The sequence below is a fragment of the Enterococcus raffinosus genome (assembly GCF_001886185.1).
Taxonomy (GTDB): Bacteria; Bacillota; Bacilli; order Lactobacillales; family Enterococcaceae; genus Enterococcus_A; species Enterococcus_A raffinosus.
The window spans coordinates 1-57,671 of record NZ_JXLA01000005.1 but is presented as its reverse complement, the minus strand read 5'-3'; the positions used below and the strand labels follow the sequence as shown (position 1 = coordinate 57,671).

The 57,671-nt window shown below is 38.4% G+C and carries 59 protein-coding genes, 6 tRNA genes and 1 other annotated feature (1 of these 66 running past the window's edge); of the genes, 6 read left to right on the top strand and 59 right to left on the bottom strand.

Features of this window, described 5'->3' with window-relative positions:
• The 13 genes from RV13_RS03705 to RV13_RS03650 all read right to left on the bottom strand — a co-directional run.
• Window positions 1-97 carry the 5' end (the start) of a phosphate ABC transporter substrate-binding protein PstS gene (locus RV13_RS03705; protein ID WP_010746718.1) on the bottom strand. The gene continues 752 nt to the left of window position 1, outside the view, so 97 of the gene's 849 nt are visible here — the first part of the coding sequence; the start codon lies at window positions 95-97; its stop codon lies beyond the left edge, outside the window.
• A gap of 143 nt (window positions 98-240) precedes the next feature.
• Window positions 241-1,689 (bottom strand): cardiolipin synthase, encoded by a 1,449-nt coding sequence (gene cls, locus RV13_RS03700; protein ID WP_010746719.1) that lies wholly within the window; start codon window positions 1,687-1,689, stop codon window positions 241-243.
• Between the two features lie 60 nt (window positions 1,690-1,749).
• Window positions 1,750-2,187 carry a GNAT family N-acetyltransferase gene (locus RV13_RS03695; protein ID WP_028020173.1) on the bottom strand — a complete coding sequence of 146 codons (438 nt, stop codon included), beginning with the start codon at window positions 2,185-2,187 and terminating at the stop codon, window positions 1,750-1,752.
• A gap of 42 nt (window positions 2,188-2,229) precedes the next feature.
• Window positions 2,230-2,550: a DMT family transporter gene (locus RV13_RS03690; RefSeq protein WP_010746721.1), complete on the bottom strand. Its 321-nt coding sequence runs from the start codon at window positions 2,548-2,550 to the stop codon at window positions 2,230-2,232.
• Between the two features lie 285 nt (window positions 2,551-2,835).
• Window positions 2,836-3,720, bottom strand: coding sequence for a permease-like cell division protein FtsX (ftsX, locus tag RV13_RS03685; protein ID WP_010746722.1), 885 nt, complete (start codon window positions 3,718-3,720; stop codon window positions 2,836-2,838).
• A complete protein-coding gene (gene ftsE, locus RV13_RS03680; protein ID WP_010746723.1) occupies window positions 3,713-4,402 on the bottom strand; it encodes a cell division ATP-binding protein FtsE in 690 nt (229 codons plus the stop codon). The genes ftsX and ftsE overlap by 8 nt, the downstream gene beginning before the upstream one ends.
• Before the next feature lie 97 nt (window positions 4,403-4,499).
• Window positions 4,500-5,610 (bottom strand): peptide chain release factor 2 gene (gene prfB / locus RV13_RS03675; protein ID WP_141741168.1). Its coding sequence is split into 2 segments (ribosomal slippage): window positions 4,500-5,537 and window positions 5,539-5,610, totalling 1,110 coding nucleotides; the frame shifts between segments, so codons are not numbered across the junction.
• Between the two features lie 207 nt (window positions 5,611-5,817).
• Window positions 5,818-8,349 (bottom strand): preprotein translocase subunit SecA, encoded by a 2,532-nt coding sequence (gene secA, locus RV13_RS03670; protein WP_010746725.1) that lies wholly within the window; start codon window positions 8,347-8,349, stop codon window positions 5,818-5,820.
• Between the two features lie 268 nt (window positions 8,350-8,617).
• Window positions 8,618-9,166, bottom strand: a complete 549-nt coding sequence (hpf, locus tag RV13_RS03665) for a ribosome hibernation-promoting factor, HPF/YfiA family (RefSeq protein ID WP_010746726.1) — start codon at window positions 9,164-9,166, stop codon at window positions 8,618-8,620.
• Window positions 9,167-9,306: 140 nt separating this feature from the next.
• On the bottom strand, window positions 9,307-9,972 hold the full coding sequence (locus RV13_RS03660; protein ID WP_010746727.1) for a ComF family protein: 666 nt from the start codon (window positions 9,970-9,972) through the stop codon (window positions 9,307-9,309).
• Entirely contained in the window at window positions 9,962-10,597 is a 636-nt protein-coding gene (locus RV13_RS21275) for a helicase-related protein (protein ID WP_249024458.1), read from the bottom strand. Before RV13_RS21275 ends, RV13_RS03660 begins: the two co-directional genes overlap by 11 nt.
• Window positions 10,545-11,267 carry a DEAD/DEAH box helicase family protein gene (locus RV13_RS21270; protein WP_249024457.1) on the bottom strand — a complete coding sequence of 241 codons (723 nt, stop codon included), beginning with the start codon at window positions 11,265-11,267 and terminating at the stop codon, window positions 10,545-10,547. Before RV13_RS21270 ends, RV13_RS21275 begins: the two co-directional genes overlap by 53 nt.
• A gap of 122 nt (window positions 11,268-11,389) precedes the next feature.
• A complete protein-coding gene (locus RV13_RS03650; protein WP_010746729.1) occupies window positions 11,390-11,677 on the bottom strand; it encodes a DUF7662 domain-containing protein in 288 nt (95 codons plus the stop codon).
• 110 nt (window positions 11,678-11,787) lie between these two features.
• Here RV13_RS03650 and RV13_RS03645 point away from each other — a divergent pair, with 110 nt between their 5' ends.
• Window positions 11,788-12,429 (top strand): YigZ family protein, encoded by a 642-nt coding sequence (locus tag RV13_RS03645; RefSeq protein WP_010746730.1) that lies wholly within the window; start codon window positions 11,788-11,790, stop codon window positions 12,427-12,429.
• Window positions 12,430-12,438: 9 nt separating this feature from the next.
• Here RV13_RS03645 and RV13_RS03640 read toward each other — a convergent pair whose 3' ends face one another.
• Together RV13_RS03640 and RV13_RS03635 are read right to left on the bottom strand one after the other, a co-directional pair.
• Window positions 12,439-13,143, bottom strand: coding sequence for a GntR family transcriptional regulator (locus tag RV13_RS03640; protein WP_028020170.1), 705 nt, complete (start codon window positions 13,141-13,143; stop codon window positions 12,439-12,441).
• 146 nt (window positions 13,144-13,289) lie between these two features.
• Window positions 13,290-17,531 carry a 2-hydroxyacyl-CoA dehydratase gene (locus tag RV13_RS03635; RefSeq protein ID WP_010746732.1) on the bottom strand — a complete coding sequence of 1,414 codons (4,242 nt, stop codon included), beginning with the start codon at window positions 17,529-17,531 and terminating at the stop codon, window positions 13,290-13,292.
• 175 nt (window positions 17,532-17,706) lie between these two features.
• Here RV13_RS03635 and RV13_RS03630 point away from each other — a divergent pair, with 175 nt between their 5' ends.
• On the top strand, window positions 17,707-18,315 hold the full coding sequence (locus RV13_RS03630) for a TetR/AcrR family transcriptional regulator (protein WP_010746733.1): 609 nt from the start codon (window positions 17,707-17,709) through the stop codon (window positions 18,313-18,315).
• Between the two features lie 39 nt (window positions 18,316-18,354).
• Here RV13_RS03630 and RV13_RS20975 read toward each other — a convergent pair whose 3' ends face one another.
• Window positions 18,355-18,525 carry a hypothetical protein gene (locus RV13_RS20975; protein ID WP_010746734.1) on the bottom strand — a complete coding sequence of 57 codons (171 nt, stop codon included), beginning with the start codon at window positions 18,523-18,525 and terminating at the stop codon, window positions 18,355-18,357.
• Between the two features lie 286 nt (window positions 18,526-18,811).
• On the opposite strand from RV13_RS20975, the gene RV13_RS03625 reads away from it, so the two are divergent.
• Window positions 18,812-19,687 (top strand): helix-turn-helix domain-containing protein, encoded by an 876-nt coding sequence (locus tag RV13_RS03625; RefSeq protein WP_010746735.1) that lies wholly within the window; start codon window positions 18,812-18,814, stop codon window positions 19,685-19,687.
• 90 nt (window positions 19,688-19,777) lie between these two features.
• On the opposite strand, the gene RV13_RS03620 is transcribed toward RV13_RS03625, so the two are convergent.
• The 35 genes from RV13_RS03620 to RV13_RS03450 all read right to left on the bottom strand — a co-directional run bounded on the left by RV13_RS03620 (window position 19,778) and on the right by RV13_RS03450 (window position 44,937).
• Window positions 19,778-19,849, bottom strand: a tRNA-Gln gene (locus RV13_RS03620).
• Between the two features lie 10 nt (window positions 19,850-19,859).
• Window positions 19,860-19,932: transfer RNA gene (locus RV13_RS03615), tRNA-His, on the bottom strand.
• Between the two features lie 11 nt (window positions 19,933-19,943).
• Window positions 19,944-20,014 (bottom strand) — tRNA-Trp (locus tag RV13_RS03610).
• 8 nt (window positions 20,015-20,022) lie between these two features.
• Window positions 20,023-20,103, bottom strand: a tRNA-Tyr gene (locus RV13_RS03605).
• 1 nt (window position 20,104) lies between these two features.
• A tRNA-Phe gene (locus tag RV13_RS03600) sits at window positions 20,105-20,180 on the bottom strand.
• 33 nt (window positions 20,181-20,213) lie between these two features.
• Window positions 20,214-20,289 (bottom strand) — tRNA-Asp (locus RV13_RS03595).
• A gap of 129 nt (window positions 20,290-20,418) precedes the next feature.
• A complete protein-coding gene (locus tag RV13_RS03590) occupies window positions 20,419-20,649 on the bottom strand; it encodes a DUF2969 domain-containing protein (protein WP_010746736.1) in 231 nt (76 codons plus the stop codon).
• Between the two features lie 75 nt (window positions 20,650-20,724).
• Window positions 20,725-21,369 (bottom strand): CBS and ACT domain-containing protein, encoded by a 645-nt coding sequence (locus tag RV13_RS03585; protein ID WP_010746737.1) that lies wholly within the window; start codon window positions 21,367-21,369, stop codon window positions 20,725-20,727.
• 3 nt (window positions 21,370-21,372) lie between these two features.
• A complete protein-coding gene (locus RV13_RS03580) occupies window positions 21,373-22,074 on the bottom strand; it encodes an ABC transporter ATP-binding protein (RefSeq protein WP_010746738.1) in 702 nt (233 codons plus the stop codon).
• Complete coding sequence (locus tag RV13_RS03575) at window positions 22,074-22,850, bottom strand: ABC transporter ATP-binding protein (RefSeq protein ID WP_010746739.1); 777 nt, start codon at window positions 22,848-22,850, stop codon at window positions 22,074-22,076. The genes RV13_RS03580 and RV13_RS03575 overlap by 1 nt, the downstream gene beginning before the upstream one ends.
• Window positions 22,831-23,805 carry a branched-chain amino acid ABC transporter permease gene (locus RV13_RS03570; protein ID WP_010746740.1) on the bottom strand — a complete coding sequence of 325 codons (975 nt, stop codon included), beginning with the start codon at window positions 23,803-23,805 and terminating at the stop codon, window positions 22,831-22,833. Before RV13_RS03570 ends, RV13_RS03575 begins: the two co-directional genes overlap by 20 nt.
• A gap of 9 nt (window positions 23,806-23,814) precedes the next feature.
• Window positions 23,815-24,693 (bottom strand): branched-chain amino acid ABC transporter permease, encoded by an 879-nt coding sequence (locus RV13_RS03565; RefSeq protein WP_010746741.1) that lies wholly within the window; start codon window positions 24,691-24,693, stop codon window positions 23,815-23,817.
• A gap of 117 nt (window positions 24,694-24,810) precedes the next feature.
• Entirely contained in the window at window positions 24,811-25,974 is a 1,164-nt protein-coding gene (locus tag RV13_RS03560) for an ABC transporter substrate-binding protein (protein ID WP_060789264.1), read from the bottom strand.
• A gap of 460 nt (window positions 25,975-26,434) precedes the next feature.
• Window positions 26,435-26,722, bottom strand: a complete 288-nt coding sequence (gene yidD, locus RV13_RS03555) for a membrane protein insertion efficiency factor YidD (RefSeq protein ID WP_010746743.1) — start codon at window positions 26,720-26,722, stop codon at window positions 26,435-26,437.
• Between the two features lie 173 nt (window positions 26,723-26,895).
• The gene (locus tag RV13_RS03550) at window positions 26,896-27,072 is read right to left on the bottom strand and encodes a DNA-directed RNA polymerase subunit beta (RefSeq protein WP_010746744.1); all 177 of its coding nucleotides are present in this window, start codon (window positions 27,070-27,072) and stop codon (window positions 26,896-26,898) included.
• 11 nt (window positions 27,073-27,083) lie between these two features.
• Window positions 27,084-28,385, bottom strand: a complete 1,302-nt coding sequence (gene murA, locus RV13_RS03545) for a UDP-N-acetylglucosamine 1-carboxyvinyltransferase (protein WP_010746745.1) — start codon at window positions 28,383-28,385, stop codon at window positions 27,084-27,086.
• 45 nt (window positions 28,386-28,430) lie between these two features.
• Window positions 28,431-28,664, bottom strand: coding sequence for a DUF1146 family protein (locus tag RV13_RS03540; protein ID WP_010746746.1), 234 nt, complete (start codon window positions 28,662-28,664; stop codon window positions 28,431-28,433).
• Window positions 28,665-28,975: 311 nt separating this feature from the next.
• The gene (locus RV13_RS03535; protein ID WP_010746747.1) at window positions 28,976-29,410 is read right to left on the bottom strand and encodes a F0F1 ATP synthase subunit epsilon; all 435 of its coding nucleotides are present in this window, start codon (window positions 29,408-29,410) and stop codon (window positions 28,976-28,978) included.
• 13 nt (window positions 29,411-29,423) lie between these two features.
• A complete protein-coding gene (atpD, locus tag RV13_RS03530) occupies window positions 29,424-30,824 on the bottom strand; it encodes a F0F1 ATP synthase subunit beta (RefSeq protein ID WP_010746748.1) in 1,401 nt (466 codons plus the stop codon).
• Between the two features lie 22 nt (window positions 30,825-30,846).
• Entirely contained in the window at window positions 30,847-31,749 is a 903-nt protein-coding gene (locus RV13_RS03525) for a F0F1 ATP synthase subunit gamma (protein ID WP_010746749.1), read from the bottom strand.
• An 18-nt stretch (window positions 31,750-31,767) separates the two neighbouring features.
• Window positions 31,768-33,294, bottom strand: coding sequence for a F0F1 ATP synthase subunit alpha (gene atpA / locus RV13_RS03520; protein ID WP_010746750.1), 1,527 nt, complete (start codon window positions 33,292-33,294; stop codon window positions 31,768-31,770).
• A 19-nt stretch (window positions 33,295-33,313) separates the two neighbouring features.
• Window positions 33,314-33,859: an ATP synthase F1 subunit delta gene (gene atpH, locus RV13_RS03515; protein WP_010746751.1), complete on the bottom strand. Its 546-nt coding sequence runs from the start codon at window positions 33,857-33,859 to the stop codon at window positions 33,314-33,316.
• Complete coding sequence (gene atpF / locus RV13_RS03510; RefSeq protein ID WP_010746752.1) at window positions 33,849-34,370, bottom strand: F0F1 ATP synthase subunit B; 522 nt, start codon at window positions 34,368-34,370, stop codon at window positions 33,849-33,851. The genes atpH and atpF overlap by 11 nt, the downstream gene beginning before the upstream one ends.
• Window positions 34,371-34,465: 95 nt before the next feature.
• Complete coding sequence (atpE, locus tag RV13_RS03505; protein ID WP_010746753.1) at window positions 34,466-34,681, bottom strand: ATP synthase F0 subunit C; 216 nt, start codon at window positions 34,679-34,681, stop codon at window positions 34,466-34,468.
• 35 nt (window positions 34,682-34,716) lie between these two features.
• Window positions 34,717-35,430: a F0F1 ATP synthase subunit A gene (gene atpB / locus RV13_RS03500; protein WP_010746754.1), complete on the bottom strand. Its 714-nt coding sequence runs from the start codon at window positions 35,428-35,430 to the stop codon at window positions 34,717-34,719.
• 288 nt (window positions 35,431-35,718) lie between these two features.
• Window positions 35,719-36,183 carry an SsrA-binding protein SmpB gene (gene smpB / locus RV13_RS03495; RefSeq protein ID WP_010746755.1) on the bottom strand — a complete coding sequence of 155 codons (465 nt, stop codon included), beginning with the start codon at window positions 36,181-36,183 and terminating at the stop codon, window positions 35,719-35,721.
• Between the two features lies 1 nt (window position 36,184).
• Window positions 36,185-38,557 (bottom strand): ribonuclease R, encoded by a 2,373-nt coding sequence (gene rnr, locus RV13_RS03490; RefSeq protein WP_010746756.1) that lies wholly within the window; start codon window positions 38,555-38,557, stop codon window positions 36,185-36,187.
• Window positions 38,538-39,302, bottom strand: coding sequence for an alpha/beta hydrolase (locus RV13_RS03485; protein WP_010746757.1), 765 nt, complete (start codon window positions 39,300-39,302; stop codon window positions 38,538-38,540). Before RV13_RS03485 ends, rnr begins: the two co-directional genes overlap by 20 nt.
• Before the next feature lie 203 nt (window positions 39,303-39,505).
• On the bottom strand, window positions 39,506-39,742 hold the full coding sequence (gene secG / locus RV13_RS03480) for a preprotein translocase subunit SecG (RefSeq protein WP_010746758.1): 237 nt from the start codon (window positions 39,740-39,742) through the stop codon (window positions 39,506-39,508).
• Between the two features lie 79 nt (window positions 39,743-39,821).
• Window positions 39,822-40,097: a GNAT family N-acetyltransferase gene (locus RV13_RS03475; protein WP_010746759.1), complete on the bottom strand. Its 276-nt coding sequence runs from the start codon at window positions 40,095-40,097 to the stop codon at window positions 39,822-39,824.
• 24 nt (window positions 40,098-40,121) lie between these two features.
• Window positions 40,122-40,388, bottom strand: a complete 267-nt coding sequence (locus tag RV13_RS03470; protein ID WP_010746760.1) for a (4Fe-4S)-binding protein — start codon at window positions 40,386-40,388, stop codon at window positions 40,122-40,124.
• A 62-nt stretch (window positions 40,389-40,450) separates the two neighbouring features.
• Window positions 40,451-40,789, bottom strand: a complete 339-nt coding sequence (locus RV13_RS03465) for a hypothetical protein (protein WP_010746761.1) — start codon at window positions 40,787-40,789, stop codon at window positions 40,451-40,453.
• Window positions 40,776-41,288 carry a gamma carbonic anhydrase family protein gene (locus RV13_RS03460; RefSeq protein ID WP_010746762.1) on the bottom strand — a complete coding sequence of 171 codons (513 nt, stop codon included), beginning with the start codon at window positions 41,286-41,288 and terminating at the stop codon, window positions 40,776-40,778. Before RV13_RS03460 ends, RV13_RS03465 begins: the two co-directional genes overlap by 14 nt.
• A 161-nt stretch (window positions 41,289-41,449) precedes the next feature.
• Window positions 41,450-43,210 carry an ABC transporter ATP-binding protein gene (locus RV13_RS03455; RefSeq protein ID WP_010746763.1) on the bottom strand — a complete coding sequence of 587 codons (1,761 nt, stop codon included), beginning with the start codon at window positions 43,208-43,210 and terminating at the stop codon, window positions 41,450-41,452.
• The gene (locus tag RV13_RS03450) at window positions 43,207-44,937 is read right to left on the bottom strand and encodes an ABC transporter ATP-binding protein (protein WP_010746764.1); all 1,731 of its coding nucleotides are present in this window, start codon (window positions 44,935-44,937) and stop codon (window positions 43,207-43,209) included. Before RV13_RS03450 ends, RV13_RS03455 begins: the two co-directional genes overlap by 4 nt.
• Window positions 44,938-45,285: 348 nt before the next feature.
• On the opposite strand from RV13_RS03450, the gene RV13_RS03445 reads away from it, so the two are divergent.
• From RV13_RS03445 to RV13_RS03435, 3 genes are all read left to right on the top strand, one after another.
• Entirely contained in the window at window positions 45,286-45,498 is a 213-nt protein-coding gene (locus RV13_RS03445) for a DNA-directed RNA polymerase subunit epsilon (RefSeq protein ID WP_010746765.1), read from the top strand.
• Between the two features lies 1 nt (window position 45,499).
• A complete protein-coding gene (gene rnjA, locus RV13_RS03440; RefSeq protein WP_010746766.1) occupies window positions 45,500-47,176 on the top strand; it encodes a ribonuclease J1 in 1,677 nt (558 codons plus the stop codon).
• Window positions 47,177-47,420: 244 nt separating this feature from the next.
• On the top strand, window positions 47,421-47,930 hold the full coding sequence (locus tag RV13_RS03435; RefSeq protein ID WP_010746767.1) for a TetR/AcrR family transcriptional regulator: 510 nt from the start codon (window positions 47,421-47,423) through the stop codon (window positions 47,928-47,930).
• 91 nt (window positions 47,931-48,021) lie between these two features.
• Here the strand turns inward: RV13_RS03435 and RV13_RS03430 are convergent, their stop codons facing one another.
• The 8 genes from RV13_RS03430 to RV13_RS03395 form a co-directional block, all read right to left on the bottom strand.
• On the bottom strand, window positions 48,022-48,222 hold the full coding sequence (locus RV13_RS03430) for a cold-shock protein (protein ID WP_010746768.1): 201 nt from the start codon (window positions 48,220-48,222) through the stop codon (window positions 48,022-48,024).
• A 151-nt stretch (window positions 48,223-48,373) separates the two neighbouring features.
• Window positions 48,374-49,063: a RadC family protein gene (gene radC / locus RV13_RS03425; RefSeq protein WP_010746769.1), complete on the bottom strand. Its 690-nt coding sequence runs from the start codon at window positions 49,061-49,063 to the stop codon at window positions 48,374-48,376.
• Between the two features lie 49 nt (window positions 49,064-49,112).
• Window positions 49,113-49,772: an HAD family hydrolase gene (locus RV13_RS03420; RefSeq protein ID WP_010746770.1), complete on the bottom strand. Its 660-nt coding sequence runs from the start codon at window positions 49,770-49,772 to the stop codon at window positions 49,113-49,115.
• Window positions 49,759-51,087 (bottom strand): bifunctional folylpolyglutamate synthase/dihydrofolate synthase, encoded by a 1,329-nt coding sequence (locus tag RV13_RS03415; RefSeq protein WP_035015681.1) that lies wholly within the window; start codon window positions 51,085-51,087, stop codon window positions 49,759-49,761. Before RV13_RS03415 ends, RV13_RS03420 begins: the two co-directional genes overlap by 14 nt.
• A gap of 167 nt (window positions 51,088-51,254) precedes the next feature.
• Window positions 51,255-53,894, bottom strand: coding sequence for a valine--tRNA ligase (locus RV13_RS03410; RefSeq protein WP_010746772.1), 2,640 nt, complete (start codon window positions 53,892-53,894; stop codon window positions 51,255-51,257).
• A 116-nt stretch (window positions 53,895-54,010) separates the two neighbouring features.
• Window positions 54,011-54,222, bottom strand: a binding site (T-box leader).
• 33 nt (window positions 54,223-54,255) lie between these two features.
• Entirely contained in the window at window positions 54,256-54,891 is a 636-nt protein-coding gene (locus RV13_RS03405) for a redox-sensing transcriptional repressor Rex (RefSeq protein WP_010746773.1), read from the bottom strand.
• Window positions 54,892-55,084: 193 nt separating this feature from the next.
• Entirely contained in the window at window positions 55,085-56,293 is a 1,209-nt protein-coding gene (gene thiI / locus RV13_RS03400) for a tRNA uracil 4-sulfurtransferase ThiI (protein WP_010746774.1), read from the bottom strand.
• Window positions 56,294-56,333: 40 nt separating this feature from the next.
• Window positions 56,334-57,476, bottom strand: a complete 1,143-nt coding sequence (locus tag RV13_RS03395; RefSeq protein WP_060789263.1) for a cysteine desulfurase family protein — start codon at window positions 57,474-57,476, stop codon at window positions 56,334-56,336.
• Between the last annotated feature and the right edge of the window lie 195 nt (window positions 57,477-57,671).

Genomic DNA, 57,671 nt, shown 5'->3' with positions numbered 1-57,671 from the left:
AGCCGACAGCAGTGATTGATTCACCACGATCAATCCATTTTGAACAACCAGACAAGAGCAAAAGTGTACCTAATAGGGGAATTAACCATTTCTTCATGAAAAATCTCCTCATTCATTTTTAAGTATTCATTTTTCAAAAGCGAAAAGATGAACTAGCATCCTTAGTCATTCGTCATTATTTGACTCACTAAACAAGCTAGTTCATTTTATACTATCAAACCATGTATGCGCAAATGATTTTTACAAGAGTGGAGAAATCAAACGAGCAATGCCTTCTTTAAACTTGATCAATGTCCCGCGTTGGTCATACTTTTCTTGCGTCAATAGCTCCGATTTCATTGAATCCTTATGAATTTCTTCTCGCAGCTCCTCTGCAAATGCAGCATCATAAACGATGGTATTTACTTCAAAATCCAATTTGAAAGAACGAACATCGATATTTGCCGAACCTACCGAAGCAATTCCACCATCAATGACCATTGTTTTTGCATGAATAAAACCATTTTCGTATGTTTCAATAATTGCACCATACTCCAGTAACTCAGCTGCAAAAGAGTATGTTGCCCAATAAACGAGGATATGATCTGGCTTATTCGGTATTTGCATCCGTACCTTTACGCCAGAAAGAAGTGCCAGTTTCAAGGCCTCGTGAATTGGTGCATCAGGAATATAATACGGTGTCTGAATCAAGATTTCTTTTTTTGCTAGGTTAATCATTTTTAAATAGGTCAGTTTGATTTGTTCGTGCTCGCTGTCAGGTCCGCTGCTGACAATTTGCAACGCTAGTTTTCCTTCAGATTCAATCTCAGGAAAATAGTCCGGCTGATAGACAAGATCATGTTTTTGCTGAGAATTCCAGTCCATCAAAAATCGATTCTGCAAAGTATACACGGCTTGTCCATGAATCCGAAGATGGTTGTCTCGCCAATAACCAAATTTTTCCACCAAGCCAAGGTACTCATCACCGACATTGAATCCTCCGGTATATCCAATTTCACCATCTATCACAACAATTTTTCGATGATTGCGATAATTCATTCGCGGATTTAAATAAGGCAGAAATAGTGGAAAGAAAAACTCTACTTCGCCTCCCAATTCGATTAAAGGGTTAAGAAAACGGCGATTGACTTGCGTAGAACCCCAGGCATCTAAAAGTAATCGTACTTTTACGCCTCGAGATGCTGCTGCTACTAATGCTTCTCGAACCTCTAGTCCAAGATCATCTGCTCGATAAATATAGTATTCCATATGGATGTGATATTTCGCTCGCTTGATGTCTTCAAGCAAAGCATCAAACTTTTTACGACCATCTGTATAAAGTTTAACCTCATTATTCGTCGTATACAAAGAACTTTCGAACATCGTCAGCATATAAATCAATTGTCGCGGGTCTACTTGATTGGTCGTTGGTTTCGGAAAAAGCCCGCGATCTAAGGCCCGCTGCTGTTGCTGTAGTTCAACATTCATACCAATTTTGGTCTGCATCTTCAAATCGAAAATGCGCTCTTTAGAAATTCCCTTACCAAAGAAAATATATAACACAAAGCCTAGTACAGGAATAAAGGTTAAAACTAATAACCATGCCCAAGTGTTGACTGTATCCTTTCGTTCACGAAAAACAATAATGAAAGATAAAATGGTGTTGATAATCAAAAATAATAGCCCTAAGTGTCCTGTCACAAATGACATGCCTCCACACTCCTTCTTCTAAAGGATAGCCGAGAAAAAGTTAATTGTAAACAATGTGCCTTAACCATTTTCTTTATTTTGTAAAAGCATCTCAATATGAGGGATTTCGTCTTCCAAGTAAACCTCAGAAGTTTGTTCAAAACCGAAAGATTGATAAAATGCCACTAAATAGGCTTGTGCCGAAATGACCACAGGTTGATTGGGATAACGCTTCTCAATTTCCCGTAAAGTCTTCGCAACGATTTTCCTTCCTAGTTGCTGATGACGATATTTTTTTACTACTAAGACACGACCAAAATGAATGATTTTCTCTTCCTCTATAATTCGCGCGTAAGCCTGCAACTCCCCATTTTCTTCTATACAGATATGTACAGCTTTACGATCCGCTTCATCAACTTCTTGATAGGGACACTTTTGCTCAACAACAAATACGGCCGTACGGGCCTGTAAAATTGTTAACAGCTCCTGTGTTGTTAATTCATCAGTTGTTTTAATCATGAGAGCCTCCTGCTTTTTTTAACAGTTTAACGTACTTTTTACTTAATGTCCGCTAGTAACCTTAATTCCTATGATTCCAACTACTAAGAGAATCACAAAAAAGCTAGTCAAAATCGTTAAATGATCCTTAAAGAAGAATACACCAATCAAAATCGATCCTACTGCTCCAATACCTGTCCATATTGGATAAGCCAAACTCATAGGTAATGAATGAAGTGACTTTGATAAAAAATAAAAACTTGCAATCATACCGACTATTGTTAATAGAGAATAGTTTAATTTACTAAATCCTTCACTCATTTTCATCATTGTGGCCCAAAACATCTCGAATACTCCTGCTACTATTAATGATACCCATGCCATAATAATTCTCCTCCAAAAAAAGATTTTTCTACTATCACGCAGACCGAACACTTTAATTACTTTAACGATTTCGCTAAATCCTCCATTTCCCAAAAAAATCGTTAATAAATGACAACAAAAAAAGGGCGTCCAATTTCTTCTATGACCTAACGAAATTGGCTCCCTTGCTCGGTAGCGTTCTACTAATTTGACTTCTATGCTAGTACCTTTTATTGAAAAAGGCAAGAAACAAGTATTATTTTGAAACGAAAAAACTTCCCCGAAAAAAACGGAGAAGTTTACGCTTTAAATTTTTAGGAAACGACGCATTGAAATAACTGATCCTAAAGAACCAATCAAATAGCCACCGACTGCCATTGTGATATCTAAAATCCATACAATTTGACTTGGACGTAGCAGAGCAAGATTAGACTGTAATAAATATGGCGCTGCTAAACCATAAACCTGAGAATACCCATAAGTTAATACTAAAATTGGTACGATTGACCCAATCAAACCGATCCAGCCACCTTCAAGAAAGAACGGCCAGCGGATATATCCATTCTTAGCGCCTACTAAACGCATAATTTGTATTTCTGTTTTTCGTGAAATAATCGTGATTCGAATCGTATTAGAAATAAGGAAGATTGCTACAAAAATTAATAACGCAGCTGCTGCTAACCCCCACGTGCGAACAACTTTAGACATTTGAATAATTCTGTCTGCTGAATTTCCACCATAATTTGCACGGAACACATTCGGCAGCTGACTCGCTTCACGTGTCACAGGACGGATATATTGTGCATCTGTCGCACTAACTACATACACGTCATAAAGCGGATTGCTGTCTCCTTCGAACAAATCCCAAGCATCGCCCATCTGTGCTTGTAATTTTTTCAATTGATCTTGCTTGCTGGAGAAAGAAACTTTGTCCACATGTTTGATATCTTGTAGTTCAGACTTCAATTCTTTTAGTTCTTTATCTTTAGTACCGATATCGACAAAAACAGTCACTTCAACATTTCCCTCAACATCTTGTGCTAATTTCGTCGCATTCATTATAACAGCTAGGAAGATTCCCGCCATTGTCAGTGTAATCGTCACGGCGCTGACAGAGGCTAATGTCATCCAGCCATTCCGCTTAACGCTCTTGATACTTTCCAACAAATGTCGGAAGAAATTTCTAATCATCAAACTCGTATTCTCCTTCCGCTTCGTCTCGAACGATCAAGCCATTTTCAATTGCGATTAAGCGATGGCGCATTGTATCCACAATCGTTTTATTATGTGTCGCCATCACTATAGTTGTTCCTTGGTTATTGATTCGTTCTAACAGATGCATGATTTCCCAAGAAGTATCTGGATCCAAATTACCCGTTGGCTCATCAGCGATCAAAACTTTGGGGGTATTTACAATTGCACGTGCAATTGAAACACGCTGCTGTTCACCACCAGATAATTCACTAGGAAAGACGCGGACTTTGTGTTTTAAACCGACAAGGTCCAACACTTCCATAACACGTTTTTTGATGTCTCGCGGTTTACGCCCAATTACTTGCATTGCATACGCAACATTTTCATAAACCGTCTTACGGGGCAACAATTTAAAATCTTGGAAAACAACGCCTACATCGCGACGCAGATATGGAACATCTTTATTCTTGATTTTTAATAAATCATGACGGGCAACATCTAAAATTTTTCCGGAAGTTGCCTTTTCTTCACGGTACATCAACTTGATGAAGGTAGATTTTCCACTACCAGAGGGACCAACGACATAGACAAACTCACCCTGTTCGATACGGACCGAAATCCCACGGACAGCAGTTGTCTTATTAGGATATTTTTTTGTTACATCCTGCATTTCAATCATGCTTTATCTCTCCAAATCCTCTTAAATTCTTTGTTATTATAGCATGCCAACATTGCAACTGGCTTTCATTACTTTACAATTTGATTTCATTTTATTCTTAAGCCTCTTGTGCCAAGCGCCATTTTAGATAAGCATCAATAAAAGGATCCAATTCTCCATCCATTACTGCTTGAACATTCCCAGTTTCGTAGTCCGTACGATGGTCCTTCACCATCGAGTAAGGATGGAAAACATAAGACCGGATTTGAGAGCCCCATCCGATTTCTTTTTGTTCACCGCGCAAAGCAGCAGCTTCTTGCTCTTTTTTTTCAATTTCTAATTGATAGAGCTTCGCCTTCAACATTTGCATTGCGGTCTCACGGTTATGAAATTGCGAACGCTGTGCCTGACTCGCAACCACGGTCCCAGTTGGTAAATGAGTAATCCGCACTGCTGAAGAGGTTTTGTTAATATGCTGTCCGCCAGCACCACTTGCACGATAAACATCGACCTTCAAATCATCTGGATTAATCTCAACTTCAATATTTTCATCCAACTCGGGCATTACTTCGACAGAGCAAAAAGAAGTATGACGTCGGCTAGCAGAATCAAATGGAGAAATACGCACCAAACGATGCACTCCTTTTTCAGATTTCAAGTACCCATAAGCATTTGTTCCCTTGATCATCAATGTAACACTCTTAATTCCAGCTTCGTCACCTGACTGATAATCAATCGTTTCAACTGAAAAGCCATGTTGTTCAGCCCAACGAGTATACATTCGCAAAAGCATCGAACCCCAGTCCTGAGACTCTGTTCCACCCGCTCCAGGGTGAAGCTCTAAAATCGCATTATTCTTATCATAGGGCTCATCTAACAAAAGAGACAATTCAAAGCCGGCAATTTTTTCTTGTAGTTTAACTAATCGTCCTTCTAACTCCGTTTGCAATTCAGCATCAAAATCTTCCTGCTGCATTTCCCACATAACATTTAATTCTTCGTACTCATCTGCTATAGCTTGAAACTGATCATAGGTTTCTTTGGCAGTATTGTTACGATTAATCAAAGCCTGAGCCTTTTCTGAATCATCCCAAAAGTCTGGAGCAGTCATTTGATTTTCTGCTTCTGCAATATCTTCTTCTAGCTGCTCTAGGTCAAAGAGACCCCCTGAAGCTTGTGACTTGCTCTTGCATAGAGTCTAACAAATTTCGTATTTCTGCATTTTCCAAATCTATTCCTTCTTTCTCACGAGTTAACTTCACCCGCAAAACCAATAATTTCAAACGAATTAATCTATAGTATACGATTTTTTCCGTTAATTCTCAAAAAACACTCGATATCTGTTTGTTCATTATTGCTTCACTGCATATCGGAACTGTCAAAAGACGAGACATAGTAGCTATGTCCCGTCCTAAAGGTTCTTTTTATCGTGAAAATTATTGTCCTTTGCCGTGGCAGTTTTTATATTTTTTACCACTGCCGCATGGACATGGATCATTACGTCCCACTTTTTCTACATGAACCGGTTTTTGTTTCGTATGTGTTAAATTCTTCGGATCTCCATCTGCTTCTACAGGATGTTCTTGTTGGTTCTGTGCCACTTGCTCCCGCTGAACATTTTGACGAATTTCAGCTTTCATAAAGAGACGCGTAACTTCAAACTCGATTGCTCCAACCATATCTTCAAACATCTTATATCCTTCGGTTTGATATTCAACCAATGGATTATTTTGACCATAAGCCCGTAATCCTACAGATTGACGCAACTGATCCATCGCATCAATGTGGTCAGTCCATTTTGTATCCACAACACGCAAGATAACCACTTTTTCAAATTCCAATAATTGTTCAGGACTTTGTAATTGAGAAACTTTTGTATCAAAGACTGCTTTTGCACGATCGTACAAATAATCTTTCATTTCCTCAGGTGTCTTTCCTTCAAAATCTGCCTTTGAAATAGAGTCTTCATGGACTAAAGTCGCCCCAGCGAAATCTGCTAAAGCTTCAAGATTCCAATTTTCTTTATCTAATTGTGTGTGGCTGTCCACAACACGTGAAATTGTACGGCGAACCATATTCAATAAGTTTGGTGTTAAGTCTTTTTCACCCATAATCACATCTTGACGTTGTTTATAGATGACTTCACGTTGTTCACGCATGACATCATCATATTGCAAGACATTCTTACGTGTGTCGTAGTTATTCCCTTCAACACGTTTTTGAGCCGATTCCACCTGGCGTGTCAACATTTTGCTTTGAATGACAGCATCTTCATCTTCAACTTTCATTCGATCCAAGAAAGCCTTGATTCGTTCAGAACCGAAACGTTTCATTAAATCATCTTCTAATGAAAGATAGAACTGTGAAACACCTGGATCTCCTTGACGACCAGAACGTCCACGTAACTGGTTATCAATACGGCGTGATTCATGACGTTCGGTACCAATTACAGCTAGACCCCCTAATTCAACAACACCCAGACCTAATTTAATATCTGTACCACGTCCGGCCATATTGGTAGCAATCGTAACAGAACCTTTTTGACCAGCGTTCATAATAATTTCCGCTTCTTTAAAGTGGTTCTTCGCATTCAAAACTTCATGCGGCACTTTTTCACGATCCAACAAATTAGAGAGTAATTCTGACGTTTCAACAGCAACCGTACCAACTAGGATTGGCTGACCTTTACGATGACGCTCTTTAATATCACGGACCACCGCATGAAATTTGCTTTCTAATGTTGGGTACAACAAGTCTGCATGATCTTCACGGATAACAGGGCGGTTAGTAGGAATTTGAATAACTTCAATATTATAGATTTCACGGAATTCTTCCTCTTCCGTTTTAGCCGTACCCGTCATCCCTGCTAATTTTTTATACATACGGAAATAGTTCTGGAAGGTAATTGTCGCCATTGTTTTCGTTTCATCTTCGATCTCAACGGATTCTTTTGCTTCGATTGCTTGGTGCAACCCATCGGAGTAACGACGTCCATCCATAATACGACCAGTAAACTGGTCAACGATTAAAACTTTTCCTTCTTGTACCACATAATCAATATCACGAATCATGATAAAATTCGCTCGCAAAGCTTGATCTAAATGGTGTGTCAACGCTGTATTTTCTAAATCATACAAGTTTTCTAAGCCGAAGTTTTCTTCTGCTTTTTCAATTCCTTGCTCAGTTAACCCGATTGTCTTTGATTGGATATCAATTTTGAAATCTTCATCTTCTTTCAATCGTTTCACGAAATTGTCTGTTCGTGTGTAAAGAGCCGTAGACTTTTCAGCAGCCCCAGAAATAATCAAAGGTGTGCGTGCTTCGTCAATCAGGATCGAGTCTACTTCATCGACAATGGCATAGTTCAATGGACGTTGAACCATCTGACTTTGATAAACAACCATATTGTCACGTAGATAATCAAAGCCAAGCTCATTATTCGTACTGTAGGTGATATCACAATTGTATGCTTCACGTTTTTCATCAGCGGTTTTTGAATTGATATTCAAACCAACACTCAAACCTAAGAAATTGTATAATTCGCCCATTTCAGTAGAGTCACGTGTTGCTAAATATTCATTTACTGTAACTACGTGGACACCTTCTCCTGTCAAGGCATTCAAATAAACCGGCATCGTCGCTGTTAATGTTTTTCCTTCACCAGTTTTCATTTCAGGGATATTTCCGTCATGTAAGACGATCCCCCCCATTAATTGCACGTGATATGGATATAGACCGAGAACACGCTTTGCTGCTTCACGGACTACCGCAAAAGCTTCTGGAAGTAAATCATCCAATGTTTCTCCAGCTTGGTAACGCCCTCTAAATTCTTCGGTCTTGCCACGTAATTGCCCATCCGACAATTTTTCCATGTCGCCAGAAAATTCTTCGACCTTGTCAGCAATCCCACTTAATCGTTTTAATTCTTTTTTATCGTTTTCAATCATTCGTTTCAGAAAGTTTGCCATTCGTTTATCTTACTCCTTTATTTCTTTTCATTTTCTATTTTTTGATAGAAACCCGCTAGTATATTTTATCATTAGTCCTTGAGAAAAGAAACTTCTCATAGCGAATAAAGGGCGACTTATACAATGATTAATCTTTTTCAGAGACTTTCCTTCACAACAAGGCATATAGGGATTCTTTTCATTAGAAAATTCTGACTTATTCTAAAACTTAATTTTCAATGAAAATAAAAAAACCTTCCAGCATCAGCTGGAAGGCAATAAATTTCTGTTAATCAGTTTCAATCAAACCATATTTACCATCTTTACGACGGTATACAATACTTGTACCATTTGTTTCAGCATCTTCAAAGATAAAGAAATTATGTCCAAGCATGTTCATTTGTAGGACTGCTTCTTCGCTGCCCATTGGTTTTAGTGATAGACGTTTTGTACGAACAATTTCTAATTCAGATTCCTCTGATGAATCTTCTACATTCACTAATACTTCTACTTCGCGTTCAGGGACACCCTTTTCACGAGCTTTGCGGTTAATTTTTGTTTTAAATTTGCGGATCTGACGTTCTAATTTATCCACAACCAAATCAATACTTGCATATAAATCTGGTGAAGTTTCTTCCGCCCGAAGAACCAAGTAAGGTAATGGAATCGTTACTTCAACTTTTGCTGTTTTTTCTGTGTATACTTTCAAATTGACATAAGCAGTTGCGTCCGGAACATCAGTGAAGTAGCGTTCTAACTTTCCTACTTTCTTTTCAACGTAATTGCGGATAGCTTCTGTAACTTCGATGTTTTCCCCACGAACATTATATTTGAACATACGTATTGCCCCTTTCGTCTTGCCAACTGAAGATAGGAGGAAGGACCACTCTTACCTCTTCTTCTTAACTCTATTATATCGAAATCTAATCCTTTTGCAAAGTAAATCGCTATCAATTTCAAAAGCAAAATGGATGCATTTTAGCGAGCAAAAGTCAAGCTTTTCACCGTTTCTGCACCATTTTTATAAAGTAATTCTGCCGCATGGAACAGTGTACGTCCAGTGGTATAAACATCATCTACTAATAAAACTCTTTGATTTCTAATTTTTTCTTTTGATACTTTCAATTCAAAAGGTTGGGTCATTTGCAAGCGCTCTTCACGTGATTTTTCTGATTGAGGTGTCAACTCAGCTCGCTTCAGCAAAGCTTCATAAGAACATCTTGTCAAATCCAAGCAGCCACAAACTTGATTGAAGCCTCTTTGCTCGAAACGTTCTTTTGAAAGAGGAAGCGGACAGATTAAATATCCACGAAAAAGTTGGAGTGTTTGTGTCAATTCTACTAAAAAGGCGCCTCTCAACCGGTAATCTCCTATAAATTTATAGCGCTCGATCCATTGTCGAAAGCCCTCATCGTAATGGAATAAGCTTATATTATTCATAACAAAGCCAAGTTTTTGCTTCCACAAATAGCAATCTTGGCACAACTCTAGTGAGTTAGAACGACCGCAACCTGAACATGCCGTTTCTTGATCAATTTTAGAAAACAATTTTTCACAATAATAGCAGCGTCGATTACTTGAAAAAAACAGTTCCCGTAACGTTAAATTGTTAACCAATTCTTCTTGACAACAACTACAACGCATCAATTAGTCCCTCCTTGAACGCCTGACGATTATTTTCTTCGATTTCGACGATTGCCTTTCTAATCGATATAGTTACTTCACTGCTGATAAAAAGGACTTCAGCTTTCGTATATTGCCCCTTACGGTCCGCCCTTCCAGCAATTTGAACCAATGCCGATTTATTAAAGACACGATGTGATGCCTGTAAAACGATAACTGAAACTTTTTCAAAAGTTACACCTCGTTCTAAAATCGTCGTTGTCAGCAACAATTGATACTTTCCGTCTCTCATATTTTCAACTTTAATCAATCGTTCCTTATCTTGTGAGTAAACCGTCGTTAGTTTTATATTCGAAAATGTATTTTGAATAAAATTCGCCATTTTCGCTAATAACGGGATGTTCGGGCAGAAAAGCAATACATTATTTTTCTCAAGTAGTTCAGCTATTTTGACCATAATATTTTTAGGTAACTTTCCCTTGCTTAAATATTTTTCTAAGCGCCAAGAAAAAAATAATTTTGGAACCGGCAACTTACGACGATGATAACGTGCTGGCAAATAATAGAAATGATCGACCTCTTTCTTTAATTGTTCATCTGGCGTTGCACTTAAATAAATGCGGTTGCCCTCTTTTTTTTTGTGCATTATTTACCGCTCGTTTTAGTAATGAGTCTGATGAATAAGGAAATGCATCTACTTCATCTACAATGACTAAATCAAAATAATCATGATAACGTAAAAGTTGATGAACTGTGCATACAACAAAAGCATCCCCATTATCTTTGCGTTCTTCTCCATGAAAAAGACTGATCTTTTCTTTTGGAAATGCGTGGCAGAAACGTATGTAAAGCTCGTTACAAACATCAATTCTTGGTGATGCCACAGCAACTCTTTTTCCTTGTTCAAGTGAGACTTTTAATAGAAGAAATAAAATTTCAGTTTTTCCTGCACCTGTCACCGCCCAAAGTAGAAAAGTATTTGCTGAAGCCTGGTCTTCTAGAAGCTTCTCCGCAATTTTTCTTTGTGCAGAAGAAAGCTCCCCTGTCCAAACAAGCATTATTTTCCTTGCAGGCAGCTTTTTAACTGGAAAATAATAAAGAAAACTTCTACTATCAACACGACCTAAAACTAAGCAATGAGGGCAATAAAAGAAATTAGCAGGTATTTTTTCCTGCGACACTTCTCCACAACGTTGACACATCCAACCTTCTTCACTCTCTTTCATTGCCGGTCTTTTTTCGGCAGCTTTCAAATTTATATTAGGATAAAAAGCTTCCCATTCTCTACGCAGCAAATGTTGACCAGTAATCACCATATACACTCCCCTTTTTCAAAAGTACGCAATCAACACTTCCAAGCTTTAGGTTTAGCTTCTTTCTATAGTACAAAAAAAGAAGGCGAAGCAATTGAATGCTGCACCTCCTTTTTATGTATTTTTCAGTTTTGCATGAGCCAACTTGATTTTACTAGTTTATTGAAAACCACATATTCTTTGTCTAGATTTACTTGTACTACTTCATAGTTTGCATTTAGCCAGCCATAAGCGCCCTTTTCTGGGTGCCGATAATCATTTGCCCACCAATCAACATCTTGTCGAGCGGTCTGCGGCAGCCCGCTGCGAGGGAACAACAGCTCATCAAACTGTGTAAAGGTTAGCGTCACCTGTGAGCCATTATTACTTTTTAAATAATGCGTAATGCCATCGTATTTTTTTGCTCGTGTCATTCTCATCCCTCATCTTTAAACAAAAAATAGTTTGTCAAATAACCAATAGTTGAAACCCACACCATATATCTCCTATACTATAATAGAGAAAATTAAAGTGAGGCAAAATTATGTTGCAAAATTATCGAACCATCAAAGAAGACAATCAACATGAAATCGAAATAAAAAAATCTCGCTTCATTTGCTTTTTAAAGCGTATCGAATCAGAAGACGAAGCGAAAAACTTTATTCAACAGATTAAAAAGGAACATTGGAAAGCCAATCATAATTGTAGTGCGTTTGTTTTGGGAGAACACAACGAAATTCAACGCTCATCAGACGATGGTGAGCCTAGTGGAACTGCCGGTGTTCCAATGTTAGAAGTGCTGAAAAAAAATAATCTAATAAATGTTTGCGCCGTGGTTACCCGTTACTTCGGCGGAACTAAACTCGGTGCTGGTGGTCTAATTCGTGCATATTCAGGTGCCGTCGCTCAAGCAATAGCCTCTACCGGTATTGTAGAAGGACGTCTACAGCAAGAGGTTTTTGTCCAGCTGGACTATCCCAATTGGGGAAGAATGGAAAACTTTATCGCCAACGAACAAGTAGCAGTAAAAGATACCCAGTTCACCGACCAAGTTATTGTTACTTGTATGGTCGATGAAAATCAAATAGAGTCGTTCGAGTCTAAAGTCATCGATTTATTAAATGGGCAGGTTCACTTCAAAACCGGAGATACTACTTATTTCGAGCAAATGATCCAGGAGGCATAAGCTCTTGGATTATTTTTCTAAATAAAATTCAAAGCGACTGCCAACATATTGCGTTCTCACATATTCAAATGGTCGTTCATCCGCTAAATATGACACCTGACGTAAACGTAAAATCGCATCTCCGCGCTTTACGTCTAAGTAATCAGCAATTTGCTCTGAAGCCAGAATAGCTGACACAGTTTGATTTGCTCGCCCTATTTCGAATCCTTTTTCTTGTAAACTATGATAAAAGGAGTCTGTGATTTCTTCTTTGCTGAAGCCTTCTATTAATTTTGCCGGAATACTGGCCACCTCGAAACAAATGGGCACATCATCTGCATATCGAATTCGTTCCATCCGCAATACCTGCTCACCCTTTTCCAAGCCAAGCTTCTCTGCTTCACTAGAGCTTGCTCGTGAGTGGAAGAAAGAAATTGTTTTACTTGAAGGCACTTTGCCTAACGATTCCATAATATCGGTAAAGCTTGTGGTTCCACTCATTTTTTCTTGGACTTTCTTACTTGCAACGTAAGTACCTGATCCAATTTTTCGTTCTAAAATCCCCTCATCCGACAATGTTTGAATCGCCTGACGGAGAGTCATCCGACTTACTCCAAATCTTAACGATAATTCTCGTTCAGAAGGCAAGCGAGCCCCAATCTTCCATACACCCTTTTCAATTTCATGCTTCAATTGATCATGTATTTGAATATAAACTGGCACCTGATTCGCCACGTTCCGTCACCCCGTTCAATTTTTTCTACTTTCATTATAACTGGTATATACCTAATTAACAACAAAAATCCTTTGCTCTTTCTTCCCCTTCATCTTTTCTCTAAAAACAAAAGAGTAGACCCATTTTAATTGGTCTACTCTCGGCATTAATTTTTAACTTCTTCTTTTAATTGTTTATTGGCTGTAGCCATCATCAAACGAATACGATTTAGCTGATTTACGATTGAAACACCTGGGTCATAATCAATAGCCGCAATATTTGATTTTGGATATTGATGACGCAGTTCTTTGATAACACCTTTACCAACGACATGGTTTGGCAAACACCCAAATGGCTGCATACATACAATGTTATTTACCCCTGTTTTCAATAAATCAATCATTTCGCCAGTCAAGAACCATCCTTCACCTGTGTGATTCCCGATAGAAAGAATTTTACTAGCATCTTCAGCTAGTTGATAAATAGAATGGATGCCTGTAAATCGTTTAGAGGCACGCAATGCTTTATCCATTGGCTTTTCCACTACCTCAATCAATTTAATGGCCATTTCAGCAATCGTTTTGTTTTTCTTCGGCATTCCCATGTTGTCGTATTTCCAAATTTGATTATACAAAGAGTAGTTCATAAACCCGATTAAATCTGGAACAACTGCCTCCGCACCTTCTGCTTCCAATAAACGAACGATGTCATTATTGGCTGTTGGGGAATATTTTACTAAAATTTCTCCAACAACGCCGACTTTCGGCTTCACTTCATTTGAGATTGGTACTGTATCAAAATCTTTGATGATTTTTTTCATATTACGATTAAAAATTGTCAGAGAACCATTGCGAACATTGCTCTCCACTTTCTTCAACCATTCTTCATGTAGCGCATCAATTTGCCCTTTTTCCAATTCGTAAGGACGTGTCCTATACACTACTCGCTCAAATAGATCTCCATAAAGAATTGCAACGACAATCCGTTTCAACATAGGTAACGTATATTTGAAGCCAGGATTGCTTTCTACCCCTTTATTTCCAAGGGACACGGAAACAACTGGGACTTGCGGGAACCCAGCATCGTTCAATGCTTTGCGTAATAATGGAATATAGTTCGTCGCACGACAGCCTCCACCAGTTTGACTCATCATCACACTTGTATTGTCTAAATCATACTCACCGCTTTGCAAAGCCTCAACTAGTTGACCAATAGAAATAATCGCCGGGTAACAAGAATCATTATTGACAAATTTTAACCCCACATTGATCGCTTCTCGATCCATCGCCGGTAAACAAACCACATTATAGCCTGAAGCCTCCAATGCAATATCAAACAAGCCTGATTGATGAATTGGACTAAGCATTGGCAATAACAAGGTATGCTTTTTGCGCATTTCTTTCGTAAAGACGATCTTTTCAGGCTCTTCAAAACGTCTTACTGGTTCGAAATTAGATTTATCACGTTCGTTAACCGCCGCCTTCAATGAACGCAAACGAATTCTGATAGCACCAAGATTTGACCCTTCATCAATTTTTAAAACGGTATAGATTTTACCATACTGCTCCATGATTTCTTCAACTTGATCCGTCGTTACAGCATCCAAGCCGCATCCAAAGGAGTTTAGTTGAACAAGTTCTAGATTTTTAGATTTTGCTACTACTCGAGCTGCCGCATACAGACGAGAATGATATACCCATTGATTCACTACGCGAAGATTTCCCACGTCGCTTAAATGAGAGACACTGTCTTCTGTTAATACATGAAATCCTTCTTGAGTAATCACTTCAGCAATACCGTGATTGATTTCTGGGTCCAAATGATACGGGCGACCAGAAAGAACGACACCGCGTTCCCCTTTTTGATTAAGCATTAATAAGGTTTCTTCCCCTTTTTGGCGAATATCTTCTTTAAATGCTTCTAATTCTTCATAAGCATGATGCAATGCTTGATTGATTTCTTCTTGTGTAATCCCTATATCTTGGAAGCATCTTCCTAAAACAGCAGCAACAGATGCTTCATTTGCTAGATTTAGATACGGATTACGATAGTCAACTTTTCCTTCACGAATATCATCAACATTGTTCCGTATAACATCAGGATAACTTTGAACAATTGGACAGTTAAAATGATTATCTGCTTCCTTTGACTCTTCCCGTTCAAAAACAACTCCAGGGTAGAAAATCATTGGTATACCATCATCAATCAAGGCTTGGATGTGCCCGTGAGCAATTTTCGCTGGGTAACAAGCAGTATCACTAGGAATTGTTTCCATCCCTTGTTCATACAATTCTTTGTTTGAACGAGGTGATAATTTTACTCGGAAGCCTAAGTCGCTAAAAAATGTATGCCATAATGGATAATTTTCATACATGTTCAGCACACGTGGAATACCAATTTCACCACGAACAGCCTCTTTCTTTCTTAACGGACGGTATTTGAATAGACGACGATATTTGTAATCTACCAAGTTGACTTTTTTATCTTCTCGCTTCACTTTAATCCGAGCACCACGTTCACACCGATTTCCAGTAATGAACTGACGACCATCAGAAAACAGTGTGACAGTCAACATGCAATTATTTTCACATAATCCGCAATGTGTAAATTCTTTCTCAGCAGTGAAACTATCAATTTCAGCTAAAGATAGCGTTTCGGTTTTTTCACCGACCTCATAATTTTCTAGCGCAATCAATGCCGCTCCAAACGCACCCATTAACCCAGCAATTGATGGTCGGACAACTTCTCGTCCTGTCACCATTTCAAAAGCTCGCAAAACAGCTTCGTTATAGAATGTCCCACCTTGACAGACAATTTTCTCACCAAGTTCCTCTGGTCGACGTACTTTGATTACTTTGTAAATCGCATTCTTGATCACCGAATAAGACAAGCCAGCAGAAATATCGCCAACAGAAGCGCCTTCTTTTTGCACCTGTTTGACTTTAGAGTTCATAAAAACGGTACAACGAGAACCTAAATCAACAGGTGCTTTTGATTTCAATGCGGCTTTTGCAAAATCTTCTACATTATAATTCAATGATTTGGCAAAGGTTTCAATAAACGAACCACAGCCAGACGAACAGGCTTCATTTAATTGAATGGAGGACAACGCACCGTCTTTGATGGTCATCGCCTTCATATCCTGACCGCCGATATCCAAAATGAAATCAACACCTGGTTGGAAATGATTGGCAGCCTTATAATGGGCCATCGTCTCCACTTCACCGATATCAACTTTTAAAGCATTCTTTATTAGCTGCTCTCCATATCCAGTCACTGCTGCTTTTCCGATAAATACATTCTCAGGTAATTTTGAATAGAGATCTTTCAATACGGTCATAGTCGTTTCCAATGGTTGGCCTTGGTTATTGCCATAAAATGAATACATTAAGTTTCCGCTATCGTCAATCAATGCTACTTTGGTTGTTGTTGAACCGGCATCTATTCCTAAGAATGCCACCCCTTCATGGTCGGTTAAGCTTTTCTCTTGTGCTTGTGCTTGCCCGTGTCGCATTCGAAAATCAGCCAAATCAGCTTCATCAGCAAATAATGGTTCTAACGTGTCTGATGGAGACAAGTGCCCTTCTTCTGCCGTTGTCAAACGGTGCAACAGCTCCTTAAGAGAAGTTGTCTCTGCCTCCTCTGAATAAAAGGCAGCACCCATAGCGACAAAAAGCTGTGGATTTTCTGGAAAAATGACATTCTCTGGCGCGATATTCAAGGTCTCAATAAATCGTTGGCGCAGTTCAGACATAAAGAATAAGGGACCACCAAGAAACGCAATGTTTCCTTTAATTTTACGACCAGCTGCTAAACCAGCTATTGTTTGATTAACCACTGCTTGGAAAATACTCGCAGCAATATCTTCTTTGGCCGCTCCTTCATTAATCAACGGCTGTACATCAGTTTTAGCGAATACGCCACAACGAGAAGCAATTGGATAAATCGTTTTATAATTTTTAGCTAACTCATTTACCCCATTGGCATCTGTTTTTAATAGAACAGCCATTTGATCGATAAAAGCGCCTGTACCTCCTGCACAGCTACCATTCATACGTTGCTCGAGAGCACCTTCAAAAAAGGTAATCTTTGCGTCTTCTCCGCCAAGCTCGATTGCTACATCCGTTTCAGGAATAACCTCCTCAACTGTGCGTGTGCACGCGATTACCTCTTGCACAAAAGGAATCTCCAAAACATCTGCTAAACCCATCCCACCGGATCCAGTGATGCTCATAGTCATCCCTTGACTACCAATTACTTCTTCAGCTTCTCGCAACACACGTTCTGTGGCAGCTTTCACATCTGAAAAGTGACGTTCATACTTCGCAAATAAACTATCGTTTTGTTCATTCAAAATGACCAACTTGACGGTTGTAGAGCCAACATCAATCCCCGCTCGTAATGTCATAATTATTCCTACCTTCCATTTTTAACAACACATGTTGATTAACTTACAAAGTGTTTGTTATACTACTCACGTATATTCTAAAAACATTTCGAACGTTATGCAATACTCAAAACCATTTCATTCGTGTGATAAGCAACATTCTGAAGCGATCTGTTGTAAAATGAGAGGAATTATTATGGCAAAAAAAATTGACCTGCGTGTAAAACGAACCAACAAAATGATTATGGAGGCTTTTATCCATCTAGTGGAACAAAAAGGGTATGATAACATCACCGTGCAAGAAATTGCCGATGAAGCAATGATTAATCGAGCGACTTTTTATGCGCATTTTAAAGACAAGCAAGATCTCTATGACCATATTTTTAAACAAGCTATTGATGCTTTTGCCGCAGTGCTTGATCCTGATCAAATTGTTCAAGGCAATCGATTAAAAGTTCGTAAAATTGAAATGGTTCTGAAAAACATTTACGAACAAATTCAAGCAAATCGAAAATTCTTTTTGACTATTATGGATGCTTCTGGAAATGAAATCCTGCGGAAAAAAGTTGCGGAAATTTTAAATGAAAAATATGCCCACGTATTCAAGCGACTGAGGATTACTGAAAATGATATCGAAGTTCCGTTAGATTTTATTATTGAATACATGACATCCATTTTTGTAGGTACCTTGCATTGGTGGATCACTAGCGAGACGACAATGGATGCTGACAGCCTTTCTAAATTAGTCATTAAATTAGTTGGCAACGGCCATTTGACTGTTCTAGGCATTGAGATTGACCATTAAAAAAGAAGCGCCCAGAAATTCTGAGCGCTTCTTTTTTAATCAATGATTTTTTGCCTTCCATTTAATAGTATGGCGAGTTGGACGAACAGAACGTACACGAGGCACCTGTCCTTTTTCTTTTGTTACTTCTAATGAACTGTCTTTAATCGTACTATAAATTTTTGCCACAGTATCTGTTAACATTTCTTTGACTTCTTCTACTTTATTCATTCATTTCTTCTCCCTTCTCATTTAAAAATTCACAGACTTCTAAAGGTAGTTTTTAACATCGCTTACCACTTACAATTCTGTTTGATTCTCTCGTTGTCTCTTCCTTTTAAATGTAGCGTATATTCTAAAAGGCTTCAAGTGAGAAACCTTTTACTTTACTATTTTTTTGTAAAAGCTTGATTTGACAGGACTCTACGCAAAGTAGAATGGCTATTTCATCAAATTCCCTATTCATTTCCTTAACAATTCGCTATGCTTAATTTATCAATAAGAAAGAGGAAATAAAATGGGAAATTTTTTAGGGACACAATTAAAAAGTTATCGCCAACGAAACGAACTTACACAAAAACAACTCGCTAACATTCTATATGTATCCGATCGAACGGTTTCTAAATGGGAGCGCGGGGCTGGGTACCCTGATATCGATACATTAAAACGGATTGCACAATTACTGGATATTTCGTTAGACAATTTGCTAAATGAACGAGAACCGGAGTTGTACTTTGAATATCGTTCAGAAATTATATTGTTTCATCTGCCCTTGTTGCATATAATTATTCCAAATCTTTCGGAGCTGTTGTGGCATAATCGTAGATTCGCACTCAGTACAATGAGGCATAAGAAACAATTAATTCCCGTTGCTCAAGGGATTTTTAGTGTGGGTTTCTTCTCATCAGGAGTTTTTTCATTAGGGTTTTTCACGAAAGGGATCTTCTCGCTCGGGCTGCTTTCTCTGGGGATATTTTCAGCAGGAATTTTGACATTGGGCTTTTTCAGTGCTGGAAACCTTGCATTAGGAGCTATTGCTTTTGGAAATCTTGGTATTGGCTTATTGGCTTTAGGCAACTTGGCCCTTGGCGGTGTAAGTATAGGTAATTTTACGTTAGGTTACCTAGCTATCGGCAACAAAGCGTTCGGAAGTTATACCAGTATTTTACCAGAGCATAGTAATCTACCAGAAATATCACAAGCTTTTAGTCTTTTACGCCATGAAGTCCCACAAGTCATAGACAAGTGGATCATTGGTCCCTTTCTAACAGTGACCAATACTTCAGTATTTCTCTATGCCGCAATATCTTTATTGCTTTTTATAGTTTTCTTGCTTTGTGTTGTATGCCTGTGGGGACTTATGAAGCTAAGACGACTTACGATCAACCATTAGTTACTAATGAGCCGCTGAGAAGATCAGCGGCTCTAAATAATTGTTATATAAAAACAAAAAAATGAGCTGCTTTTGCAACTCACTTAACAACTGGGGTAGCTGGATTCGAACCAACGCATGAGGGAGTCAAAGTCCCTTGCCTTACCGCTTGGCTATACCCCAATAATACAAGGGCGAACGATGGGAATCGAACCCACGAGTGCCGGAGCCACAATCCGGTGCGTTAACCACTTCGCCACGATCGCCATAAAAAGAACAGGGGCAGCAGGAATTGAACCCACACTAACGGTTTTGGAGACCGCTGTTCTACCTTTAAACTATGCCCCTGAAACAAATGGAGGAGAGTGGATTCGAACCACTGAACCCTAAGGAACGGATTTACAGTCCGTCGCGTTTAGCCACTTCGCTACTCCTCCATGGTGGCGCGGGACAGAATCGAACTGCCGACACACGGAGCTTCAATCCGTTGCTCTACCAACTGAGCTACCGCGCCATATATAATAGTTTAAAGTATTTAATTAAATAATGGCGGTCCCGACGGGATTTGAACCCGCGATCTCCTGCGTGACAGGCAGGCATGTTAACCCCTACACCACGGAACCGAATGGAGGTTAACGGGANGTCGCGTTTAGCCACTTCGCTACTCCTCCAAATAGTTTTTTTATTATTTAAAAACCCGACTCAGTTATAATACCTAATCTTCAAAAAAAATGCAAGTACTTTTTCAAAAATTATTCATGTAAGTTCCAGTTACGAATTAAGGCTTCAATCCCATCATCCAATGACTTGTAATTCCCTAAAAGATGTCCATCATTATAGGCTTGAAAATTTTTGTTTTCTGGAATAATTTCACCAATAACTTTTTTACCAATCATTAATTGAGTAATTGCTTGTTTCTTTCCATCAATAACACGTTCTTCTTCAGTAACCTGAACTTGGATATCTTTGTTCTTTTTAGACATATATTCACCTCCGTCCAAAACATTTTATCACACAATAAAAGAAAAGGACAACTGATCACTCAGTCGTCCTTTCATTTAAGGTTGTGTGATTATGGCTTTCAACACTTCATAACCATTATCCGTCAATAGCTGCTTAATTTCTTCAGTTTCTTTGCTAGCTAGCTGAATTTCTAAAATTGTCGCATTGACTTGATGATCTACGATAACAGTCAGGATACTGAAATCATGATCAGCCAAAATCTTTGCTACTCTTGCTAGTACACCTTTTTTGTCTTCTAAGATTTTTAGTTGAATCCGAGTCCCACCTTCATAATACCCTGTGAGTTTTAAGAACGCATCAAATATATCATTATTAGTAATAATCCCAACTAATTTCGTCCCATCAAGGACAGGCAATACATTGATTTTGTTTTGACGCATCAGATAAATGCCATCTTCTAATTCCGCATCTGGGGAAATTGTTTTAACATCCTTGATCATCACATCTGAGACAACTGTTTTATTTAATAAGTAATTGACTTCATGAACACTTAAGCTGGTAGCTTTTGAAGGAAGTGCTTCTTGAATTGTCCCTTCAGTAATCAAACCTACCAATTGTTCCTCCTCCATAACCGGTAAACGATGAATATCATATTTCTTCATTAAATCGACCGCATCAAATATTTTTGTCTTTGGTGTGACCGTCACCAAATCTTCTGTCATAAAATCCTTTACACTCATGTTTTATCCTCCTAGATAAGCTTTCTTCACTTCTTCACTCTCTAGCAATTCTTGACCAGTCCCTGACAAGACTACTTTACCTGTTTCCAACACATAGCCACGGTCAGCAATTGACAACGCCATCTTAGCATTTTGTTCAATTAATAAAACGGTCGTTCCTTGTTTTTGAATCTCTTGTATGATGTTAAAAATTTCTTGAATAAAAATTGGTGCCAATCCCATTGAAGGCTCATCGAGCAATAATAAACGCGGTTTAGACATCAAAGCCCGTCCCATTGCTAACATTTGCTGTTCACCGCCAGATAAGGTGGATGCATCCTGATTCAATCGCTCTTTCAAGATAGGAAACTTTTCATAGACATGTTCATAATCTTGTTGAATATCTCCATCTTTGCGTAAATACGCCCCCATCTCTAAATTTTCCAAAACAGTTAATCCAGGAAAGACATGTCTTCCTTCTGGAACCTGTGAAATCCCTTGAGCAACAATACGCCTTGGCGCTTTCTTTTGGATAGGAGAACCTTCAAAAGTAATAGTCCCTTTAGAGGGGTGATTTAAACCGGAGATCGTTCGTAAAATGGTCGTTTTCCCTGCACCATTTGCTCCGATCAGAGAAACGATTTCTCCCTGATTTACTTCAAAGCTAACATCCCGTACAGCCTGGATCATGCCGTAATGAACCGAAAGATTTTCAATTTTCAGCATTATAGCTCACCTCCAAGATAGGCTTTGATAACCTCAGGATTATTTTTTATTTCTTCTGGAATACCTTCTGCTAAAATACGACCATATTCTAAAACATAAATTCTTTCGCAGACGTCCATAACCAAACTCATGTCGTGCTCAATCAGCAAAATCGTAATTTGAAATTCCTTTTGGATCTTTCGGATCAGCAATGTTAATGCCGCTGTTTCTTGTGGATTCATTCCTGCTGCGGGCTCATCCAAGAAGAGAATTTTTGGTTTTGTAGCTAATGCACGAACAATTTCCAAGCGTCGTTGTTCCCCATAAGGCAAATTACGAGCCAAATTCTCTGCTTTATCTTGTAAATCAAAAATCGTCAATAATTTCAATGCTTCTTCTTTTAACTTATCCTCTTTGTTATAAAACGCTGGTAAACGCAAAACACTAGAGAAAAAGCCTTCTTTATTTTTACTGTTCATAGCGATTAAAACATTGTCTAAAACCGTCAAATCCTTAAACAAACGAATATTCTGAAAAGTTCGACTTAAACCAAGATCAGCAATAGCGTAAGGCTTTTGACCATTCAATCGATGAGTTTTTCCATCCGCCTCTAGTAAAACGTCTCCTTCACTTGGTTCGTAAACACCTGTAATCAAATTAAACAAAGTTGTTTTCCCTGCACCATTCGGCCCAATCAATCCCACTAATTGATTTTCTTCTAACGCGATATTGACATTGGAGACCGCCGCCAAACCGCCAAAGTTTTTAGTTAAATCTTTAATTTCCAACAGAGGCATTCTGGTCATCTCCCTTTTTAAACTTATCTAAAATCTTCTTCACAGACAATTCTTTTGTACCTAATAATCCGCCAGGTTTGAAAATCATCAAGATAATTAATGCTAATGCGTAAATAATCATCCGTAATGTCCCAAAATCCTGAAGATACATATTAATTATCCCTAAAAGAATTGCTGCGATAAATGTTCCTGTCACACTACCAATTCCACCTAATACGACTAAAATTAAAATATCAACGGACTTTGTAAAGGCAAAATCCTTTGGTGCAATTGATTGTAAATATCCAGCGTACAAAGAACCAGCAATACTTGCCGTCATCGCGCCAAAAGCAAAAGCCATTACCTTGTATTTCGTAGTATTGACTCCCATCGCTTCCGCTGCAATCTCATCTTCACGAATTGCCATCGTCGCACGACCAGCACCTGAACGTATATAGTTAACAATAAATAATGTAGTGATCGCCATGAAGCCATAAACCATTTGCCAATCAACAAAAGGTTCGATACCAAATAAACCAGAAGGACCATTCGTAATCTCTTTAAAGTTAATTAATAAAATACGAATAATCTCCGCTACACCTAGTGTGGCAATCGCTAGATAATCACCGCTTAAACGTAACGTTGGAATTCCAACAGCTACAGCAACGATACCGGCTAAAATAACTCCAACAGCCATCCCTAAGAAAAATCCGCCGTAAGTTGGTGTATTCATTGAGATCAATGCAGCCGCATAAGCGCCAATCGCCATGAAGCCTGCATGACCTAAAGAAAACTGTCCTGAAAATCCGATGATAAGATTCAAACCAACTGCTAAAATGATATTAATCCCGATTTGAACTAAAATATTATCTAAAAACAAGTTGACCATTCCAGCAGAATAAGCTACGTATAAAACTACATATCCAATTACGATCAAAGCTAGCCAAATCAAATTGTATTTCAAATTCTTTTTCATTTGATCCACCTACACTTTCTCTTTCACATGTTTGCCTAAAATACCGGCTGGACGAATTAACAAAATTAAAATCAATACTGCATATACGACTGCGTCTTTAAAATCTGAAAATCCCAATGCTGTTGTCAATGTTTCTATTAAACCGATGACAAATCCACCAATTGCAGCACCTGGAATAATACCAATTCCACCTAAAACTGCGGCAATAAATGACTTTAAGCCTGGAATATACCCCATCATCGGGTCAATCGAATTATAATATAATCCGATCATCATTCCACCAGCAGCTGCTAGTGCTGAACCTAAAGCAAAAGTAAAGGAGATCGTACGGTTTACGTCAATTCCCATCAACTGTGCGGCATCTGTATCAACACTCACTGCACGCATCGCCTTCCCCATCTTGGTTTTCTGAACAATCAGGTTTAAGGCAATCATTAAAAATAATGACAAGCCTAAAATCAACAATTGAATATTTGAAATACTCAAAAATCCAAGTTTGTAAACCTGCAGTTTAATCGCCTGTGGAAATGGACGAGTTGTTGAACTGAAAAAATAAATCATCGTATTTTGCAATAGGTAGGAAACACCGATTGCAGTAATCAAAGCAGCAATTCGAGTAGAATTTCTTAATGGACGATAAGCCAAAAATTCAATAACGACTCCTAAAATTGCACTTCCTGCCATTGATAATACCAAGGCGGGAAAGAAGCCCATATTAAACTGATTGATTAAAAAGTAGCCAATAAACGACCCAATCATATATATTTCGCCATGGGCAAAGTTGATTAATTTAATAATCCCATAGACCATAGTATAGCCAAGCGCCATCAATGCGTAGACACTACCTAGGAATAGCCCATTGACGATTTGCTGAATAAATACTTCCATCTTTATCACTTCACTTTTCAAAAAAATAGAGTAGCCGATCCGATTACGACCTTAATTTTTAAAAGGGAGTGTGCCAACAACCATCGGCACACTCCCTTGTCTGCATTCACCGAGTAATTATGGATTAACGGTTTCGGCAGAAGTTTCTTTCCCATCTGTCAGACCAAGAACTACTGCTGATTTTATAGGATTATGTTCCTTGTCCATTGAAATCTTACCAGTAACACCTTCAAAATCTTTCAAATTCGCAAGTCCTTTGTCGATTGCTTCTGGTGTTGCTTTTCCTTCATCCTCAATTGCTTGTTTGATCATGTAAACAGAATCGTAAGCTAAAGCATTGAATGAAGATGGCTGTTTGTTATACTTTTTCTCGAAAGCTTCTACAAATGGTTCCACTTTATCAGTTGCTGGTGCTTTTGTTGAGAAGTGCCCTGTATAATAGACATTTTTGACATTGCTTGCGCCAGCTGTTTCAACTAATTTTTCATCACCAAAGCCGTCAGCCCCGATGATAGGTTGTTCAATTCCCATTTCACGAGCTTGTTTGATGATTAGACCCGCTTCTGTGTAATAGCCTGGGATATAGATAACATTGAAGTCTTTATCTTTGATTTTTGTCAGCATTGCTTGGAAATCTTTATCTCCTGCAGTAAAGTTCTCCTCAGCTACGATTTTACCTTTGTAAGTATCCTTAAAGGCCTTCTTCAAGCCATTTGCATAATCACTTGAGTTATCACCTAAGATTACTGCTTTGTCAGCTTTCAAGTTATCATCCGCATATTTCGCTAAGACAATTCCTTGGAAGCTATCTTGGAAACAAGAACGATAAATATAATCTTGGACCTTACCTTTTTGTACAGTAATTGCATCATCTGTTCCTGATGGTGTAACAGCAGGAACTTTAGCTTTTGATAAGTTTGGTAACGTTGCTTTTGTCGCACCTGAAGTTGCTGGACCAATAATTGCTACTACTTCATCTTTTGTTGTTAAGTTTGCTGCAACAGATGCTGCTTCATTATTATCAGACTTATTATCTTTTGAGATATACTCAATTTTCTTTCCATCAATTCCGCCATCTTTATTAATTTCTTCAACGGCTAATTTAGCTCCTTCATTTTCCGCTTCACCATAAGCTGCTACAGCTCCTGATAATTCGAAGTTCCCGCCGATTTTGATTGTCTTGGCATCTTCTCCACCACTGCTATCGTTAGCTTTAGGCGAACCACACGCGCCAAATAGAAACAACCCTGCTGCTAGAGCAGCTACTGTTCTTTTCTTCATCCTGTTTCCCCCTAATAAAATAATGATAAATCGTTAAGATAATAAAGAATATATAGGAAAAAACTCTCACTGTCAATTAAATTTTCTGAATATTTTAATAATTCAGCAATAATCAAACAATTTATAGCGCTTACACTATTTCCTACAGCTCATAAAATAACGAAAAAAGACCTGATTAACTTACGAAAAGTTAATCAGGTCTACATAAAATAACTTATTCAATTTAAAAGCAAACGATTTTTACGATTAATTGTGAAACTTACATTCACCATAGTAAAAGATGCTTTTACTTATTTTAGAGCTATTTGGCTATTTAACTTATCTAAATACTTAAAGATACTATCTAGTCTTACAATAACCTCAATCACGTACCTTTTAATCGTATTCTTTATTGTTTAACTCACTATTTTACCTAAAAAAATAAATGGACTTCCCAAATTGCTTCAGAATTTTAACTTTTCTACTTTTTCTTCAGCTCTTGGTAACTTGGTTCTTCTCTATCTTTTAAATTTTTCCGTAATGAAAATTTCACCGGTACATAATCCAATCCTGGCTTAGCAAAGGGATGACACCTCAGTATTCTTGATATTCCCATTAAGCTTCCTTTAAAAGCCCCATGAACTTGAATCGCTTTAATCATGTAGCTAGAACAAGATGGATAATATCGACAAGAGGGTTGTGTTAACGGAGAGATAAAGCGCTGATAGCCTCGTACTAAGAAAACCAGACCTCTACCTATAATATTCATTCTCTCACTCCAAACTATCCTAAATCAACATTGATCTATTTAAACATTTCTATTTTTATAGCTGCAAATTATTTGCTTGTCTCTCACCTATAATAAGACGAATAAAAAAGAGATCGCACCATAAATTGGAACAACCTCTTCTTCAATAATTAACAAAAATTTTGCTACAGACATTAATGAACAAAATCTAAAATATGGCGCCAAACATCTGGCAATAGTACTTTAAATGGATTCCCTCCACCCATTGCACCATAACCAATCATACTGCCGATAATAAATAGCAAGACACCCGCAAGTAATATCGCTACAATCCGAATCAAGCTTCGTAAGATATGTTCGCCTGAACTCATATACTCACTCCTTATGCTAAAACAGTTGTTGCATCAATTGCTTTTTTGCTTTCATTATCTACGCGTTCTACATCAGCACCCAATTGTTGTAATTTTTTATGAAATTGATAATAACCGCGATCCAAATATTTCAAGTTACGCACACGAGTAATACCGTTTGCCCGTAGTCCAGCTAAGACCAACGCTGCTGCTGCACGTAAATCCGTGGCATAAACTTCCGCACCTTGTAATTCTGTCGCGCCCTTTATTAAGGCAACATTATTATCAATTTTGACTTGTGCATTCATTCTGCGCATTTCTTCTAAATGTTGGAAACGATTTTCAAAAACAGTTTCTGTCGTCGTACTGATTCCGTTAGCAACTAATTGGATAGCAGTCATCTGAGCTTGCATATCTGTTGGGAAGCCAGGATGAGGCATTGTCTTAATATCCGTTGCTTTCAAAGTCTTAGGACCAATCACACGTAAGCCGTCGTTTTCTTCCGTTACCTTAACACCCATCTCAATCAACTTAGAAATCAACGGACGATTATGTTCTGGAATTGCACCATCAATCAGAACATTTCCTTCAGTCATCGCAGCGGCAACCATAAATGTACCAGCTTCAATCCGGTCTTGGACAATTGGATGAGAAACGGCATGAAGATGATCTACCCCTTCAATACGCATCGTTTCTGTCCCAGCACCATGAATACTAGCACCCATTTTATTCAAGAAATTAGCCAAATCAACAATTTCAGGCTCGCGAGCAACGTTTTCGATCACTGTTGTACCTTTAGCCTTTACAGCAGCCATCATAATGTTTTGAGTTGCACCAACACTTGGGAAATCCAAATAAATGGTATCACCAATCAATTCATCTGCAATTGCTTCAATGTAGCCATTTTTTTGGATAATTTTCGCTCCTAAAGCTTGGAAACCTTTCAAATGCAAGTCAATTGGACGTTTACCAATAGCACATCCGCCAGGCATTGCAACCTTAGCATGACCATTTCTAGCTAATAAGGGGCCCATTACAACGATTGATGCGCGCATCTTGCTTACATATTCATAAGGAGCTTCTACATTTAATTGACGTGTAGCATCCACTGTAACTTCTTTCGTTTCTTCATTGAACTCAACATCTGTATTCAAATAACGAATCACTTGATTCATGGTAAAAACATCAGATAAAATCGGAACATTGCTTAACGTTGATGTTCCTTCTTCTGCCAATAAAGTCGCAGCTAAAATCGGCAATACGGCATTTTTTGCCCCTTCAATATGTACTGTTCCTTTTAATTGTTTACCACCACGAACGATGATCTCTTCCATCTGTATTCCCTCCAAAAAGCTAATCGATTGCTTCGTATATGTACCTTAGTTAAATGTCAAAAATATATTTTTACATAAAAGAATGATTTCTAAGAAGAATGTACTGCAAGCAAACCCTAAAGCAATTGCTAACATCAAGATCACAAGACGTACCTGCGTTTCCTTAAATGCTTTAAAAAGATTTTCTATGCGCAATGACCTCAAAGCCCAAAAAGCTAAATAGATGAAGGAAAAATGCGAGACAATTCTAACGATTGCATCAATTCCATATACTTGCATAATTCTTATCCTTTCAAAAAAATCAACAGTAGGATTATATCACAGTTTCAGATAAAGAAGAATACTTTGCTCACCCAAAGTACTGTAGAGAAACTTTTAAAAAACTTAACATTTGTTTTCTTTCTCAAAAAGTTCTTTAAAAATTTTTATCTTTCTCTTTTCGTCAAAATACTCAAAATTCTTCTTATTATTTTGGTAGTAATAACTTTTAAGAAGAGGGAGTGTTCATCTTTTATTTCCAAATTTTAAAATTGATTTAAAAAAAAGATTGCACCAAGATAATTTGGCACAATCCTTTCAATCTAGTAAACTTAACGGTGTTTTGAAACTTTAATACGATTCATAGCACGATGCAAGGCAACTTCAGCACGACTCAATTGGTCAGTGTCTTGTTTTTCACGCGCTTCTTGAATTCGCGCTTCCGCACGTTGTTTTGCTCTTTCCGCACGAGAAACGTCGATATCGCGTTCACGTTCTGCCGTATCAGCGATGATCGTCAACACATTGTCTCGAACCTCCATGATTCCACCATTAACCGCAATCCAGTCAACATGGGTATCCGAATCTGTTCGGCGAACACGGACCTCATCAATTGCAAGAGGGGCTATGATTGGTGCGTGATTGGGCAAAATACCTATTTCACCAGCCACGGTCTTCGCGACTACAATCGTTGCATTGTGATCATAGACATTACCATCTGGAGTAACAACGTTCACTTGCAGAACTTTGTTTTTTTCTTGTTCCATCGGGCACCTCTTTCTAGTAGCCTAAAGTTTTCGCTTTTTCTACTACGTCTTCGATCGGACCTACACTGCGGAATGCTTCTTCAGGAAGATCATCATATTTCCCTTCAAGGATTTCTTTAAACCCTTCAACAGTTTTCTCAACAGGTACATAAGAACCTGGTAAACCAGTAAATTGTTCTGCCACATTAAAGTTTTGTGACAAGAAAAATTGAATTCTACGAGCACGAGATACAATTACTTTTTCTTGATCAGATAATTCATCCATCCCTAAAATTGCAATGATATCTTGTAATTCCCGATAACGTTGTAAAACACGTTGAACTTCTGTAGCAACACGGTAATGTTCTTCACCTACAATTTCAGGCGCTAAAGCACTAGAAGAGGACGCTAATGGATCAACTGCGGGATAGATCCCTTGTTCGGTTAATTTCCGTTCCAAGTTGGTCGTTGCATCTAAATGGGCAAAGGCTGTTGCTGGCGCAGGGTCAGTATAGTCATCCGCAGGTACGTAGATGGCTTGAATCGAGGTAATTGAACCTTTTTTCGTCGACGTAATACGTTCTTGTAATTGACCCATTTCAGTTGCTAAAGTCGGTTGGTAACCAACTGCTGACGGCATACGGCCAAGTAAGGCAGAAACTTCTGATCCGGCTTGAGTGAAACGGAAAATGTTGTCAATAAATAGCAACACATCTTGTCCTTCTTCATCACGGAAGTATTCGGCTAAGGTTAAACCAGTTAAGGCAACACGCATACGTGCACCTGGCGGCTCGTTCATTTGACCGAACACCATAGCAGTTTTCTCAATAACACCAGAATCTTTCATTTCATAATAAAGGTCGTTCCCTTCACGAGTACGTTCACCAACACCAGTAAACACAGAAATACCACCATGTTCTTGAGCGATATTATGAATTAGCTCTTGAATCAAGACTGTTTTACCAACACCGGCACCACCAAATAATCCAACTTTACCACCTTTTAAGTAAGGAGCTAACAAGTCAATAACTTTGATTCCTGTTTCTAAGATCTCATTACTTGTGCTAAGTTCTTCGAAAGTTGGTGCTTTCTTGTGAATACCACTTTTTTCTGCATCTTCTGGAAAAGGCGCTTCCTTGTCGATTGTTTCACCTAATACATTAAATACACGACCTAGAGTTTCTTTTCCTACTGGAACAGAAATAGGCTTGCCAGTATCGACAACTTCCATTCCACGTTGTAATCCATCCGTTGATTCCATGGCGATTGTGCGAATAACACCATCACCAAGTTCCAAAGCAGCTTCAAGAACAACTTTTGTTTTATCTTTTTTATAAACAATCAACGCATTGTTGATGTCTGGTAAGGATTGATCTAAAGAAAATTCCACGTCGACAACGGGACCAATAACTTGAACAATCTTGCCTGAACTCATGTTTTTTCCTCCAATCTCGAAATTATTCTAATGCGGAAGCCCCGCCGACAATTTCAGTAATCTCTTGAGTAATCGCCGCTTGACGAGCTCGGTTGTATGAAATCGTTAAATCGCCAATGATCGCGCTGGCGTTATCAGTCGCTGTCTTCATTGCTGTCATTCCGGCCGCATGCTCTGCCGTTTTGGCATCAACGATTGCACCGTAGATCAGACTTTCAGCATATTGTGGAAGTAATTGATCAAGAATGGCTTCTTTTGAAGGTTCGAATAGATACTCTTCCCGATATGTTTGTGCTTCGCTTGGATCTAAGTCAGAAATCGGCAGCATTTTTTCCACTCGGAACTGACTAGACAACGAATTGACATGATGGTTATAGCATACATATAATTCGTCGAAGACTTGATTTTCATACATACTAGTCGTCATCGAAACGATTTTTCGTACTTCATCAAAGCTCGGTTGATCCGATAAATTGCGTAATTCGTAGGCTAATTTTACACCGCGAGCTTTGAAAAAGTCCGCACCGGTTCCACCAATGGCTAACAAAACATATTCATCAGCAGAATCATGATCATCTTCAAGCATTGTCATGGTTTGCTTTAAAATTGAGCTGTTATAACCTCCGACTAAACCGCCATCAGAAGTAATCACGATATAACCAGTTTTCTTGACCGGACGGTTCAACAACATACTGTGATAATTGATGCCGCCTAATTCACGACCAGAATTAGCTAACTCCGTTAATTCACTTGCTGTTAAGTGAGTTAACACTTCACGTACTTTTGACGCGTAAAGCTGGAATTTTGCTGAATAAGCCTCTGATTTCGTTAATTTAGATGCTGATACCATTTGCATAGCGTTGGTGATTTGACTCGTTTTCTTCGTCGATGCAATCCGTGTTTTGATTTCATTTAAGGATGCCATGTTTTATTCTCACCTCGATTATGCTTTTTCTTGGTTCGCTGCGGAAGCATCAAAAATATCTTTGAATTCCTGGATCGCTCCATCTAGCTTATTTGCATCTGGCAAATCTTTCGTATCACGAATTGTCGCAAATAAATCTGAATGATTTGTTTCAAGATATTCAAATAATTGTGCTTCAAAATCTAAAATACTATTGACTGGAATACTATCAAGTACGCCATGAGTCAAGGCATAAAGGATCACTACTTGTTTTTCAACAGGAAGTGGATCATGTAATTTTTGTTTTAATACTTCAACTGTTCGGCGTCCACGATTTAATTTCGCTTGAGTAGCAGCATCTAAATCTGAACCGAATTGAGTGAAGGCTTCTAATTCACGATAGCTGGCTAAATCCAAACGAAGAGTCCCAGCAACTTTCTTCATTGCTTTGATTTGAGCAGAACCACCGACCCGTGATACAGATAATCCAGCATCCACGGCTGGTCGAATACCTGCATAGAATAAATCATTTTCTAAGAAGATTTGTCCATCAGTAATTGAAATCACGTTTGTTGGAATATAAGCAGAAATATCTCCAGCCTGTGTTTCAACAAATGGTAAGGCAGTAAGTGATCCTCCGCCTAATTCATCTGAAAGTTTTGCAGCACGTTCTAGCAAACGTGAGTGTAGGTAAAAAACATCCCCTGGATAAGCTTCACGACCTGGCGGACGACGTAATAACAATGAAAGTTCACGATAAGCAACTGCCTGTTTTGATAAATCATCAAATACAACAAGTACATGCTTGCCGTTATACATGAACTCTTCACCCATCGCTGTTCCAGCATAAGGCGCAATAAATAATAGCGGTGCAGGTTGTGACGCACCAGCCGTTACGACAATAGTGTAATCCATAGCACCGAACTTACGAAGTGTCTCCACTTGTGAGCGTACCGTAGATTCTTTTTGACCAATAGCGACGTAGATACAAATCATATCTTGACCTTTTTGGTTAATAATCGTATCAATGGCGATTGAAGTTTTCCCTGTTTTACGGTCTCCAATGACTAGTTCCCGTTGACCACGACCAATTGGAACTAGCGCATCAATGGCTTTTAACCCCGTTTGCATTGGTTCTGAAACTGATTTACGTTGCATAACGCCAGGAGCCATTGCTTCTACAGGACGAGTTTTACTTGTTTCGATTGGGCCCATACCATCAATTGGCTGACCTAATGGATTTACTACCCGCCCAATCATGTTATCACCAACAGGCACTTCCATGATTTTACCGGTACGTTTTACTTTATCTCCTTCACGAATGGACTCAAATTCACCTAGAACGATGATACCGACATCATTGCTTTCTAAGTTTTGTGCCATTCCGTAAGAGCCATTAGAAAACTCTAGAAGCTCTCCACTCATTGCATTTTCTAACCCGTGGGCACGGGCGATTCCATCCCCAACGTAAGTGACTGTTCCGATTTCTTCAACAGACAGCTTATTATCATAATTTTGAATCTGTTCTTTGATTAAAGCACTGATTTCTTCTGCTTTGATGGCCATTCATTTCACCTCTTCTTCTCTACTTTTTACTAAGTGCTGCTCGTAGACCATTTAATTGGCTGGCGAGGCTGCCGTCGATCACTTGATGATCGGCTTCAACAATGACACCGCCGAGAATTGATTCATCAACTATCGGGGTTAACGTGGCCTTCTGGTAGCCAAAAACATCAGCGACTTTCGCTTCAAGTTCGTGTTTCTTTTCTTCAGAGAGCGGCACAGCTGTAGTTACCGTTCCGTGTGCAATTTTGTTTTGTTCATCATAACGACGTTCAAATTCCTCTATCATAAATGGAAGATCATCACTACGATTGTACTCAAAAACAACTAATAAGAAATTCTTGACAATTCCGTCGAAATTACTAGTAAAAGCATTCATGATCGCTTTTTTCTCAGCACCTTCTAAACGAACATCCGTCAATATATTCCCTAAATCTGGGATTTCTTTACAGATTTCCCGAATCGTCAATAACTCTTGATAAACGGCATCGGCGGCTTCATTTTCGATCGCCAATTCAAACAAAGCTTTTCCATATCGTTTACCAACAGTATACTTATCAAGCTTCATGTTTCGTATTACCTAACTTATCCATATAGTCATTAATTAAATCTTGATGGGCATCTTGTGAAAGCTCTTTGCTCAAGATTTTTTCTGCGATTTGTAGAGAAAGTGTTGCCACATCATCTTTAACAGAAGTCAACGCGTTTTCACGTTCATCTTTGATTTCCGCTTGTGCGCGATCTTTTAGACGAGTAACTTCTTCCTTAGTATCTTTGATGATATTTTGGCGGCTTAATTCGCCACTTTCTTTCGCATTTTTGATGATATCTGCCGCATCACTACGGGAACTTGCCAACTGAGCTTCACGTTCTTTTTCCAACTCAGCAGCTTTGATCCGAGATTGTTCGGCAGAATCTAGATCATTGGCGATCTTATCTTCACGTTTTTTTAGAATGTCTTGGACGGCACCCCACGCGAATTTTTTCAATAATGCCATTAGGATTACGAATGCACCCGTAACGGCGATTAAATTACCGAGTGTTGTGTTGACAGCCTCAGCAATAACTAGATTCAGCATACTCGGTCTTCCTTTCTGTTCTTTCTCATTAAAAGAACCGTTAAACGGTTCTTTTGCTCATCTCTGAGATGAGCCGTAACAAAAAACATCAATTATTAACCTTGGAAAACCATCAACATACCTAAAACTACCCCTAGAATTGGCACAGCTTCGATCAAACCAACACCGATAAACATTGTTGAACGAATTTGTCCTGACATTTCTGGTTGACGTGCCATTGATTCAATTGCTTTTGAGATTACTTGTCCATTACCATAACCAGCCCCAATTGCGGCTCCCATGATTGCGATTCCTGCACCGATAAAGTTCATAATAAATTTCCTCCTAAAAGTGTGTTAATTTTTTATTATTCTACCTCGATTTTATGACTGATATAAACCATAGATAGAGTTGTGAAAACAAATGCTTGGATACTTCCGATAAATAATGAGAATGCGATCCAAATCATCTCAAGCGGGATTGCAAATGGCAATGTCCACCATCCTGTACTTGTAACCATGCTTGCGATAAGAGAAAGCAATACCTCACCAGCAAAAATGTTACCGTAAAGACGAAGGCCCAACGTTATTACGTTGGTAAATTCTTCCATCAACTTAATAGGAAATAATCCTGCGGGTGTAAAGAAAGAATTTTTAATGTATCCACCTAAGCCTAATTTTTCTGTGCCTAAGTAATTGGCTAATACCAACACCAGTAAGGCTAATCCCATTGTTACAAACGGGTTTGCAGTGGGACTTTTCCAATAAGTCACGTTGTCACCTGTGACGATTTTTGTGACCAATCCGATTTGGTTCGCTACAAAAATAAATAAGAACAACGTAAATGAGAACAAACTAAAATTTCTGACTTCTTTACGAGGCATGTTGTCGCCAACAATATTCGTTGTAAAATCAATGACCCACTCAATTGCGTTTTGCTTTCCTTTGGGCTTCAATGACAGGTTGCGTGTGAACGCAAAAACAAGGAAGAAGACAATCACACATGTCACAATTATCATTGTCGTCACCGTACCATCGAACCATATGGGACCAATATGGAAAACCCAAGATTTTTCATCCAATTCAGTTCACCTCTCTTCCCAGCGACTCGCGTCAGCTCGTGCCTGCTTAGCGCTGCTCCTCAAAATACTATCGTATGTTACCACCAGAGAAAGAAAATTTCAAAGAATTTTCCTAAAAATTTTCGAATAACTCAAAGATATTTTCTTCGTCGTTATTTTATCTCTGTCTATACGCCTTAAATAGCTGTTTTTGACCGCAATATAGCTAGTATAGATTGTAACCAATCGTATCAAAATCTAATGTGAAGTAAAGTAATTCTCACCAAATATGCGAAAAAGAATATTTTGCTATCGAGAATAATTTTTTAACGTACGACTAATTTGACGATCAACATCTTTACGCTTCAAACTTTCTCTTTTATCATACTGATGTTTCCCTTTAGCAACGCCAATTAGTACTTTTGCGTAGCCATCCTTTAAATAGACTTTTAAGGGAACTAATGTAATTCCAGTATTTTTTACTTCACCCGCCAAACGAGCGATTTGTTTTTTGTGCATCAACAATTTACGTGTTCGAACAGGGTCATGATTAAAAATATTTCCTTGCTCATAAGGGCTGATATGCACATTGTATAAGAAAGCCTCGCCATTTCTAATCCGAGCAAAACCATCCTTTAAGTTGATTCGGCTATTTCGGATTGATTTGATTTCTGTTCCCTGCAAAACAATTCCCGCTTCAATCGTATCGATGATCGTATAATCATGACGAGCTTTTTTATTTTGTGCCACTAGCTTGCCTTCGCCTTTTGGCATACTACCCCTTCTTTCTTCCGGACTTTTTCTTTTTAGCTACTGATTTATAAAAAGGCTTCTTACCCTTTTTCTTTTTCTTATCTTTACCGTTTTTTGTTCGGTCAACATTTTTCCCATAATATTTATCGGACTTCTTGTTGTTTTTTCTTCCACCTGTCGACTGACGTCTTTGACGGCTTCCCCCTTTAGGAACCTCCAACAAAGGAATTTCTTCCGCTTCTAGCAGCTCAAAATCAATTTCTCGTGTCTCAGGATCTGATTTAACTACTTTGATCCGGACTTTTTGACCAATCTTAAAGGTTTGGCGTGTCCTTTCTCCCACTAATGCTAATTGATTTTCAACGAAGTGAAAATAATCTTGTTTCAACTCATTTACATGAATCATTCCTTCTACTGTATTAGGTAATTCTATAAAAATACCAAACTTTGTTACTGAACTGATAATACCGTCAAACTCCTCACCAATTTTATCAGCCATATATTCTGCCTTCTTCATACTATCGACTTCACGTTCTGCTTCCACAGAACGACGTTCCATTTTTGAACTATGGTCCGCAATTTCAGGCAATGCCTCTGCCCATTTCTCTTTCGTCGCATCACTTTGATCTTGGCTGTAGGTCCGAATCAAACGATGAACAATCAAATCAGGGTAACGTCGAATCGGTGAAGTAAAATGCGTATAGTATTCAGCGGCTAATCCATAATGACCGTAATTGTCTTCAGAATAACGAGCTTGCTGCATGCTGCGTAATAGCATTGTATTAATCACTGCTGCTTCTGGTTTCTCTTCTACCTCTTGTATCACTTTCTGCAAATCTTTTGGCGTAATTGTGTTCTTTGTACCTTTTACTAAGATACCTAACGCAGCCGCAAAATCGAAGAATCGCTGCATCTTTTCTTCTTTAGGCTGCTCGTGAATTCGATAAATGAATGGTAGTTTTTGACGATTAAAATGTTCTGCCACGGTTTCGTTTGCCGCTAACATGAAGGATTCAATTAATCGTTCACCAACACCTCGTTCACGCAATTCAATATCCTTTGGATGACCTTCAGAATCTACTAAAATTTTTGCTTCTCGGTCCTCAAAGTTAATTGCTCCACGATGGTTTCGATGTGCTTCCAAAATTTGATGAAGTTCTTTCATCAAACGAAACATTGGTACTAAATCATGATATCTCTCAATTGATTCGGAATCCTCTTCCTCCAAAATAGCATTGACTGCCGAATAAGTCATTCGTTCGCTTGTTTGAATGACACTTTGAAAAATTTCATGACTTAAGATTTTTCCAGTAGAATCAATCTCCATTTCACAGCTCATTGTTAAGCGAGGTACTTGTGGATTTAAAGAACAAATTCCATTAGATAATCGTTGAGGGATCATTGGAATGACACGATCAGTCAAATAGACACTCGTTCCACGTTCAAAGGCTTCCTTATCCAAAATACTATTTTCAGTTACGTAATATGAAACGTCGGCGATATGAACACCTAAAAAATAATTTCCATTATCTAATTTTCGTACAGTCACTGCATCATCTAGATCCTTAGCATCTGCACCATCAATCGTAACAATTTGTTGGTCACGTAAATCACGGCGACCAACTAAATCTGAATCCATGATTTTATCAGGTATTTGTTCAGATGCAGTCTGTACTTCCTCTGGAAATTGAGTAGGAATACCTTGCGCAATAACAATTGATAGTATATCCATCCCAGGATCATTTTTGTGTCCAATAACCTTAGTAATCAAGCCTTCTAAACTAGTAGCGTACCCTTTTTCTGGATAATGGGTAATTTCAACGATAACGATACTTCCATCTACAGGTTGAATTCCTTCTGCTGCAATAAAAACTTTAAATTGTGCACTTTTTTTATCTTTTGGTGTTACGTATCCATACAAATCTGATTCTGCAATTTCGTCTACATCAAAAGCAGTAAACTCCCCAACAATTTGTTGAATCTTTCTTTCTTTAATAGAAACAACTTGTCCTTCTGCTCCGCGATCGGAAAAAAGGTCCGCTGTCTTTTGAATATCAATCATGACGATGTCACCATCCATCGCGAAGTTCGTCGCGTCTTTCGGAATGAAAACATCTGGTTCTTCAGGATCAATTGTTACAAATCCAAATCCTCTTTCATTACGGCGAAAAATACCTTCTACCTCAATTGGTTGAAAAGGTAGCTTGATCCGACCCTTTTTATTAAATTCTACTGTTTTTTCTCGCTCCATTTGTGCAATCGTTTTGACCAACAATTTAAAGTCATCACTTTTACGCATATCTAGAACTTCTGCCAACTCTTCCATAGAAAGGCTTTTTTTATTAGCTGCTTTCAATCCAGCTAGTATCTCTCTTTTAATTGTTTGTCTCTCCATTATCTTCACTCCAGCCAAGACCTGCCAAAAAATCAGCCACATCTTGTTCAAATTGTCTTCTCTCAGGCCCTACAGTGATCACATGACCACTATTTGGATACCATTTCAAGGTAAATGTGGTCTGCTTTAGCCGTTCTGCGGTTCGAAAAACACCATCAGCCTCAATCATTTCATCCTGTCCAGATTGAGCCATAAAAAAAGGATGAGTAATGTTTGCTAGATGACTATTCGCATTGCGAGCCTGTTCTTCAATTGTCTCTAATTGTTTTTCCACTAAGGGACGGTAATTTTCAATTACATCTTTTCTAGGCTCTACACCGTTTCTTTTTAAAACTTGTTGAGCATAGATTAAAAAGTTTTCTGTTACGTTTGTTTTTACTGGTGAGATAGGCGAACAGAAAAAACCGCCACCGATAAACTTTTCTGGCATCGTGCCCAACAACCGAGTCGCAAAAATCCCACCCATTGAAAGACCAAATACAGCAATTTCCTGATATCCCTTAGATCTTAAAAACTCCACACTCTGTTGGCTATCTTGCCACCAACGACTAGATGCTACTTGCAGAATATCAAGTGGATCTGATGTTCCGTGACCGGTATATAGTGGAGCATAGATTGTATAATTCAATTTCTCTAAATAGCGTGTCAACATCCGCACATCATTGGGACTGCCAGAATAAGCATGTAAAAGTAGAACCGCTCGTTTTCCTTGAGGCAGAAACAGCGACTCGGGTACTTGAATCATTTTCTTCACTCCTTGTTTATCACTCAATTGAACTTATCATATCAAAATCCTTCGTATGCAGTGATAACTTCTCAGTCATTATCACTATATATAATTTTCATTGGAATACATTCAATGAAGCGCTCATCTTTGTTCTATCTTAAAGTGTACTTGATTTATTGCAAATACAAAATAAAAAAGACCTCTCAATCGAGAGGCCGGTTTTATTTGCTTGATAAAAACATTAATACGAAGAGCAATATCATCCAGATCGCACCTAAAACGGCGGTCGATCGTTGCATCACAGCTTCGAAGCCGCGAGCTTTTTGCTTTCCGAATAATTGATCCGCGCCACCAGTAAAAGCACTTGCAGCACTATTTTGTTTGCTAGGTTGCATCATAATCGTTATAACAATGATCACTGACAAAACCAAGATAACGCCCAAAATAAAATTATACAAAAGATGACCCTCCTTATTCCAAACTACCTCATTTTTACTTTAGCACAATTGAAGTCGTTTGACTAGAGAAGTCCTAAACTTATTTTCTTAAAACATCTGCATATTCTGATTTTTCCTCAAATTCTTTTTTAGCAAACGGGCACAGCGGAATAATCTTTTTCCCTTCATTTCGAGCCTTCTCTACACCTGCAGCAACTAGTTTTTCTGCTAATCCCTGACCACGATATGTTGGATCTACAAATGTATGATCAATAATCATAATTTCTGACCCAGCATTTGACCAAGTCATTTCGCCAGCTTCTTCATTCGCATCATTCAATAAAACAAAGCGTTCTTTTTCTTCTTTAATTTCCATCATAATTCTCCTTACCTAATTTACTTACTTTTTAACGACATATTTTAAGGCTCCGCTTGGACAGGTATCCACAACATAGCTGGCATTTTCAACACTGCCATTATCAGGAATAATCCATGGTCTACGCCCTACCTCAAAAATGTCTGGATTGCCTCGTACACAATTTCCTATATGTGCGCAAATATCTTTATTATAATAAATGTCAATGCCTTCACCATGATATTTACGGTACCCTTGAGCTAATAATTCTTCTTCATTTACTGGCTCTTTATCAAATTTACTTCCATCCATTTTTATCACTTCCTTTAAGTAAGATTATAATAGGAATCAAGAAAAAATTACACTAAAGCGTCTTACTGATCCAGGAGCTCAATAAGTGTTTGCAGTGCATGATGTGCCTCACCTTGATCTGGAAAAGCTATTACAAAATTTTTTTCCCCCATTGTTGTCACGATCAATTCAAAGACTCCTGCCTGTTGTCTGATCGAAAATGGTTTCAAACTATCCATTGTGTAGTAAACATTCCGTGGGGCCTTTGTTAATTCATCCTCTTCTAGTACGTGAAGACCACGATTAGAAAAGATTAGAAAATGCTCTTCTTGATCCTCATAAATGGCTAATTGATTCAATCCATCGTCAGGAAACAAAGCTCTTAGTTGCGCTTGCAACAACAAAAAACTAGTCTCCTTCATGAGTGGCTTCCTTTGTTTGAACCGGATGAATTTCATTCTTTAAATACATTTGACCTAATTCATAATAATGTTCAGCATTGGCTCGGGTCTTTTTGATTTCTTCAGAAGTCAATTGACGAATGACACGTGCTGGCGATCCAAAAGCTAGAGAATTTTTAGGAATAATAGTTCCTTCCGTTACTAACGACCCCGCTCCGATCAGACTATTTTCTCCAATTTCCGCATGATTCAAAACAGTCGCGCCCATCCCGACTAACGCCCCCGAGCGTATTATACAGCCGTGAATAATGCAAGCATGCCCAATCGTTACGTAATCTTCAATAACCGTTGGCGCATCATGATCAACATGAACAATAGTACCATCTTGCACATTACTCATTTTACCGATTGATATTTTGTTGCTATCTCCGCGTAAAACACTTTGAAACCATATCGTTGAACCCTCGTCTAATATCACATCGCCATAAACATCTGCGCTCTGAGCAATAAAATTTGACATTCGATTTCCTCCACTCGATTGAACTTTTTTCTAAGCTTTGATAACCTTCTTTTCTAGATAAGTATAGCATTTATTCATTATCACTTCCTTAACTGCTATGTCTTAATCGAAAGAAACATTTCTAAAAAAGGACAGCACTGTAGATTGCTGTCCTTAAAAAATTATTCTGCTTCTTCCATAAACTGACTATTGTAAAGTTGCTCATAAAAACCGCCTTGAGCCAATAATTCGTTGTGTGTGCCGTGTTCAATAATTTGTCCATCACGCATCACTAAGATATGATCAGCGTCGCGAATAGTGGACAATCTATGAGCAATGACAAAGCTCGTACGGCCTTCCATTACCCGATCCATCGCCTTTTGAATCAACCCTTCCAAACGCGTATCTACTGAACTAGTTGCTTCATCTAAAATTAAAATTTTAGGATCAGAAATAATCGCTCGCGCAATCGTCAATAGTTGCTTTTGACCGAGAGAAACATTATTCCCTTCAGAATTAATTTCCATTTCATAACCACCTGGCATTGTTCGAATAAAGTGATCGACGTTAGCCGTTTTCGCGGCATCAACAACTTCATAATCTGTCGCCTCTAAGCGGCCAAAGCGGATGTTGTCCCCAATCGTCCCTTCATACAACCATGCGTCCTGCAAAACCATGCCGAACAACGAGCGAACATCCGATCGATTCATCTCTTGGGTATTCACACCATCAATCAAAATCTTTCCACTATTGATATCATAAAAGCGCATCAATAAATTAATTAATGTCGTTTTTCCAGCACCAGTTGGCCCCACAATTGCTACCGTTTCACCTGCTTTCACTTCAAAGCTTAGATCCTCAATTAACGGTTTCTTTGGATCATAGCTAAATCGAACGTGATCGAAAACAACATTCCCTTGTACTGGTTCTGGTAATGGCAGATCATGATCATTTAGTTCTTCCTCTGGTTCATCTAAAATCTCAAAAACACGTTTAGCTGAAGCTGAAGCACTTTGAATCATAGAAGATAATTGAGTAATTTCTCCCATTGGCTGACTGACTTGCCAAATGTACTGAATGAATGCTTGAAGTTGTCCGACCAAAATCACCCCATGAATAACGTTCCAGCTACCTAAAATCGCCATTGCAATATAAGTAGCATAAGCTGTCAATTGAACCAAAGGCTGCATTAAACTGGAAACAAACGCTGCCCGAAACCCAAACCGCCGCAGCTTATGGTTTACTTCGCTGAAGCCTGCTAGAGTTTCTTGTTCACGTCCATAAAGCTTCAAGACACTAAAACCCGTCATGTTTTCCTGTACAAAACCATTTAGCTCGCCTAAAGAATTTTGCATTCCTTGGAAATCTTTTTGTGACACTTGAACGATTTTTCTCGAAATAATAAGTGACAAAGGAATCATAATCATGGATATAACGGCCATCATAGGATTGATATAAAACATCATTGCAACAGCCAATAAGATTCCTAAAACTGCATTGATTGATTTAATAATCGCTTGTTGCATCGCATTACTTACAGCATCTACATCATTCGTCACACGCGATAAAATATTTCCTTGTTGGTTGCGATCAAAATAAGAAACTGGTAGACGATTAATTTTTGCTTCGATATCTTCACGGAGATCGCGCATAGCCGATTGAACAACATTCGCCATTAACCATCCTGTTCCTAATTGAGTCCCACAATAGGCGATACCCACAATAACAATTACGACAAGCCATTTAAAGACGTAATCAAAATTAATTGATTCTCCTTGTGCAATATTTTTACTTACCTCTGTAGTTGGTAAACCAGTCAAATAGGGCATCCATGTTCCTAAAAGTAACGTCCCTATAGCCAACACTAAAACTAAAATAAACGTTTTTTTATATGGATTAATATAATGCATCAAACGTTTTAAAGAAGAAGTATATTTTCTCATGCCAATTCCTCCTTCGATAACTGTGAGGCAGCAATATCGTAATAAATTGGACAGTTTTCCAACAACTCCCGATGTGTGCCAATTCCGACAACATCTCCCTCGTTTAATACGACAATTTTATCCGCATGCATAATTGTTCCTACACGTTGTGCGACAATTAGCACCGCTGATTCTGTTGTTTCCTTTTTTAAACGTGCTCGAAGTTTCGCATCCGTTTGATAATCCAATGCGGAAAAACTGTCGTCAAAAATATAAATTTCTGGACGGCGAATTACTGCACGGGCAATCGCTAATCGTTGCTTCTGTCCACCTGAGAAATTACTGCCGCCTTCTGCTAACTCTTCCTGATAGCCGTTTGGTTTTTGTGCGATAAAATCTGCGGCTTGAGCAATCTCTGCGGCCTCTTCCATTTCCTCTTGCGTTGCGTCCTTTTTCCCGTAACGCAAGTTGTCTGCAATCGTTCCTGTAAATAATTGTGCTTTTTGTGGAATGTAGCCAATTTTTTCTCTCAAGTCTTTCAAACTATAATTCCGGACATCTTGACCATCGACCAATACTTGTCCTTCTGTCACATCATAAAAACGCGGAATCAATTGGATCAGTGTCGACTTTCCAGATCCAGTACTACCAATAAATGCAACTGTTTCCCCCGGTTTTGCTGTAAAACTAACATTACGAATCACAGGACTTTCTGAGTGACCTGGGTAAGCAAATGTCACGTCTCTAAACTCTAATGAACTTTTTTCCAATGGTTGTACCATTTTTTCTGGATTATCCTTAATCAACGGATCCATATCAAAAATTTCTTGTATCCGTTGTGCAGAAACATTGGCTCGAGGATACATCATGAAAACAGTCGCAAAAAGCATAAATGAAAATAACGCATGAAAAATATATTCAATAAACGCAATTAGCGTCCCAACAGCTAAAGAACCTTGGCTAATTTGTACGGTTCCATTCCAAATGATCAACACCATGACAATATTAAATAGAAAGAAAAATCCTGGTTGAGCTACCGCCATCAAATGAAATAAACTTTTTGAACTATTTGTATACGCATCATTGACTAAGCGAAACCGCATTTCCTCGAATTTTTCGTTAACAAAAGCACGAATTACCCGTAGACCCGAAAGATTTTCCCGAAGAATGCCATTAATATTATCTAAGTTCTTTTGTTGCTTCGTTGATAATGGCTCTGAATATTTTGCAATCAAAATAACCGCTAATAATAGAATAGGCAATGATAACAATACATAAACGCCTAAGCCAGGACTCGTACGCATAATCAAGTACAAACTCATCCCGAACATCATAGGAGTCATAAACCCTGTAGTCAAAATATTTTGCATAAACAACATGATTTGATAGGCATCGTTGGTTGCCCTTGTAATCAATGATGGGACACCAATTTGTTCATATTCTGAATGGGAAAAAGTTTGGACCTTCTCAAAAAGATCATCACGAATGGCTGCTACCATTCTCGAGGTAATCTGAGAACTAAAGTAGCGTAATGAGATACTCATGATGATGCCGACAACTGTAATCGCAATCATTATGAGCCCCATCTTTTGTACATAAGTAAAATCGTTATTTCCAATCCCCTTGTCAATCATCATCGCTAGAATCGTCGGTAACCCTAACTCAATTAAGATAAATCCGAAAACACTGATGAAATCAAATAATAATAGCTTTTTGTAGCGTAAGGTATACCGCAACATCAACTTCATTTTTTCTCGCCTCTTTCTATACCGTAATGACTCCAATATAGCATAAATAAAAGACCTCTGTCTGCTCAGTAATTTGTTTTTTTATATTTGCTTTTTAAACTTTCTGAAATTTTCTAAGGAATACTCATTTCACTTCCTAGTTTCTATACTTCTTATTTATTCTGTGATAAACTACAAGTAATTGTTGTAAGAACGGTGAAATTGTTTTTTCAAGCAGGAAGCAAAGACGAGGCTTCTTCTCAACGCTTTAGTCCATACTAAAATGTTGAGCATAAAAAAATAGGTGGCAGCCGCCCCTCATTTTGTCGTGGAAAAAATTGCTATTAAGCAAATAAAGGAGATAGATTCATGATTTACAAAGTTTATTATCAAGAAACCAAAGAGCGCAACCCAAAACGTGAACAAACACAATCATTGTACGTGGAAGCTGAGAATGAAGAAATGGTTCACAACTTATTACGTGAAAACACCCCATATAACGTGGAATACATCCAACTTTTAGAAGGCAATCATTTAGAATACGAAAAAGAAAATGCCGACTTCAAGTTAATGGAGTTCTAGCATGAAACTTTCGCTAAAAAACAATGAAACTGGTGTCTTTGCCATTGGTGGATTGGGCGAAATCGGAAAAAATATGTATGGGGTCCAATTCCAAGATGAAATCATCATTATCGATGCTGGAATAAAATTTCCTGAAGATGATTTATTAGGAATTGATTATGTCATTCCCGATTTTAGTTACGTTGTCCAAAATATCAATAAAGTAAAAGCGCTTGTTATCACTCATGGTCACGAAGATCATATCGGCGGTGTGCCTTACCTGCTAAAACAAGCAAATATTCCAATTTATGCAGGTGCCTTAGCGCTGGCATTGATTAAAAACAAGCTAGACGAACACGGGTTATTACGAGATGCAGAATTACACGAAATCGATGAGGATTCAGTAATTCGTTTCCGAAAAACATCGGTAAGTTTTTTCCGCACTACCCATAGTATCCCTGATCCGTTAGGTGTAGTAGTTAAAACACCTTCTGGAAACATTGTAGAAACAGGTGACTTCAAATTTGACTTCACTCCCGTTGGTCAACCAGCCAACTTGCATCGAATGGCCAAACTTGGTGAAGAGGGCGTGTTGTGTTTGCTTTCTGATAGTACCAACGCAGAAGTTCCTACTTTCACTAAATCGGAACAAACAATTGGTCAATCAATCTTACGGATTATGGAAAAAATTGAAGGACGAATTATCTTCGCTACCTTCGCTTCAAATATTTCTCGTCTACAGCAAGCTGCTTCAGCTGCTGTTGCTACTGGACGCAAAATTGCAGTGTTTGGACGCAGTATGGAGAATGCCATTGTCAATGGACAAAAATTAGGCTATATTTCTGTGCCTGATGGTACTTTTGTAGATGCTCATGAAATCAATCATCTACCAGCTAACGAATTGATGATTTTATGTACTGGTTCTCAAGGTGAACCGATGGCCGCCCTTTCACGTATCGCAAATGGTACGCATCGGCAAATACAGATCCAACCAGATGATACTGTAATTTTCTCAAGTTCACCAATACCTGGAAACACAACGAGCGTCAACCATCTAATCAATTTGCTTTCTGAAGCTGGTGCTGAAGTTATTCACGGAAAAGTAAATAATATCCATACTTCTGGACATGGTAGTCAACAAGAACAGAAATTAATGTTGCGTTTAATGAAACCAAAATACTTTGTTCCCATTCATGGTGAATTTCGTATGTTGAAAATCCACACAGGATTGGCTCAAGACACTGGTGTTCCAGAAGAAAATTGCTTTATTATGGAAAATGGCGACATGCTTGCCTTAACAGCGGATAGCGCTCGTCGTGCCGGACACTTTAATGCTAGCGATGTTTATGTTGACGGAAGTGGCATTGGTGATATCGGTAATGTCGTTCTACGTGACCGTCGGATCCTCTCTGAAGAAGGGTTAGTATTAGCTGTTGCCACAGTAGATATTGAGAAAAAAGAAATTTTGGCTGGTCCAGACATTTTATCTCGTGGATTTGTTTACATGAGAGAATCAGGAGAAATGATTAATGAAGGCCAACGAATTTTATTCCATGCCTTACGTGAAGTCTTAAATGAACCTGGATGTACAGAAACAAAATTGAAAAATACAATGGTCGCTGCGTTGCAACCTTTTCTGTTTGATCAAACAGAACGTCATCCAATGATTCTACCGATGATTATGACTCCTGATAATTAACAAAAACATCTATCTGATAATCAGATAGATGTTTTTTTATTTTCATAGAGATTTTTGAGTATTTGCTCTCATTTCTTGATTTCTCATTTTTTGTGCAAAAAAATAGATTATTTTCCTGAAATTACAAAAAAATCAATTGACAAACAACTAGATTATTTGCACAATGAAAGTTAGTTAGAAAGAGCTAATAACTATCAGCAGTTATTTTAAAATTTCTTGAATTTAAGATAAAGGAAGAGAAACTATGGTTAGAACACAACGCGTGCAACGGAGTCATATCATTGATGGAGCGTATCAATTGATTATCAATGAAGGCTTCAAAAAGTTCCATGCTCGGAATATCGCAAAACATATTGCTTGCTCGACACAACCTATCTATCGTGAGTTTACCAATTTGGCTGAGTTGAAATCCGTTTTGACGAATCGTATTATTGTAAAATATCAAGATTTTATAGAAGATCAAGAACCAAAAACGCTAAAAGCTTTGTCGACAGCCATCATGAACTATGCTACAGATTATCCAGATGAGTTCCATCGTTTTTTTCTACAAGATTCTGACACAATTCAAATGGTTAAACAAGTAACAAAAGAGACTTTTTCCTCCCTTCAACCCAATAGGAGCGATTCTCTCTTTTTTGAATTTTTTTGGCAGTATTGTATCGGAAAAGCAGCATTAGCAACCAATGATGCGAATCATACTGAAGATTTAGAAGAAGATCAATTTTTTCAATACTCCTTAGAGAATTCGCATTAAGTAGGTCCCTTTAATTATCAAATATGCTCGATAACTCAGACAAAAAAGAGTATAAAAAAGCCTTAGAGAATCGTCTCTAAGGCTTATAATTTTATTGTTTAACTACGTTTGCTGCTTGAGGTCCGCGATCGCTTTCTTCAACATCGAAAGTTACTGCTTGTCCTTCTTCTAATGTTTTGAAACCGTCGCCTTGGATAGCTGAGAAATGTACGAATACATCGCTGCCATCTTCACGAGTGATGAAGCCAAAACCTTTTTCTGCGTTAAACCATTTTACTGTTCCGTTTTCCATGAATAAAATCCTCCTCGTGCCTAAGCACTTATTGATTGTAACATTGCTGGCCTACGAAAAGGGAAACATCTGTATACCAACTCGCAACTCAAACAAAATTACAATAATAGTTTACCACTGGTTTTAGCTTAGGCGCAAGGGTTTTCAATCGCTACTTTAAGTAATTTTCTTCACGTAAACTGAAATATTTGGTTTCTCCAACAATAATATGGTCAAGTAGCTCAATTCCCATCATTGCACCACACTCTCTAACACGTTCCGTAAAATCCAAATCATTCTGCGAAGGTGTTGGATTTCCAGATGGGTGGTTGTGTCCCAAAGCGACTCGTGCCGCACTGATTCGAACGGCCTCTCGAAAGATCTCTCTTGGATGAGCGATGCTTTGATTTAAGGAACCGATAAAAATCGTTTTCTGTAAAATAATCTCATTTTTGGTATTCAAGAAAAAAGCTACTAAATGTTCCTGTTGACAGTCCTTCAGCTCAGAGATCAGAAGTTGTCCCAGAGATAGACTAGATTGGACTCGCCCCATTTTAGGTTGTAAAGCTCGATTAATACGGTAGCCAAACTCCATCACTGCTTTTAATTCAACTGCACGTGTTTCACCAATCCCTTTAAATTGTTGGAGTTCTTGCAGTGACGCATGTTTTAAATCATAAAGTGCTGGATATTCACGTAAAATACTTCCTGCCAGCTCCATTACATTTTGCTGACGCGATCCATTACGCAAGATAATCGCCAATAATTCTTGATCAGATAAATGCTTTTCACCCTCTCGCAACAAACGCTCACGTGGCCAAGAACTTTCTGGAAGTTCTTGTAACAATAAACTCTTTTCCATAAAAAACTCCTTTGAGTACTTTTCACTAAAGTACGCAAAGGAGCATTAATTAATCCTCTAAAAAATCAATCACATCATGCAGCGTTGGAAAAACTGCTGCCGTTTTCTCTTTCAGTTTATCCGTTGGCGGTACTATATCAGGTACCATAACAACTGGGATGCCTGCTCCTTCTGCTGCTAAGATACCATTTTTTGAATCCTCTAAGACTAATCCGTCTGCACCATCAATTCCTAATCGATCAGCTGCGATCACAAAAATCTCTGGATCTGGTTTTGCCCATTTCACATCCTCTGCCGAAATGATATCAGAAAATTTCTCTCGAATACCTGCATGTTCTAATAGAATTTCAATCACTGGGCGTACATTACTTGAAGCTACTACTCGTGGAATTCCTTTTTTTTCCAAATAGGTCAGTAATTCATGGACACCCGGTTTCAGATCAACCTCGCCTGTTTTGAAACGGTCATGTGCCATTCCCCAACTCTCATCGATAAACTTTTGTACAGTCGCTTCTCCATGATCCGCATACATTTTGTGCAACTCCGCCCATACTTCTTCATCAGAAATGCCAATGAAGCGTGCATAGGTCTCTTTAGTGAAAGGAATGCCATATTTTTCAGCGACCACTAAATTTGCCTCACAATAAATCGATTCTGTATCAAACAACAAACCATCCATATCGAAAATAATTCCCTTAACTTTTTTCATTCGTACCTCCTAAATTTAGTAATAATTGACGTACTTCGGAAACAAAGTACAGTGAGCCCGTAATTAATAATAAATCATCCGATCCCATATCTTCCAGTAATTCTCCTAACCCGAATTGCCATAAAGAAACTACTTCAAAACGGCTATCTGCTTTATCAAATCGGCTAAGATCTAATGCGTTTGGATATTCAAACGTTGTTAAATAAATTTGAACATTTGGAATCTCTGATAGCAATGCTAGCATTTGATCGATGTCTTTCGTCTCTAATGCTGAAAAAAGAATTTTTATATTGTAGTCACGAAATTCTCTTTTTACGTTTTCAACTAGACGTTTGATGGCATGTCCATTATGGGCACCATCCATAACAATTAGTGGCTCATCACTGATTTTTTCCATTCTCGCAGGCCATTGTGCTTTTGATAATCCTCGTTGAATAATTTTTTCTTCAAACGGTAATCCTTGTTGTTCGCAATAGAGATGGAACAGTTCAATTGCAACGCCTGCATTTTCAACTTGATGTCGTCCTAATAATGGCACCTTGAGAGAAGAAAGTTTTCCTGCATGATCTGTAAAATTAAATAGTTCTCCCCAAATGGTATCCGGACGTAAATAATCCACCTGATACTCTTCTCCAAAACGATAAACTTTTGCAGTTTCAGCTGCAGCTTTTTCCACAATCTCGATCAACGGACCTTTTGTAATTTTCCCAGTTACTATTGGTACATTTTTTTTAATGATTCCTGCCTTCTGTTGCGCAATTTCATTTAATGTATCGCCTAGAATTTCCATATGATCGTAACCGATCGTAGTAATTGCTGTTAAAATCGGCTCTACTACGTTAGTCGAATCAAGTAACCCACCTAAGCCAACTTCGACAATGGCAACATCGATCTTCTCGTCTGCAAAATAATCCAACATAATGGCTGTTAAAATCTCAAATTCTGTAATACCACTAATCGAGGGTTCCTTATCAAGCTCCGCAACGATTGATTGATATTTTTGGACATAATGGATCAAAGCTGAGTCAAGAATTGGTTTTGCGTCAATAGCAATTCGTTCATTAAATTCTTCAATGTAAGGTGAAGTAAAGCTTCCTACTGTTACACCTGCTTCAATCAGGATACTGCGTAAATAAGCCACTGTTGATCCTTTTCCGTTTGTTCCCGCTACATGAATCACTGGTACTTTTTTCTCAGGATTGTCTACTCTATTTAATAAGGCTTGGATACGATCTAAACCTGGGCGTGACCCAAATTTTTTTCGACTATGAATCCAAGCAATCGCTTCTTCTATCGTCAAAGTTATTCGCCTCATTTTATATCATTTTTTTCATGCTTTCAGTATAGCAAAGTTTTTCAAAGAAAGATTGTTTTTGCATAGATGAATTCACTTAAAAGAATTTTTTACCTTTACTTTTACTAGCAAATAGAAAAATGGAGACGGTCATCTTCTGACCATCTCCATTAATCCGAGATACTATTTTACGAAATTGTTCGTAAGCTTTCGATACGCTCTTGCACTGCTGCTTGCTTTTCCAAATAGTCTTTTTCCTTCGCACGTTCCTCTGCTACAACATTTTCAGGGGCATTGGAAACAAATCGTTCGTTTGCTAATTTCCCTTGAACGCGTTTTACCTCGCCAGTCCATTTTGCTAATTCTTTTTCTAATCGTTTGATTTCTTCGTCGATATTTATCAAACCAGCTAGAGGAAGATAAATCTCTGCACCTGTTAGCACGGCTGACATTGCTAAGTCTGGAGCAATAATATCGCTCGCGATAACTAATTCTTCTGGGTTACAGAAGCGTTCGATATAGCTGGTATTTTCAATCAAGAATTTATCTACTTTCGGATCGTTTGTTTTAATTAATAAAGTAATCGGTTTTGAAAGAGGAGTATTCACTTCAGCACGAATATTTCGAACAGAACGAATCAACTCTTTTAAAACTTCCATACCTTTTGCGGCAGTTTCATCGTTGTTCTCTGGATGAACAACTGGATACTCTGCAACGACTAGTGATTCACCTACATGTGGAATCTTCGCCCATATCTCTTCTGTCACAAACGGCATAATTGGATGTAACAATCGTAGGGTTTGATCTAACACGTAAACTAAGATGCTCTTCGTCGTTTGTTTTGCATCTTCATTTTCTCCATAAAGTATTTCTTTACTCATTTCGATATACCAGTCACAAAAATCATCCCACATAAAATTATAGAGCTGACGTCCCGCTTCACCAAATTCAAATTGATCAAATAAGCTCGTTACTTTTTCAATCGTTTCATTCAGACGCGTTAGAATCCAACGATCTGCAACTGTTTTTTCTCCAGTTAAATCAACATTTTCTGCAGTGAAGCCTTCAACATTCATAATTACAAAACGAGAAGCATTCCAAATTTTATTGATGAAATTCCAAGCAGCATCCATTTTTTCATAACTGAACCGAACATCTTGTCCTGGTGCTGACCCCGTTGAAAGGAACCAACGTAAAGCATCTGCTCCATACTTTTCAATGACATCCATTGGGTCAATTCCATTCCCCAATGATTTACTCATCTTGCGCCCTTGCTCATCTCGGATCAATCCATGAATGAGAACATTTTTAAATGGACGCTCATCTGTAAACTCTAAGCTTTGGAAAATCATCCGACTAACCCAGAAGAAAATAATATCATAGCCAGTAACTAATGTGCTTGTTGGAAAATAACGTTTATAATCTTCACTATCTTCATTTGGCCAGCCCATCGTAGAAAACGGCCATAATGCTGAACTAAACCAAGTATCTAATACATCTGGATCTTGTTCCCAATTTTCACTATCCGCAGGTGCTTCCATTCCAACATACATTTCACCCGTTTCTTTGTGATACCATGCTGGAATACGATGTCCCCACCATAATTGACGAGAAATAACCCAGTCATGAACATTTTCCATCCAAGTCATAAACGTATTATTAAAACGTGGTGGGAAGAATTCGACTGCATTGTCTGTACTTTGATTTTTGACTGCTTGATCCGCTAATGGCCCCATCTTGACAAACCATTGAGTAGACAAACGAGGTTCTACTACAACGCCGGTTCTTTCCGAATGCCCTACGCTGTGAACCATCTTTTCAACTTTGATCAAACGGCCAATTTCTTTAAGATCAGCAACGATGGCTTTTCGAGCTTCGAATCGGTCCATTCCAGCATATTTCCCAGCAAGTTCATTCATGCTACCATCTGCATTCATTACATTCACCCTTGGCAAATCATGACGATTTCCAACTTCAAAGTCATTAGGGTCATGAGCCGGTGTGATTTTAACAGCTCCTGTCCCAAACTCGCGATCTACATAGCTGTCTGCAATGATTGGAATTTCTTTATCAACTAATGGCAGGATCGCCATTTTTCCAATTAAATCTTGATAGCGTTCGTCCTCAGGATGAACGGCAATAGCCGTATCTCCCAACATAGTTTCGGGACGTGTCGTTGCAATTTCTAATACGCCACTGCCATCAGCTAACGGATAAGAAACATGATAGAAAGCACCTTCTAAATCTTTATGGATTACTTCAATATCGGATAACGCCGTTTTAGCCTGCGGATCCCAGTTGATAATATATTCGCCACGATAGATTAATTCTTTCTCGTATAAAGAGACGAAGACTTTGCGAACTGCTTCCGACAAACCATCATCAAGTGTAAATCGCTCACGACTATAATCTAGTGATAAGCCTAACTTCGCCCATTGTTCGCGAATATGTCCAGCATACTCCTCTTTCCATTCCCACACTTGATCAACGAATTTTTCACGTCCGAGATCATAGCGAGAAATTCCTTGTTCTCTTAATTTCTCTTCAACTTTTGCTTGGGTAGCTATACCTGCGTGATCCATTCCCGGTAACCACAAAGTATCAAACCCTTGCATACGTTTTTGGCGAATAATCATGTCTTGCAAAGTTGTATCCCAAGCGTGGCCTAAATGCAACTTTCCCGTTACATTTGGTGGTGGGATTACAATAGAGTAAGGTTTTGCTTGCTTATCTTCCGATGGTTTAAATAAATCTTGATCCAACCATTTTTGATACCGACCAGCTTCAACTTCTTGCGGATTGAATTTTGTTGGTAAATTTTCAGTCATATATGATCCTCCTAAATTAATGATTCAAAAAATGTTATCGTTAACTTATATACAGTACATACTAAAATTATTATTTACTGCTTTATTAACGAAAAACGTCCTAGAACACGATTGTGTTCTAGGACGTAAATTACGCGGTACCACCTAAATTGCAGAAAAAATCTGCCGCTCATTCATGTCATAACGGTCATGTGCCGTGCGTTCTTACTCGTTTCGGATCGCAAAACTCCCAAGCTACCTTCCATGAATCAAAGTGAAAATGTTTCAGCCTAGCATCTTCTCTCTAAATCTTTGATATTCATGTACTCCTCTTGTTCATCGTCTGACTCATTCTACAATGAAGTCTGAAACTTGTAAAGCCCTACTGACCATCAAAATAGATCAATGTCTGCAATTCAGAAGTCAAGTCAATATAATGAACATGGACATTATCAGGGACCTTCAGCGGATCTGGTGCAAAATTCAAAATAGCCGTGATGCCATTAGCAACTACCCGATCAATTGCTCCTTGTGCATTTTGACTTGGTACAGTCGAAATAGCCACTGTAATTTTTTCCTCCGCTAAGACATCGTTCATCTCATCAATTGAATACACTCGATATCCACAGATTTCTTTTCCAACTTTTTCTGGATCATTGTCAAAAGCACAAACAATATTTAGGTTTTCATTTCGACGAAAATTATTATTTAAGAGAGCCTGCCCTAAATTTCCACAGCCAATCAACGCAATCCGCTTTTCTTCCTTCGTTTCAAGCATGTCGCTAAAAACTTTGATTAAATCGCTGACATCGTAGCCGTAGCCGCTTCTACCTAGTTCACCAAAATGTGAAAAATCTCGACGAATCGTCGCAGAACCAACCTGAGTCATTTTACTTAGCTCAGAAGATTTTATGCGAGTAACGCCGTTTTTTTCTAATCCTTTTAAACAACGTAAATACAAAGACAGTCTTTTGGTTGTTGCTTTCGATAGTTGTGGTTTTTGAATGATGCGCTCCATGGTCGTTCTCCTTGTTTGTCAAAAATAGATTATCTTACAAATATCTTCGAATTCGCTTCTTTGCGAAACTCTATTATCTATACTCAATACGTTTGTTAAATACTTCACATAAACAATTTTAACATGTAGAAAAACCAATAACAATCTTTTGACAAAAAAAGAGCAAGAAAGTGTCTTTTCTTGCTCAAGAATATTATAAAAAGTCCGCAAATTCTTCGACTTTTTCTGATTGACTAGGAGTAATTTCTTCGATCTTTAAACCTGCTAAACAGCGAGACATTAATCCTTCAATGTCAAAACGTTCTTCTAGTTCTAAAACTTTATCCAATTTAGGGCGTGTTTTTGGTTGTGGCGGCGCAAAAATCGTACAGCAGTCTTCAAAAGGTTGAATTGCTAATTCAAAGGTATCAATTTTTTCGGCTAGTTCTATAATTTCAGTCTTATCCATCGTTACAACAGGTCGAATAATAGGGGTTGCTGTGACTTCATTAATAGCCACCATACTGTGTAATGTTTGTGAAGCAACTTGTCCCAACGATTCACCATTCACAATAACTAACCCATGACGCATTTCACGAATCGCATCGGTCAAACGCAGCATCATTCGTCTCGTTAGCGTCATCCAATATCCTTGCGGGCTATGCCTTTTGATTTCCTCTTGAATTTCAGTGAACGGTACTTCGATAAATTGGATTGCCCCTACATAAGGTGTCAGCTTCTCTGTTAAATCTTTTGCCTTTTGCAAAGCTTGTTCGCTTGTATACGGTGGACTTGCGAAGTGTACAGCTTCAATCTCAACACCACGCTTCATTGCCAAGTAGCCAGCCACTGGAGAATCAATTCCACCAGAAAGCATTAACATCCCTCGGCCGCTAGTACCTACTGGTAGTCCACCTGCTCCTTTAATCGTTTCATACGAAAGGTAAGCTCCATCACGTCGGATTTCTACCCTCAAATTGATATCTGGGCGCTTCATCTGAGCTTTTATTTCTGGAAAAACATCCATTACCGCATTTCCCAAAAATTGCTGTAAGCCGTGACTGTCTAACTCGAAGTTATGGTCGCTGCGTTTTGCTGTAATTTTAAACGTTTCTTTTCCAGTGTAAATTTCTTTCATAATTTTCTGTGTCATTTGCTTTAAATCGTCTAAATTTTTTTCAACCCGGATACTAGGTGAAAATGTTTGAATTCCAAAGACCTTTTCCAACTTTGGCAAAACTAGTCGGCTGTCTTCGCCATTTAACAAAATATGCATGCGATCACGATCAGCGTGGATTTTTAGCTCTGGAAACTCTACTAATGCTCCACGTACATTTTGTGCTAATCGCATAATAAAACTACGCCGATTCTTTCCTTTTGTCGAAAGTTCCCCATAGCGAACCATAATTTCTGTATATTGCACGATCATTCTCCTTATTACTTACTCTTTAAGTATCATTTTTTTAGTTAATCTTTGAAAATCTGTTGTATAAATGATTGAACACTATCATAAATTGTTCTGCTTCTGCCATGGTATTAGCTTCATCTAAACTCACACGTACAGCTGTTGTGGCAATCTCATGTGGAACATTCATTGCATGCAAAGTAGAGCTATCAACTTTTTTTCGGCTGGAACAAGCACTAGTCGTTGAGACAAAAATTTGTTTTTCTTCTAGAGCATGTACCAAAACCTCACCACGAATGCCTTTTATTCCGAACGTCAAGATGTGAGGAGCAAAATTATCGTCACCCGAAAAAATTGCTACCTTATCAAAGCCGGACAAGGCCTCTTTTAAATATTGACGAATAACTGCGGTATGATTAGGTTTCTCTTCCTTTTTCTCAAGGTGCATTCGTAAAGCACGACTCATTGCTACGATTGCTGGAAGATTTTCTGTAGTGGCACGTTGTCCACTTTCCTGACCACCGCCATTTAATAGTGGTGCTAATTTTTTCCCAGTTTTCCAGTAAATAAACCCAACGCCTCGCGGTCCATGAAATTTATGCGCAGAGAAAGTTGCAAAATCAACTCTAGATGTTAGCCATTTAGCTTGATCAACTTTTCCAATAGCTTGAACCGCATCCACATGAAAGTGAATCTTCGGGTAACTCTCTAATACCTTGCTAATTTCCTCAATGGGTTGAATTGCTCCTATCTCATTATTTACACCCATAACTGAAACTAAAATTATTTCTGGGCGAATCAATTCTTTAAGTTTGTCTACTATTACAAAGCCCTTCTCGTCAACAGGGGCGATACTTACTTCATACCCAAGTTCACTTAACTGTGCCGCAGTTCGACTAATCGCTGGGTGTTCTACACTAGAAATAATAATATGATTTCCATAATCACGTTTCGCGATTGCTGTCCCTTTTAATACCCAATTGTCCCCTTCAGTACCACCACTCGTAAAAAATATTTCATTGGTTTGAACTGTTAATAGCTCTGCAATTTGTTTACGTGCTTGCTGTAACAGACGACTAGCCTGTGTACCCAAGTCATGAAGACTCGAGGGATTTCCCATAATGCGTTGACTCGTCTTTACATATGTATCAAGTGCTAACGGATAAATTGCTGTTGTTGCACTATTATCAAAATAAATCATTGTCTAACCTTCCTTCAAAAATTCTTTCCTATTATAGCGAGAATGATACAAGTCTTCAAGTATTCCTTACAAATACAAAGAGTTTCATAATCTCTTAGAACTTCCTCAAGCTTATATAAGTCGTTGGATCAAAAAAAGCTGAGCATTCGCTCAGCTTATACTAAATCGGCTCTATAATTTCTAGGACTGATAGAA

Coding starts and splice junctions, on each gene's coding strand:
- cls (WP_010746719.1), bottom strand. CDS start 1,689: ATGTCATTTGTGACAGGACACTTAGGGCTATTATTTTTGATTATCAAC.
- RV13_RS03695 (WP_028020173.1), bottom strand. CDS start 2,187: ATGATTAAAACAACTGATGAATTAACAACACAGGAGCTGTTAACAATT.
- RV13_RS03690 (WP_010746721.1), bottom strand. CDS start 2,550: ATGGCATGGGTATCATTAATAGTAGCAGGAGTATTCGAGATGTTTTGG.
- ftsX (WP_010746722.1), bottom strand. CDS start 3,720: ATGATTAGAAATTTCTTCCGACATTTGTTGGAAAGTATCAAGAGCGTT.
- ftsE (WP_010746723.1), bottom strand. CDS start 4,402: ATGATTGAAATGCAGGATGTAACAAAAAAATATCCTAATAAGACAACT.
- secA (WP_010746725.1), bottom strand. CDS start 8,349: ATGGCAAACTTTCTGAAACGAATGATTGAAAACGATAAAAAAGAATTA.
- hpf (WP_010746726.1), bottom strand. CDS start 9,166: ATGTTCAAATATAATGTTCGTGGGGAAAACATCGAAGTTACAGAAGCT.
- RV13_RS03660 (WP_010746727.1), bottom strand. CDS start 9,972: ATGCGTTGTAGTTGTTGTCAAGAAGAATTGGTTAACAATTTAACGTTA.
- RV13_RS21275 (WP_249024458.1), bottom strand. CDS start 10,597: ATGCACAAAAAAAAAGAGGGCAACCGCATTTATTTAAGTGCAACGCCA.
- RV13_RS21270 (WP_249024457.1), bottom strand. CDS start 11,267: ATGGTGATTACTGGTCAACATTTGCTGCGTAGAGAATGGGAAGCTTTT.
- RV13_RS03650 (WP_010746729.1), bottom strand. CDS start 11,677: ATGACACGAGCAAAAAAATACGATGGCATTACGCATTATTTAAAAAGT.
- RV13_RS03645 (WP_010746730.1), top strand. CDS start 11,788: ATGTTGCAAAATTATCGAACCATCAAAGAAGACAATCAACATGAAATC.
- RV13_RS03635 (WP_010746732.1), bottom strand. CDS start 17,531: ATGACATTACGAGCGGGGATTGATGTTGGCTCTACAACCGTCAAGTTG.
- RV13_RS03630 (WP_010746733.1), top strand. CDS start 17,707: ATGGCAAAAAAAATTGACCTGCGTGTAAAACGAACCAACAAAATGATT.
- RV13_RS20975 (WP_010746734.1), bottom strand. CDS start 18,525: ATGAATAAAGTAGAAGAAGTCAAAGAAATGTTAACAGATACTGTGGCA.
- RV13_RS03625 (WP_010746735.1), top strand. CDS start 18,812: ATGGGAAATTTTTTAGGGACACAATTAAAAAGTTATCGCCAACGAAAC.
- RV13_RS03590 (WP_010746736.1), bottom strand. CDS start 20,649: ATGTCTAAAAAGAACAAAGATATCCAAGTTCAGGTTACTGAAGAAGAA.
- RV13_RS03585 (WP_010746737.1), bottom strand. CDS start 21,369: ATGAGTGTAAAGGATTTTATGACAGAAGATTTGGTGACGGTCACACCA.
- RV13_RS03580 (WP_010746738.1), bottom strand. CDS start 22,074: ATGCTGAAAATTGAAAATCTTTCGGTTCATTACGGCATGATCCAGGCT.
- RV13_RS03575 (WP_010746739.1), bottom strand. CDS start 22,850: ATGCCTCTGTTGGAAATTAAAGATTTAACTAAAAACTTTGGCGGTTTG.
- RV13_RS03570 (WP_010746740.1), bottom strand. CDS start 23,805: ATGAAAAAGAATTTGAAATACAATTTGATTTGGCTAGCTTTGATCGTA.
- RV13_RS03565 (WP_010746741.1), bottom strand. CDS start 24,693: ATGGAAGTATTTATTCAGCAAATCGTCAATGGGCTATTCCTAGGTAGT.
- RV13_RS03560 (WP_060789264.1), bottom strand. CDS start 25,974: ATGAAGAAAAGAACAGTAGCTGCTCTAGCAGCAGGGTTGTTTCTATTT.
- yidD (WP_010746743.1), bottom strand. CDS start 26,722: ATGAATATTATAGGTAGAGGTCTGGTTTTCTTAGTACGAGGCTATCAG.
- RV13_RS03550 (WP_010746744.1), bottom strand. CDS start 27,072: ATGAGTTCAGGCGAACATATCTTACGAAGCTTGATTCGGATTGTAGCG.
- murA (WP_010746745.1), bottom strand. CDS start 28,385: ATGGAAGAGATCATCGTTCGTGGTGGTAAACAATTAAAAGGAACAGTA.
- RV13_RS03540 (WP_010746746.1), bottom strand. CDS start 28,664: ATGCAAGTATATGGAATTGATGCAATCGTTAGAATTGTCTCGCATTTT.
- RV13_RS03535 (WP_010746747.1), bottom strand. CDS start 29,410: ATGGAACAAGAAAAAAACAAAGTTCTGCAAGTGAACGTTGTTACTCCA.
- atpD (WP_010746748.1), bottom strand. CDS start 30,824: ATGAGTTCAGGCAAGATTGTTCAAGTTATTGGTCCCGTTGTCGACGTG.
- RV13_RS03525 (WP_010746749.1), bottom strand. CDS start 31,749: ATGGCATCCTTAAATGAAATCAAAACACGGATTGCATCGACGAAGAAA.
- atpA (WP_010746750.1), bottom strand. CDS start 33,294: ATGGCCATCAAAGCAGAAGAAATCAGTGCTTTAATCAAAGAACAGATT.
- atpH (WP_010746751.1), bottom strand. CDS start 33,859: ATGAAGCTTGATAAGTATACTGTTGGTAAACGATATGGAAAAGCTTTG.
- atpF (WP_010746752.1), bottom strand. CDS start 34,370: ATGCTGAATCTAGTTATTGCTGAGGCTGTCAACACAACACTCGGTAAT.
- atpE (WP_010746753.1), bottom strand. CDS start 34,681: ATGAACTTTATCGGTGCAGGAATCGCAATCATGGGAGCCGCAATTGGG.
- smpB (WP_010746755.1), bottom strand. CDS start 36,183: ATGCCAAAAGGCGAAGGCAAGCTAGTGGCACAAAATAAAAAAGCTCGT.
- rnr (WP_010746756.1), bottom strand. CDS start 38,557: ATGGAGAGACAAACAATTAAAAGAGAGATACTAGCTGGATTGAAAGCA.
- RV13_RS03485 (WP_010746757.1), bottom strand. CDS start 39,302: ATGATTCAAGTACCCGAGTCGCTGTTTCTGCCTCAAGGAAAACGAGCG.
- RV13_RS03475 (WP_010746759.1), bottom strand. CDS start 40,097: ATGGAAATTAAAGAAGAAAAAGAACGCTTTGTTTTATTGAATGATGCG.
- RV13_RS03470 (WP_010746760.1), bottom strand. CDS start 40,388: ATGGATGGAAGTAAATTTGATAAAGAGCCAGTAAATGAAGAAGAATTA.
- RV13_RS03465 (WP_010746761.1), bottom strand. CDS start 40,789: ATGAAGGAGACTAGTTTTTTGTTGTTGCAAGCGCAACTAAGAGCTTTG.
- RV13_RS03460 (WP_010746762.1), bottom strand. CDS start 41,288: ATGTCAAATTTTATTGCTCAGAGCGCAGATGTTTATGGCGATGTGATA.
- RV13_RS03455 (WP_010746763.1), bottom strand. CDS start 43,210: ATGAGAAAATATACTTCTTCTTTAAAACGTTTGATGCATTATATTAAT.
- RV13_RS03450 (WP_010746764.1), bottom strand. CDS start 44,937: ATGAAGTTGATGTTGCGGTATACCTTACGCTACAAAAAGCTATTATTA.
- RV13_RS03445 (WP_010746765.1), top strand. CDS start 45,286: ATGATTTACAAAGTTTATTATCAAGAAACCAAAGAGCGCAACCCAAAA.
- rnjA (WP_010746766.1), top strand. CDS start 45,500: ATGAAACTTTCGCTAAAAAACAATGAAACTGGTGTCTTTGCCATTGGT.
- RV13_RS03435 (WP_010746767.1), top strand. CDS start 47,421: ATGGTTAGAACACAACGCGTGCAACGGAGTCATATCATTGATGGAGCG.
- RV13_RS03430 (WP_010746768.1), bottom strand. CDS start 48,222: ATGGAAAACGGAACAGTAAAATGGTTTAACGCAGAAAAAGGTTTTGGC.
- radC (WP_010746769.1), bottom strand. CDS start 49,063: ATGGAAAAGAGTTTATTGTTACAAGAACTTCCAGAAAGTTCTTGGCCA.
- RV13_RS03420 (WP_010746770.1), bottom strand. CDS start 49,772: ATGAAAAAAGTTAAGGGAATTATTTTCGATATGGATGGTTTGTTGTTT.
- RV13_RS03415 (WP_035015681.1), bottom strand. CDS start 51,087: ATGAGGCGAATAACTTTGACGATAGAAGAAGCGATTGCTTGGATTCAT.
- RV13_RS03410 (WP_010746772.1), bottom strand. CDS start 53,894: ATGACTGAAAATTTACCAACAAAATTCAATCCGCAAGAAGTTGAAGCT.
- RV13_RS03405 (WP_010746773.1), bottom strand. CDS start 54,891: ATGGAGCGCATCATTCAAAAACCACAACTATCGAAAGCAACAACCAAA.
- RV13_RS03395 (WP_060789263.1), bottom strand. CDS start 57,476: ATGATTTATTTTGATAATAGTGCAACAACAGCAATTTATCCGTTAGCA.